The 57,671-nt window shown below is 39.7% G+C and carries 50 protein-coding genes (1 of these 50 running past the window's edge); 30 read left to right on the top strand and 20 right to left on the bottom strand.

Annotation, left to right across the window (positions count from 1 at the left end):
• The 18 genes from OC25_RS19730 to OC25_RS19645 form a co-directional block, all read left to right on the top strand.
• Positions 1–184, top strand: the 3' end of a protein-coding gene (locus OC25_RS19730) for a FecR family protein (protein WP_039479695.1). 878 nt of this gene lie to the left of the window's left edge; only the last 184 of its 1,062 coding nucleotides appear in the window; the start codon falls outside the window, past its left edge; the stop codon is at positions 182–184.
• A gap of 36 nt (positions 185–220) precedes the next feature.
• Positions 221–3,313: a SusC/RagA family TonB-linked outer membrane protein gene (locus tag OC25_RS19725; RefSeq protein WP_052266331.1), complete on the top strand. Its 3,093-nt coding sequence runs from the start codon at positions 221–223 to the stop codon at positions 3,311–3,313.
• Positions 3,314–3,322: 9 nt separating this feature from the next.
• A complete protein-coding gene (locus OC25_RS19720; RefSeq protein ID WP_039479692.1) occupies positions 3,323–4,756 on the top strand; it encodes a RagB/SusD family nutrient uptake outer membrane protein in 1,434 nt (477 codons plus the stop codon).
• Between the two features lie 15 nt (positions 4,757–4,771).
• Entirely contained in the window at positions 4,772–5,533 is a 762-nt protein-coding gene (locus OC25_RS19715; RefSeq protein ID WP_039479689.1) for a DUF4843 domain-containing protein, read from the top strand.
• 20 nt (positions 5,534–5,553) lie between these two features.
• Positions 5,554–7,077 (top strand): PKD-like family lipoprotein, encoded by a 1,524-nt coding sequence (locus tag OC25_RS19710; protein ID WP_039479687.1) that lies wholly within the window; start codon positions 5,554–5,556, stop codon positions 7,075–7,077.
• A gap of 40 nt (positions 7,078–7,117) precedes the next feature.
• Positions 7,118–8,497, top strand: a complete 1,380-nt coding sequence (locus OC25_RS19705) for a TlpA family protein disulfide reductase (protein WP_052266334.1) — start codon at positions 7,118–7,120, stop codon at positions 8,495–8,497.
• 63 nt (positions 8,498–8,560) lie between these two features.
• Positions 8,561–9,724 carry a TlpA family protein disulfide reductase gene (locus tag OC25_RS19700; protein WP_039479684.1) on the top strand — a complete coding sequence of 388 codons (1,164 nt, stop codon included), beginning with the start codon at positions 8,561–8,563 and terminating at the stop codon, positions 9,722–9,724.
• Positions 9,725–9,743: 19 nt separating this feature from the next.
• Positions 9,744–11,240 (top strand): retropepsin-like aspartic protease, encoded by a 1,497-nt coding sequence (locus tag OC25_RS19695; RefSeq protein ID WP_167335416.1) that lies wholly within the window; start codon positions 9,744–9,746, stop codon positions 11,238–11,240.
• A 4-nt stretch (positions 11,241–11,244) separates the two neighbouring features.
• On the top strand, positions 11,245–12,378 hold the full coding sequence (locus OC25_RS27045) for a thioredoxin family protein (protein ID WP_082018663.1): 1,134 nt from the start codon (positions 11,245–11,247) through the stop codon (positions 12,376–12,378).
• A gap of 166 nt (positions 12,379–12,544) precedes the next feature.
• Complete coding sequence (locus tag OC25_RS19685; protein ID WP_039479680.1) at positions 12,545–14,050, top strand: glycerophosphodiester phosphodiesterase family protein; 1,506 nt, start codon at positions 12,545–12,547, stop codon at positions 14,048–14,050.
• Between the two features lie 206 nt (positions 14,051–14,256).
• Complete coding sequence (locus OC25_RS19680) at positions 14,257–16,626, top strand: phosphocholine-specific phospholipase C (protein ID WP_039479678.1); 2,370 nt, start codon at positions 14,257–14,259, stop codon at positions 16,624–16,626.
• A gap of 107 nt (positions 16,627–16,733) precedes the next feature.
• Positions 16,734–19,598, top strand: a complete 2,865-nt coding sequence (locus OC25_RS19675; protein WP_167335415.1) for a ligand-binding sensor domain-containing protein — start codon at positions 16,734–16,736, stop codon at positions 19,596–19,598.
• A gap of 34 nt (positions 19,599–19,632) precedes the next feature.
• Entirely contained in the window at positions 19,633–20,259 is a 627-nt protein-coding gene (locus tag OC25_RS19670; protein WP_039479675.1) for a response regulator transcription factor, read from the top strand.
• A gap of 105 nt (positions 20,260–20,364) precedes the next feature.
• The gene (locus tag OC25_RS19665) at positions 20,365–20,730 is read left to right on the top strand and encodes a VOC family protein (RefSeq protein ID WP_039479672.1); all 366 of its coding nucleotides are present in this window, start codon (positions 20,365–20,367) and stop codon (positions 20,728–20,730) included.
• A gap of 3 nt (positions 20,731–20,733) precedes the next feature.
• Positions 20,734–21,600 carry a helix-turn-helix transcriptional regulator gene (locus OC25_RS19660; protein WP_039479670.1) on the top strand — a complete coding sequence of 289 codons (867 nt, stop codon included), beginning with the start codon at positions 20,734–20,736 and terminating at the stop codon, positions 21,598–21,600.
• Positions 21,601–21,893: 293 nt separating this feature from the next.
• A complete protein-coding gene (locus tag OC25_RS19655; RefSeq protein WP_052266329.1) occupies positions 21,894–25,007 on the top strand; it encodes a SusC/RagA family TonB-linked outer membrane protein in 3,114 nt (1,037 codons plus the stop codon).
• 11 nt (positions 25,008–25,018) lie between these two features.
• On the top strand, positions 25,019–26,476 hold the full coding sequence (locus OC25_RS19650) for a RagB/SusD family nutrient uptake outer membrane protein (RefSeq protein ID WP_039479669.1): 1,458 nt from the start codon (positions 25,019–25,021) through the stop codon (positions 26,474–26,476).
• A 166-nt stretch (positions 26,477–26,642) separates the two neighbouring features.
• Complete coding sequence (locus tag OC25_RS19645; protein ID WP_039479666.1) at positions 26,643–27,101, top strand: nuclear transport factor 2 family protein; 459 nt, start codon at positions 26,643–26,645, stop codon at positions 27,099–27,101.
• A gap of 70 nt (positions 27,102–27,171) precedes the next feature.
• On the opposite strand, the gene OC25_RS19640 is transcribed toward OC25_RS19645, so the two are convergent.
• From OC25_RS19640 to OC25_RS19630, 3 genes are all read right to left on the bottom strand, one after another.
• Positions 27,172–27,735: a DUF2911 domain-containing protein gene (locus OC25_RS19640; protein ID WP_039479664.1), complete on the bottom strand. Its 564-nt coding sequence runs from the start codon at positions 27,733–27,735 to the stop codon at positions 27,172–27,174.
• Positions 27,736–27,805: 70 nt separating this feature from the next.
• Positions 27,806–27,991 carry a hypothetical protein gene (locus OC25_RS19635; protein WP_039479661.1) on the bottom strand — a complete coding sequence of 62 codons (186 nt, stop codon included), beginning with the start codon at positions 27,989–27,991 and terminating at the stop codon, positions 27,806–27,808.
• Between the two features lie 72 nt (positions 27,992–28,063).
• A complete protein-coding gene (locus OC25_RS19630) occupies positions 28,064–30,559 on the bottom strand; it encodes a bifunctional glycoside hydrolase family 9 protein/polysaccharide deacetylase (RefSeq protein ID WP_039479658.1) in 2,496 nt (831 codons plus the stop codon).
• A 118-nt stretch (positions 30,560–30,677) separates the two neighbouring features.
• Here OC25_RS19630 and OC25_RS19625 point away from each other — a divergent pair, with 118 nt between their 5' ends.
• The 5 genes from OC25_RS19625 (at position 30,678) to OC25_RS19605 (ending at position 38,115) form a co-directional block, all read left to right on the top strand.
• Positions 30,678–31,307 (top strand): TetR/AcrR family transcriptional regulator, encoded by a 630-nt coding sequence (locus OC25_RS19625; protein ID WP_039479657.1) that lies wholly within the window; start codon positions 30,678–30,680, stop codon positions 31,305–31,307.
• Positions 31,304–32,623 (top strand): TolC family protein, encoded by a 1,320-nt coding sequence (locus OC25_RS19620; protein WP_039479655.1) that lies wholly within the window; start codon positions 31,304–31,306, stop codon positions 32,621–32,623. The genes OC25_RS19625 and OC25_RS19620 overlap by 4 nt, the downstream gene beginning before the upstream one ends.
• Before the next feature lie 8 nt (positions 32,624–32,631).
• On the top strand, positions 32,632–33,711 hold the full coding sequence (locus OC25_RS19615) for an HlyD family secretion protein (RefSeq protein ID WP_039479651.1): 1,080 nt from the start codon (positions 32,632–32,634) through the stop codon (positions 33,709–33,711).
• A gap of 8 nt (positions 33,712–33,719) precedes the next feature.
• Positions 33,720–35,267 (top strand): DHA2 family efflux MFS transporter permease subunit, encoded by a 1,548-nt coding sequence (locus OC25_RS19610; RefSeq protein ID WP_039479650.1) that lies wholly within the window; start codon positions 33,720–33,722, stop codon positions 35,265–35,267.
• A 262-nt stretch (positions 35,268–35,529) separates the two neighbouring features.
• Entirely contained in the window at positions 35,530–38,115 is a 2,586-nt protein-coding gene (locus OC25_RS19605) for a phosphoenolpyruvate carboxylase (RefSeq protein ID WP_039479647.1), read from the top strand.
• 310 nt (positions 38,116–38,425) lie between these two features.
• Here OC25_RS19605 and OC25_RS19600 read toward each other — a convergent pair whose 3' ends face one another.
• The 5 genes from OC25_RS19600 to OC25_RS19580 form a co-directional block, all read right to left on the bottom strand.
• The gene (locus OC25_RS19600) at positions 38,426–38,674 is read right to left on the bottom strand and encodes a DUF6952 family protein (RefSeq protein WP_010599336.1); all 249 of its coding nucleotides are present in this window, start codon (positions 38,672–38,674) and stop codon (positions 38,426–38,428) included.
• Positions 38,674–38,982 carry a thioredoxin family protein gene (locus tag OC25_RS19595; protein WP_039479645.1) on the bottom strand — a complete coding sequence of 103 codons (309 nt, stop codon included), beginning with the start codon at positions 38,980–38,982 and terminating at the stop codon, positions 38,674–38,676. Before OC25_RS19595 ends, OC25_RS19600 begins: the two co-directional genes overlap by 1 nt.
• A gap of 14 nt (positions 38,983–38,996) precedes the next feature.
• Entirely contained in the window at positions 38,997–39,629 is a 633-nt protein-coding gene (locus OC25_RS19590; protein ID WP_039479644.1) for a peroxiredoxin, read from the bottom strand.
• A 287-nt stretch (positions 39,630–39,916) separates the two neighbouring features.
• Positions 39,917–42,301: a S9 family peptidase gene (locus OC25_RS19585; protein ID WP_039479641.1), complete on the bottom strand. Its 2,385-nt coding sequence runs from the start codon at positions 42,299–42,301 to the stop codon at positions 39,917–39,919.
• Between the two features lie 173 nt (positions 42,302–42,474).
• Complete coding sequence (locus OC25_RS19580) at positions 42,475–43,650, bottom strand: hypothetical protein (protein ID WP_039479639.1); 1,176 nt, start codon at positions 43,648–43,650, stop codon at positions 42,475–42,477.
• A 115-nt stretch (positions 43,651–43,765) separates the two neighbouring features.
• On the opposite strand from OC25_RS19580, the gene OC25_RS19575 reads away from it, so the two are divergent.
• The 3 genes from OC25_RS19575 (at position 43,766) to OC25_RS19565 (ending at position 46,269) form a co-directional block, all read left to right on the top strand.
• The gene (locus OC25_RS19575; RefSeq protein ID WP_039479636.1) at positions 43,766–45,163 is read left to right on the top strand and encodes an aldehyde dehydrogenase family protein; all 1,398 of its coding nucleotides are present in this window, start codon (positions 43,766–43,768) and stop codon (positions 45,161–45,163) included.
• A 108-nt stretch (positions 45,164–45,271) separates the two neighbouring features.
• Positions 45,272–45,796, top strand: a complete 525-nt coding sequence (locus tag OC25_RS19570) for a YfiT family bacillithiol transferase (RefSeq protein WP_039479633.1) — start codon at positions 45,272–45,274, stop codon at positions 45,794–45,796.
• Entirely contained in the window at positions 45,793–46,269 is a 477-nt protein-coding gene (locus OC25_RS19565) for a DUF6265 family protein (protein WP_039479631.1), read from the top strand. Before OC25_RS19570 ends, OC25_RS19565 begins: the two co-directional genes overlap by 4 nt.
• On the opposite strand, the gene OC25_RS19560 is transcribed toward OC25_RS19565, so the two are convergent.
• From OC25_RS19560 to OC25_RS19525, 8 genes are all read right to left on the bottom strand, one after another.
• Complete coding sequence (locus tag OC25_RS19560; RefSeq protein WP_039479629.1) at positions 46,270–46,989, bottom strand: heavy-metal-associated domain-containing protein; 720 nt, start codon at positions 46,987–46,989, stop codon at positions 46,270–46,272.
• Positions 46,990–47,279: 290 nt separating this feature from the next.
• A complete protein-coding gene (gene ygiD, locus OC25_RS19555) occupies positions 47,280–48,104 on the bottom strand; it encodes a 4,5-DOPA-extradiol-dioxygenase (protein ID WP_039479627.1) in 825 nt (274 codons plus the stop codon).
• A 115-nt stretch (positions 48,105–48,219) separates the two neighbouring features.
• On the bottom strand, positions 48,220–48,792 hold the full coding sequence (locus tag OC25_RS19550; protein ID WP_039479624.1) for a YceI family protein: 573 nt from the start codon (positions 48,790–48,792) through the stop codon (positions 48,220–48,222).
• A gap of 76 nt (positions 48,793–48,868) precedes the next feature.
• Entirely contained in the window at positions 48,869–49,429 is a 561-nt protein-coding gene (locus OC25_RS19545) for a helix-turn-helix domain-containing protein (protein ID WP_039479622.1), read from the bottom strand.
• Positions 49,429–49,932 carry a DUF3347 domain-containing protein gene (locus OC25_RS19540; RefSeq protein WP_052266328.1) on the bottom strand — a complete coding sequence of 168 codons (504 nt, stop codon included), beginning with the start codon at positions 49,930–49,932 and terminating at the stop codon, positions 49,429–49,431. The genes OC25_RS19545 and OC25_RS19540 overlap by 1 nt, the downstream gene beginning before the upstream one ends.
• 9 nt (positions 49,933–49,941) lie before the next feature.
• Complete coding sequence (locus OC25_RS19535; protein WP_039479620.1) at positions 49,942–50,754, bottom strand: transporter family protein; 813 nt, start codon at positions 50,752–50,754, stop codon at positions 49,942–49,944.
• Positions 50,755–50,757: 3 nt separating this feature from the next.
• Positions 50,758–51,294 (bottom strand): heavy-metal-associated domain-containing protein, encoded by a 537-nt coding sequence (locus OC25_RS27040; protein WP_052266327.1) that lies wholly within the window; start codon positions 51,292–51,294, stop codon positions 50,758–50,760.
• Positions 51,295–51,420: 126 nt separating this feature from the next.
• The gene (locus OC25_RS19525; protein WP_039479617.1) at positions 51,421–51,822 is read right to left on the bottom strand and encodes an HYC_CC_PP family protein; all 402 of its coding nucleotides are present in this window, start codon (positions 51,820–51,822) and stop codon (positions 51,421–51,423) included.
• A 94-nt stretch (positions 51,823–51,916) separates the two neighbouring features.
• On the opposite strand from OC25_RS19525, the gene OC25_RS19520 reads away from it, so the two are divergent.
• A complete protein-coding gene (locus OC25_RS19520) occupies positions 51,917–52,639 on the top strand; it encodes a peptidylprolyl isomerase (RefSeq protein ID WP_039479615.1) in 723 nt (240 codons plus the stop codon).
• 269 nt (positions 52,640–52,908) lie between these two features.
• Here OC25_RS19520 and OC25_RS19515 read toward each other — a convergent pair whose 3' ends face one another.
• A complete protein-coding gene (locus tag OC25_RS19515; protein ID WP_039479612.1) occupies positions 52,909–53,139 on the bottom strand; it encodes a hypothetical protein in 231 nt (76 codons plus the stop codon).
• A 159-nt stretch (positions 53,140–53,298) separates the two neighbouring features.
• On the opposite strand from OC25_RS19515, the gene OC25_RS19510 reads away from it, so the two are divergent.
• The 3 genes from OC25_RS19510 to OC25_RS19500 all read left to right on the top strand — a co-directional run bounded on the left by OC25_RS19510 (position 53,299) and on the right by OC25_RS19500 (position 56,386).
• A complete protein-coding gene (locus OC25_RS19510; protein ID WP_039479610.1) occupies positions 53,299–54,066 on the top strand; it encodes an exodeoxyribonuclease III in 768 nt (255 codons plus the stop codon).
• 99 nt (positions 54,067–54,165) lie between these two features.
• Positions 54,166–55,413, top strand: coding sequence for an imidazolonepropionase (gene hutI / locus OC25_RS19505; RefSeq protein ID WP_039479606.1), 1,248 nt, complete (start codon positions 54,166–54,168; stop codon positions 55,411–55,413).
• A complete protein-coding gene (locus OC25_RS19500) occupies positions 55,400–56,386 on the top strand; it encodes a formimidoylglutamase (protein ID WP_039479605.1) in 987 nt (328 codons plus the stop codon). Before hutI ends, OC25_RS19500 begins: the two co-directional genes overlap by 14 nt.
• Before the next feature lie 260 nt (positions 56,387–56,646).
• Here the strand turns inward: OC25_RS19500 and OC25_RS27990 are convergent, their stop codons facing one another.
• The 3 genes from OC25_RS27990 to OC25_RS27685 form a co-directional block, all read right to left on the bottom strand.
• On the bottom strand, positions 56,647–56,805 hold the full coding sequence (locus OC25_RS27990) for a hypothetical protein (RefSeq protein ID WP_156131537.1): 159 nt from the start codon (positions 56,803–56,805) through the stop codon (positions 56,647–56,649).
• Positions 56,806–56,811: 6 nt separating this feature from the next.
• Positions 56,812–57,372: a 5-formyltetrahydrofolate cyclo-ligase gene (locus OC25_RS19495; RefSeq protein ID WP_039479602.1), complete on the bottom strand. Its 561-nt coding sequence runs from the start codon at positions 57,370–57,372 to the stop codon at positions 56,812–56,814.
• 160 nt (positions 57,373–57,532) lie between these two features.
• A partial coding sequence (locus OC25_RS27685) for an IS3 family transposase (protein WP_156131525.1) occupies positions 57,533–57,671 on the bottom strand: 139 nt, incomplete at its 5' end.

Here is a 57,671-nt window from a genome sequence, read left to right as displayed (position 1 = left end):
GCTCGAAACTAAACTGAACATAAAAATAAATTATACTGCAAATCAGCTTAATAAAAAGGTATTTACAGGGCAATATGAATTCGGACGCGATGACATTGATGCTTTCTTAAATATGCTTTGTTCATTAAATAACCTGACTGTAGATAAAACTGATGTGGGATATACGATAAAGAAGATTAAATAGAAACCAGCGTACAACTAAACCAAACAAACTAACTTCATGATTAAAATTTTTACTAAAAGGAGCGTTCCAAAACGCGCCCTGCTGCTACTGCTTTGTCTTTACCTCGGGGTAAAGGCTTATGCGCAAACACCTGCAGTTAAGGGAGTTGTGAAAGATGCCAGAGAAACTATTGTCGGGGCCACCATTATTGCGCAAAACGTGCAAACAGGGGTAAGAACTACAACCTCATCTGATAAAAACGGGGTATTTACCTTTGTGAAATTAACCCCAGGGCCATATCAATTTATCATTTCTTTTATGGGATACGAATCGAAAACGGTACCAGGTGAAGTAAAAAACGGCGGTACATTTTCGCTATCGGTTGTTTTAAAAGAAAGCTCTACCAGTCTGGATAAAGAAGTTGTTGTAACCGGAACAGGGATTAACAGAAGGAAAGATAGTTTTACAGGTACAACTGCTGTTTTTAGCGGAGAAGACTTAAAAGCAGTGAGCAATAACAATATTATCCAAAGTTTAAGAACCTTAGACCCAGCATTTCTGGTTATGGAAAATGTTGCAGCGGGTTCAAATCCGAATGTTTTGCCTGTTATCGAAGTTCGTGGTAAAAGCAGCATTCCCAGTACCACATTAAAAGACCAGTTTGGACAAGATCCGAACCAACCCCTTTTTATTTTAGACGGATTCCCAACCACCCTACAAACGATTGTTGATCTGGATATGAACAGGGTAGCGTCGGTTACCATTCTGAAAGATGCGGCATCAACCGCATTGTATGGTGCACAGGCCTCTAACGGTGTAATTGTAATCGAAACCGTAAAACCAAAACCTGGCGAGCTAAGATTTTCATATTCGCAGGATTTCCGTGTTGAATTACCTGATCTGTCTGCTTACAATATGATGAATGCAGCAGAGAAACTGGAATTTGAACGTTTATCGGGGAGATATACGACAGCGGAATCGAATCCCACCCAGTTGATTTATTTAGAAGGACTTTACAATTCGCACCTTGCTAATGTGCAACGTGGCGTAGATAGTTATTGGTTAAGCGAACCTATACAAAATGGCTATTCAACCAATAATTCCATTAATGCCTCGGGTGGCGATAACACTTTTATTTATAATCTGGGAATGAATTATAGAACAGGTAAAGGCGCTATGAAAGGATCAGGCAGGGATAGTTACAGCGGTACCATTAACCTAACCTACAGAAAGTCAAAGTTTAACATTAACAACATTACCTACATTAGGGGTAATTCCAGTAGCGATTCTCCATATGGATCGTTTTCTAATTTTGTTAATGCCAACCCTTATTTTGAAAAGAATTATGATAACAGGTATTTAGAGGTTTCAAGAACTTCGAACGGAACGGAACTTTTTGTAACCAATCCTTTATTCGATGCCACCCAGCCTCAATACAGCACCAAAAAAACTTTTGAAATTCAGAATAACCTCAATCTAAACTATGATTTAAGTAAAACCTTAAGGTTAAACGGAGGATTGCAGATTACCAAAGGAACAGGGGTTAGTAAAGATTACCGATCGTCTGAAATGTCAGAATTTTTAAATACGCCTAACTTAAGAAAAGGTAAATATACCGACTACCGCACCGAAAATTTTTCGTATCAGGCTAATTTAATGCTGGTTTACCATACGGTAATTGCCGCTAAGCACGTAATTAATGCGAACTGGAGAAATACGATTTCGGAAGAAAGCAATAATGGTTACGGAAGCGTTGCAGAAGGTTTTCCGGCGGGAAATTTAGGAAATCCAAGGTTTGCCTACAGTTACCTGTTGGATGGGGCTCCATCGGCCAGTAGCCGGATTTACAGAACCTTAAACTCTACTATATCAGCCAACTATGCTTACGATAACAGGTACCTGGCCGATGCGGTATATCGATTGGATGGATCTACCGCGTATGGCAGTAACAAACAGTTTTCGCCTTACTATGCTTTTGGGTTAGGATGGAACATTCATAACGAAAGTTTTGTAAAAGGTAGCCCGTGGATTAATTCGTTAAGGCTAACGGCCAATATGGGTATAACCGGTAACCAGAACTATGGCAACACCAGTTCAGTTTCTATTTATAATTACAACAGCAATACCAACTATAACCAATTTGGACAAGGGGTTACCTTAAGTACGCTGGGAAATCCGAATCTGGCTGCACAAAAAACAAGGCAGATCAGTACATCAATTGATTTTAGTTTATTCAATAACCGTTTTACCGGCTATGTGAATGCATACAACAAAAAAACAAACCCTTTAATTGTTCCTGTTGATTTACCATCATCTACCGGTGTGGTTGCCTTTCCTTATAATATTGGTTCGCTTACCTATAACGGATTGGAAACGAAGCTTACGTTCTTTCCTATTTACAACCTGGCCAAGCGTTTCACGTGGAGCATTGGCGTAACCGGTTCTTCGTACAAAAGCAAATACGGCGGTTTTGGCAATACGCTAAACACGCTAAACAAACAGCAGGAAAAACAGGAAGGTAGCACTTCATTAATCAGATACAATGATGGCAACAGTGCAGAGGCTATATGGGCCGTAAGATCATTGGGAATTGACCCGGCAACCGGAAGAGAAATTTTTCTGACTAAAGATGGCCAGTATACATTTGATTACAACGTGGCAGATATTGCCAATGTAGGTAATACCGTATCGGTAGTAGAAGGTGTTGTTTCTACTAATGTACGCTATAAAAACTTCAGCCTTGGCGCAAGTTTCAGGTATAAATTAGGAGGCGATATTTATAACTGGGCCTTATTTAATAAAGTAGAAAATATCTCTTTTGCTGATGCGGCTTTAAACCAGGATAAAAGGGCACTTTACGATCGTTGGAAAAGTCCTGGTGATATATCACAATTTAAAGGGATTTCGCAAACCGCAGTTACCCAGCAATCATCGAGGTTTGTGCAAACTGAAAACTCATTTACCGGCGAATCATTAAATTTTGGCTATATGTTCGATGGGGCAAAATGGCTGAAAAGTGCGGGATTAACAAATCTAAGCCTCAACTTACTCACTAATGATCTTTTCTATTTATCGACAGTGAGACGAGAAAGAGGGATAGATTATCCTTATGCAAGAACATTCGCATTTTCACTTAAAGCTTCATTTTAATCTTTAGATATGAAAACAAATTATTTAAAACTAATAGTATGTTCTCTGGCCGTAGTGATTACACTCGGATCCTGTAAAAAGTTTTTGCAGGTGCAACCAGAAGATAAAGTGATGGAAACCCAACTTTTTTCTACCAAACAGGGTATAGAATCTGTTTTAAACGGAATTTATATTTCTTTGGCAGGGAGTAATTTATATGGGGCTAACCTTACATTAAATACAACAGAGGTATTGGCACAGCGATATAATGTTCCATCTACTCATAATTTAACCAAAATAGCAACTTATGCCTATACGGATGCACCTGCAACGAACAGATTAGAGTCTGCCTGGGTTGATGCCTATGCCGGAATTCTTAATGTAAATAGTTTTTTAGAGAATCTGGAAAAGTATAAAGGTGTTGTAGATCAAAATACCGAATCGGTGTATAAAGGCGAGGCACTGGCCATAAGGGCTTACCTGCATTTTGATTTGTTGCGTTTGTTTGGCCCAAGGTATAGCACAGTTGATTCTACCAAGCAGAGCCTTCCATATTACGATGCAACAAAAATTTCGATCAATCCGTTATTGCCTGCCAATGAATTTATGAACAAGGTAATAATCGATTTGAAAAAGGCCGAAGAATTATTAAAAGGCGATGCGATTATAACTTCAGGAGTTAACCTGGTTAGTAATACCCAAACTGCCGATTTCTTAAAAAATAACAGAAACTACCGTGTAAATTATTATGCCGTAAAAGCACTACAGGCCAGGGTATTTTTATATCGCGGCGATAAAGTTTCTGCATTGGCAGCGGCTAAATCAGTAATCGAAAAGGCAAACCTATTTCCCTGGACAACAGTAGCCAATGCACTTTCAGAAAAAATTAATCCCGACCGGATATTTTCGACAGAAATGGTATTTGGTGTTTTAAATACCCAACTATACAATACCTATACTTCTATTTTTGATCCGTCCAATACAGATCAGAATATTTTGGCACCACTTCCTGCAAGACTTACAGCTGTATTCGAAAATAATGAGAATGACTACCGGTATAATTTAAACTGGCAGGCACCATCCACAGGGCTTAAGCCATACAAAACATTTTTAAAATATGCAGACGTGGTTGATAAAACTAAGCTTTTCCGTTTTACCATTCCGCTTATCAAAATCAGTGAGCTATACTATATCGCTGCAGAATCTGAAGCTAATGCAGCAGATGGCATAAACAATTATTTAAATGTTGTCAGGTTTAACCGTGGGCTTACCAATCTGGCTACTACAGTAAATATTAATACTGAATTGCAGAAAGAGTACCAGAAAGAATTTTATGGCGAAGGTCAGCTTTTTTATTATTACAAGCGTCGTAATGTAACCTCAATTCCAAACGGATCCAGTACATCGAACATTACGGTAAACTATGCCATTCCGTTACCGCTTTCTGAATCTCAATATCGTTAACCTGAATTTATAAAGATGAAAAAAAATATTGTATCAATAATAGCATTTATGGTTACGCTGGTAATGCTTTCCTGCGAAAAGCCATTGAACACCTATGATTCGAAAGATTCAATTTATTTTAATGATGCTGCCAGGTTACCCCTTTTTTCGGGAGAGGTAATAAAAGATTCTACCATTGTTTCTTTTAGTTTGGCAAAATCACAGGATTCAGTAGTTAATATGGTAGTGAGTACTACCGGAGCAAAATCTTCGCAGGACAGACCCTACAATTTAACGGTTAATACTTCTTCTACCGCTAAAGAGGGGGTACATTTCGAAATCCTGAATAAATCTTTTTCCATTAAGAAAAATCAGTTAAAAGATACTGTAAAGATAAAATTTCTGCGAAAAGCGGATATGCAAACCAATACGTTTTTGTTGAGTTTCGATTTGCTTGAAAATGAGAATTTTATCACAGGTATGAACAACAAAGTTACCAACCAAACTACAGGAAAAAAGATCTCATACATTAATTACAGATGGTATGTAAATGATATCATTAAAAAACCGGCCAGGTGGTTAGATACTTATCTGGGTACGTTTACCCGGAAAAAGCTGTTATTGATGGTATCTGTACTCAATATCGACCCGGCTTATTTAGATACCTCCGTATCTATTGCCGAAATGGTTGCTTATGCAAAATATATGCAAAGATATCTTAATGATCAGAAGTTGCAGGGTAATACCATTCTGGAAGATGATGGAAGTATTATGATAATGGGACCATCTGTTCAATAATAATTTTTAAATCAGATAAAATGAAACTTAAACAATACAGTTGCCTTTTTATTGTGCTGTTAATTATTGCCATGAGTGCTTGTAAGAAAGACCTGGGAAATTATAATTACAATGAAATTAATAAATTAGAAACCATAGCAGAATTACCCGGCGAAGTAGTGGCTACCTATGGTAAAGCCGTTTCTGTTAAACCTCTAATTAAGTTTAGCCTCGACCCTAGTTTTGATGAATCTAAATATACCTACGAATGGAGTTACATTGGTCCGAATGGATTGGGTGGTACCAAGCTCTTTATTTTAGATCAAAACAGAAATTTAGAGCAGATAATGCGTGTGGTAGCGGGCTCTTACCAGGCATATTATGCCGTTACAGATAAAGCCAGCGGCGTTAAGTACAAGGTTCCATTTACTTTAAAGGTTGTTAATGAAATTAATGAGGGCTGGATGTTAATGTGCGATGTAAATAATCAGGCCAGGGTTGATATGTTATCGCTCAACACAGCAGGAGGTTTTGACGTTATTAACGATTTACTTGCCAGTACAGGATCAGAACTTAAGCTATCCGGAAAGCCTGTAATGATTTATAACTACAATACAGGGCTTTTAATCGGACCAGACAAAATAAGCTTTGGTATTTACCTGGGTACCGATCAGTTTACTACTAAGGTAGAGCCCAATACTTTTAAATGGACGCCTACGATGAACCTGACTTACGAAATGTTTGGAAGCACTCCGGCAGGTTTTTATGCTGATGTAATTCAACAACGGGGATCCAGTACGGCATATATGATTGGAAAAGAGGGAGCATATTATTACGAGCGCGTTCAAAATATTTACTTTTCTTCTCCGATTAGCTATATCGCTTCAGAACAGAAAGAATTTAAAGTTGCCCCGTTTATTGGTGGAGATAAAAATACCTCTGCTAATGCCCACGCCATTTTTTATGATAAAACCAACAGGCGTTTCGTAAAACACACAGGATCTAATTCAACCTGTACCACATTACCTGACCCTGACCAGGCCCAAAGAAAATTCAGCTTCAGCACAGGGATGGATTTATTGTACATGGCCTGGGTTCCTTACAATGGCGGAGAGGTTTTTAGTGTTTTAAAAGATCCAAACTCAAGCAAAAGATACCTGGCCAGGTTTAACAGCGCATCACTTGTACAAAGTTATTACGATGAGATAACTGCTACCGATTTTGCCAATGCAGAGTTTTATGCAGTTAGTCCTGCACTGGGGTATATCATATACAGCATAGGAGGTAAAGTTTACGAATACGATATGTCTTTAAAAACAACCAAACAGGTTGTTGATTTAGGGAGCAAGAAAATTTCATTCATCCAGTTCTACGATTTTAAAAATACTGCCAAATATAAAGACAGTAATAATTTAATGGTTGCTTTTTACGATTCTGCTTTGCCTGAAGGCACTAACGGAAGTATCAATACATACGTTGTACCTCCTGTTATGGGCGATTTAGTTTTGGCTAAAAGCTTTTCTGGTTTCGGAAAGGTAAAAAGCATAACCTACAGAGAACGCTAATTAAAAATCTTACAAAAACATACAAATAAACCCAATGAAAATGAAAAAATTATTAAGTGCCGGTCTTTTATGCCTGGCCTCATTAACTACTATGGCACAATTGCCTGTAGAAGTAAAAGGATTGTTAAAGAAAAAACGACTTTCTGCCGTTAAACTTTTTAAAGTGAAAGATGGCAAGGCAGTAGAAATTGCCAATACTACACCAGCCGAAAAAGGCCAGTTTGGTTTTCTTTTTTATCCCGAATACGAAGGCTTGTACGTAATTGGTACAGGTAATGAAGGTAGCCCGAACGATAACTATAAATTTTATTTTAAAGGTGGCGAAGAATTATCAGTAAGCCTTTTAGATTCGAGCTATGTATTAACAGGTAAAAATAATTCGAAAGAAAATACCGTGCTTACCCAGTGGCACGATTTAACCCATCCTTTAGAACAAAAGGCTGTGAATTTTATGAAAGTTCAAAGCACTTTTGTTGATTATTTTCCTGAGCAGGAAGAGATTGTGGCTAAGAGCAAAACTTTTTTAAATGGAAAAACTACTGGAAATGCCAAATTCGATAAAGAAGTTAAAAACATTATGGCTTGGGATTTAGCTTCTTATGCTACTAACTTTTTAAATACACCAAGAAGTGCACACCCTTCTGTTGAAGAATACAGTAATTTTTACAGTACGCTTAAAACCGGCGATTTTGCGAAAACAACAGCAAATGTTTACCGCTATCCGTACGGGTTTAGGACTTTGAGCGGGCTGATCAGCCTCAATATGCGTCAGGAAGCTAAGGCTTATAAACGAGGTCCGGAAGGAGTAGATTTAATGACTTCTTTTGTGCCAAACGATACCTTAAAGGGTGATATGATCTTAGATAATGCTGCAGGTTATAAAACAATTACCGAATATGAAGCACTAATAAAAGGCAGGGAAAAATACATCCTTACCAAAAGACAGGCCGATAGAAGTGCAGCGATTATGAACCCTTTATTGACTTATAAGCCCGGTACTGATGCTTTTAAATTTGCATACGAAGATAAGAATGGAAAGCAAGTTACGATGGAGAGCTTAAAGGGTAAAGTAGTATTGGTAGATGTTTGGGCTACTTGGTGCGGACCTTGCAGAGCTGAAATTCCTTATCTGAAAAAACTGGAAGAAGAAATGAAAGGTACCGATGTTCAGATTATCAGCCTATCAACTGATGCGGTAAAAGATAAAGAAAAATGGCAAAAAATGATCAAAGATGAAAATCTGGGTGGTTTACAACTTTTTGCCGGAGGACCTGAAAACGAATTTTCAAAATATTATAAAGTAAATACAATACCGCGTTTCCTGGTTTTCGATAAGCAGGGAAAAATTGTGACCGTTGATTCTCCGCGTCCATCTAACCCTGAATTAAAAGCATTATTGCAAAAAACACTTGCCAACTAATCATCCCTGATACTCCGGCTATAAATCAATAGCCGGAGTCATTATTGCCTTAAAATATCTGATATGAAAACAATGAAAACATTGTTAATAGCTACGCTTTTGCATTTTTTTTTACCTAAAGCTTATAGCCAGAATGATAGCATTCAGATTTCTGGACGCTTAAAGGGGCTGGGCAATAAGTCGGTATGGATTTCTTTTGCAGATGATGCCGGTTTATCAAGGAGCTATAAAGCCAATGCCAATAACGATGCTTTTACCTTAAAAGTACCGCGTTTACAAAATCCGGCCATTGCCCGCTTCGATGTCTCGATATCAAGAACCAGTACCAGGAATTCAAATCCTGCGCCAAAACTTGATCTGTTCGTTTTTGATCGGGATATTAGCATAAAGGGCGATGCGCTATTGGTTCAGTTTGCCGATGTAAATGGCGATGAAGAAAATAATGCATTGGCGGTATATAAGCAACTGGTAAAAAAGGGCGAAATGCGTAATTACGAGATTATGCAACAGCTTTTTAATGAAGAAAAAATCACCAGTTCTGCAAATAAAGAAGCTTTAATGGCCGAGGCTACAGCCACCAATAGAAAACTCGTTAACGTAAAAAGAGATTTTGTTAAAACGCATCCCAATGCTTTTGCCTCAGTATTTTTATTAACGCGAATGGAAAACCTGTATACGGCTGGCGATTTTATTTCCACGTGGAACAGTCTATCGCCCAAATATAAAAACCATCCCGTTGCCGAAAAAATTAAAGCTTATATCAAAAAAATAAGCACCACACCAGAAGGCGCTGATGCCATTGGTTTTCAGAAAACCGATAACCACGGAAAGACCATTAGTCTGGCCAATTATAAGGGAAAAACGGTACTGCTCGATTTTTGGGGCAGCTGGTGCGGGCCATGCCGGGCAAGTAATCCGCATTTAAAAGCATTATATGCGAAGTATCAGTCAAAAGGTTTCGAAATTATAGCCATCGCGCAGGAACAGAAAAAGGTTCTTGAAGAGGCACGCGGCCTTTGGCTTAAAGCCATTGAAGAAGATGCGCTTCCTTATACCAATATACTTAATAACGAAGATATAGATAGGCAAAACCTGGTAAAAGACTATAACATTATGGCTTTTCCGACCAAAATACTGGTAAGCAACGAGGGCAAAATATTAATGCGCATTACTTCAAGCGCCACTGATGACATTGATCGTGCCCTCGAAAAAATTTATGGATTTTAATCTACCTATTCAGCTAAAAATGAAAATTAAAGCAATACTATTTCTTGGGTTTTTGGTTTGTTCGCTCCAGCTTCGGGCGCAGCAAGCCCGCACACTCATTGAAAGCATGAATCAAATGTTTGCCCAAAAGGCCGTTGATCCGGTTAAAACCATGTTAAGCGGCAGTTTTTCAATTGCAGCCTATACAAGACCTTCGGCCGACAGGATGTTAAAGACAATACTGGAGCGCTATCCATGTGATTCGATTCTGCTCAAAAATGAAACTAAAGCAGGCGAAATGATCTGCTTAACCATAGTACCTTTTAGTAAAGGAAAAGCGGGTAAAGAAAGTAGCATTTATACTGATGCAAGCTATAGACTACTGTACACCGATATTTTCGACCAGCTTTATGGCATGAACCGCTATAAAAAGTCGGTACTGGTCGCCAAAATCCCTTTCGAGGTCGAGAATGGTTCGATTATTTTAACCGTAAAAGTTAATACCAGCGAAAGGCCGCTAAAGCTCCTTTTTGATACAGGTGCCGATGGCATGGCCATTACCAAAGCCCTGGCCGATTCGGTAGGCATTAAAGCCAGTCGCCAGCAAAATACCTCGGTAGTGGGCGGCAACATGAATATTTCTGTTTCAGAAGGGAATACGATCAAGCTCGATACCTTTGTGCTTAAAAACCAGAGTTTTGCTATTTTTCCTGAAATGCACAAAGGAAGCGATGGCATTATTGGCAACAGCATCGCTAAAAACTATATCACCAAAGTCGATTTCGATAAAAAAGAGCTTTCGCTTTATACTTTTGGCGATTATACCTATCAGGATCAAGGCTTATCTGTTCCGGTAACGGTTCCGGCGGGTTTGTTTATTATTCCGGGCGAAGTTAGCGTTGTACCTGGACAGGCCAATACCGGCGAATTTGTTTTCGATACCGGTGCCTCTTATAACCTCATTTGCTTCAGACCCTTTGTAAAAAAATATAAACTATTGGTAAGTGGTTTTAAACCCGAATATAACGGCACCACCACCAGTATGGGCATGAGCACACCAACCTATAGCGGCCGTGCGGCGGCGTTTTCTTTTGCCAGTATGCCTAGGCTAACCGATTTTCCGGTTACCCTGATGGCGGGAGGCGGTCAAAGTGAAAACTGGAATCCGGGTTTTGACGGTTCTATTGGTATCAGAACCATTGGCCGTTACAACTTTACCATTAACATGCAGCAGAAAGAAATTCATTTCGTACCCAACCATACCTTTAATTTTCCTCATGATTTTGTTTTGGGCGCTTACCTTTTCGGTTTCGACGCTGATGGGAAATTAAAGTTGCTCAGTGTAGTAAGCCCTGTAGAAGGCGAAGCCCTGAAAGCCGGGCAAATTATCGAAAGTATTGATGGTGTTGCAGCATCAGCTTTCCTTAAAGACAGCAAAAAAATGCTGGCCGTCTTAAGTGCACCGGCGGGTAAAGTCTTCAAAATTGCCTACACGGCGGATGGAGCAAAACAAAATATTTCAGTAACCAAAAAATAGATTTATGAAAAAACTAATTCATACCCTTTGCCTTTTGTTAACCGCAATAGGTTGCCTGGCACAAAATCAATCCTTAAACAGTGTATTGAAACAGGCTAAAAAAGAAAACAAGCTCATTTTTGTCGATTGTTATTTCACCGGCTGCATTCCTTGCGCCCAAATGGACGAAAATGTTTTCCCGAATTCGCTGGTTAAGGCAGAAATGGATAAAAATTTTTTAATGCTCAAAGTTGATATTTTTAAAGATAAACTGGGCGATACTTTAAAAGTGCAACATATTTTAAATGGTTTTCCAACCTTCTTAGTCTTAAATGGCGATGGAAAACTAATCAGTTCCTCATCAGGATATAAAGATCCGGGTAATCTGATTGCCCTGTTTGCTGATGCCCGCCAAAAGGCTGCACAGCATAAATTTTTGTCGGGATTTTCTACCAGCTATAACGAAGCCAAATATCCGGCATTCTATGTTGAATTCTGCAAAACCCGCAAGGGAGTAACCGGCGAGACCATTGCTGCCTATACCGATACTTTAAAAAACTTTAAAGCCGAAAATGCCTTATTGCCTTATCTGGTTACCAGATCGGCTGATGAAAAAGCAATTGAAACCATTTTTGCAGATTATAACGGATTTGCAGCACTTTATGGCGAAGAGGTTTTACAACCAGTAGTGGATAATGGATTAAATCAGAAACTGGCTAAAGCAATGAAAACAAATTCAGATCAGGCTGCTTTTGATGGATTTTTGGCCAGCCAGAAGAAAAATTTTTCTGATAAAACCTGGAAAATATGCCTTCAAACCCTGAGCAGCAGGTACTATCTGGGGATGAAAAAAGATACTGTAGGCTTCCTGAAGTTTTCGATCAAAAATCCGGTTTTATATCAGTATCACTTCAATGCACTTTACAGCACATTGGTCGCTAAAAAAGGCTTCAACCCTGAGGTAACCAGGCTTTTTTGCCAGTGGGCAGATGCAATTGTAAGCGAGATCAGCGGACTTGAATATATGAAAACCGCGGCGGCTGTACATCGGCTGGCCAAAGACGAAGCAGGCTATAGCAAATTCGTAAAAATGGCAGCAGCTTATACAGCCAGGTATCAAATGAAAGCAGAGCCCGTTGAGGCTTCATCTTCAAAATAAATAAGAAATTACATCATGTAGCAGTGGTGGAATGTTTAATAGTTAATGATCGAAAGGCTTACCTGGATGGGTAAGCTTTTTGCTTTTGTTTATATAATGGTTACATTAACTTTAATTTGTTTTCGGCCAAAAAATCTACTTTTGAATTTTTACCAAAAATAAAGATATGAAACGCGCATTAATTTCGGCCTGTATGGTTTTCATGTTTAGCTCTGCTTTTGCCCAAAAATTTAACTGGAACAAAAACCAGGTAATTGCACACCGCGGTGCCTGGAAAAAGAATAATTTCCCTCAAAATTCAATCGCGTCGTTAAATGAGGCGGTAAAACTGGGCTGTTATGGATCAGAGTTCGATGTGTGGATGACAGCCGATCAGGTTTTGGTTGTAAATCACGATCCTGAATTTCAGGGATTGACGATTGAAAAGGTAAATTATGCTGATCTGCTCACCAAAACCATGAGCAACGGCGAAAAAATTCCCACTTTAGAAGCTTATTTGCTAGCCGGCAAAAAACAAAAAACAACCAAGCTTATTCTGGAGATAAAACCATCCTTAATTAGCAAGGAGCGTGGCATTGAAGTAACGAATAAGTGTGTGGAAATGGTACAGAAACTCAAAGCAGTTGAGTGGACTGAGTACATTAGCTTCGATTACGATTATTGCAAACGCATTTTAGCTCTGATGCCTAAAGCCAAAGTAGCTTACCTTAAGGGCGATGTCAGTGCCGAACAAATGAAAGCCGATAAGCTGACTGGTGTAGATTACCATTATAGTGTTTACCAAAAAGACAACTGGATAGAAAATGCACAAAAACTGGGGCTTACAGTAAATGCATGGACGGTTAATACCGTGCCAGAAATGCAATGGCTTCTGGCACATCAGGTAGAATATATTACCACCAACGAACCGGAAATACTTTTCGAAGAAATTAAAAAAACACCCTTGGTGAGTGGCTGGAAATTAAAATGGAGCGATGAGTTTAACGATACTGGTTTGCCATTAAGCAAAAACTGGAGTTATGATGTAGGGGGAAAAGGTTGGGGCAATAATGAATTGCAATACTATACCGATGCTGATAGTACCAACGCAGTAGTTAAAAAAGGAAACCTGAACATTACAGCAGTAAAAGCCGATAAAGAAAACAATCATTATACCTCGGCCAGGCTGGTAACTAAAAATAAATTCGATTTTAAATACGGCCGGGTAGAGGTAAGGGCCATGTTGCCAAAAGGTAGAGGTTTGTGGCCGGCCATATGGGCGCTACCTACCGACTGGAAATATGGTAACTGGCCAAAAAGCGGCGAAATTGATATCATGGAACATGTAGGTTATGATCCCGACAGTGTACATGGTACCGTGCATACCGAAAAGTTTAACCATGTAATTAAAACCCAGGTGGGTAAAGCCTTAAAAGTAGCAAACCCATATACCGAATACCACGTTTATGCGGTTGAATGGTTTGCGGATAGAATTGACTTTTTTATCGACGATGAAAAATACCTCACCTTTAACAATACTAAAAAAGGATCGGGCGACTGGCCTTTCGATCAGAATTTCCATATTATCTTAAATGTAGCCGTTGGCGGCGGCTGGGGTGGAAAAAAAGGAGTAGATGATACCATTTTCCCTGCAACCATGAAGGTTGATTATGTAAGGGTTTTTCAAAAGTAATGAGAGGATAGCGGTTAACTGGTTAATTGTTGAAACTGGTTAACTGAATACTGCCAATTACCAACCGAAAACTGCATCATTGTTGGAACGAATAGCTTACCCAACTTCGGACCAGAAAATTGGTAAACTCAAAATTACAAACTGCTAACTGGAAATTGCCAACTGAAAACGATAACTTGCGGTATCTAAGCTATATTGTATAATTTATGGACTCACGTAGAGAATTTCTAAAAAAAGCGGCCTTGTTTGCCGGAGCCACTGGCATGGCCAACACTTTGCCCAGTTCGGTACTAAAAGCCATGGCCATTAACCCCGAGCCTGGTACCACATTTTACGATGCCGAGCACATTGTTTTCCTCATGCAGGAAAACCGGTCATTCGATCACATGTTTGGTAAAATGAAGGGTGTACGCGGATTTAACGATCCACACCCTCACATTCAGCCCGATGGCAATAAAGTTTGGCTGCAAAAAGATGGGCAAGGCTACACTTACGCCCCCTTCCATGTCGACATTAACAAGACGAAAATTACCTGGCAGGGTGGTTTACCGCACTCCTGGAACGACCAGGTAGCAGCACGTAATGGTGGCCGTTACGATAAATGGCTGCCGGTTAAAACCCCCATGACTTTGGCTTATTACGATCGGAATGATATTCCTTTCTACTATGCCATGGCCGATGCCTTTACCATTTGCGATCAGCATTTTTGTTCTTCGTTAACCGGAACAACGCCTAACCGTTTATTCTTTTTTACCGGCACCATTCGTGGCGAAAAGAGTGCAAACCGTGTTGCGGTGGTGAATAACGATCAGGCCGAATCGCAAAACAATGTGTTTGTAGATTGGCCAACCTTTCAGGAAACATTGGAAGATAACGGCATCGACTGGCGCATTTACCAGAACGAACTCTGGACTTCTAAACTACCGGAAGGAGAGATAGATGATTGGTTGGGAAATTATGGCGATAATCCGGTTGAATATATCAGCAGACACAATGTGAAATTATCGGCTTATTTCAGAAAGAATGGCGATAATACCGTTAAACCGGCCTTAACAGCCAAAGAGGTTCAGGAGAAATACGATAAACTTTCACAAAAGGAAAAAAAATTGGTCGATAAAGCCTTTACTACCAATATTTCTCAAAAAGATTATCTTGACCTGGAACCTTTTACCTTTAAAAATGATCAGGGACAATCTGAAACCATCAACATTCCGAAAGGCGATATTTTTCACCAGTTCAGAAAAGATGTAGATAGTGGTAAATTGCCTGCTGTTTCGTGGTTGGTGGCACCACAACGCTTTTCCGATCATACCAGTTCACCATTATATGGTACCTGGTATGTAAGTGAGGCCTTAGATATTTTAACCAAAAACCCCGAGGTTTGGAAAAAAACGATCTTTATTTTAACCTACGATGAAAATGATGGTTATTTTGATCACCAGCCACCATTCGTTGTTCCAACTCCAAATGATCCTTCGACTGGAAAAGTATCAGAAGGGATCAACTATGCCACTGATTTTGAAGCCAGAAAAGGAAGCCCGATTGGTTTAGGATACCGTGTTCCCCTTGTGGTAGCCTCGCCGTGGAGTAAAGGTGGTTTTGTAAATTCGCAGGTTTTCGATCATACCTCGTCCATTATGTTTATGGAAAAATGGCTGGCGAAAAAAACAGGCAAAGCAGTAAAAAGCAATAACATAAGCGATTGGCGCAGGAATATCTGTGGCGATTTAACTTCGGTATTCAGGCCATACAATGGAGAAGCCATCCACTCGCCCGATCCATTAAAAAGAGAGGCCGTAGTGACCAATATTGGTAATGCCAAAAACAAACCTGCACAGGTTGGACCAACAGCTTTGAACAAGGCTGAAGTGGCTAAAATCAATAAATTCGAGGCCTTTTCAGCTGAAACATCGAGCCATGCCCCGCGACAGGAAAAAGGTGCTAAACCTGCTTGTGCATTGCCTTATCATTTAATGGTCGATGCAGTTTTGATTAACAATAGCCTGGAACTAACCTTTCAATCGGCAAAAACTTTATTTGGCAACGCTACCGAAACCGTTGGTGCGCCATTTAACATGAATACCATTGCTAAATTTAAAGGGGTTGCAGGTAAAACCTGGGCTTATGCTGTGAAAGCTGGCGATGTTTTAAAAGATAACATTGATATAGCCGATTTCGACAACGAAGTTTACGATTTGGCCATAAGCGGTCCGAATGGTTTTTACAGGAGTTTTACCGGAAGCAAGAAAAATCCTGCTCTTGCAGTAAAGGTATATCCCGAGCAAAGTGGTCTGGTTACTAAAAAGCTCAGTGGGAACCTCGTATTTTCGATTGAAAACAAAGGTACAGCAGCCATTACTGTTCAAATAATCGATAATAAATATAAATCGGCTGCCAAAACGGTAACTATTAAGCAAAAATCAAGCGCTAATGTTGTTTTAAATCAATCAAAAAGTGCAAATTGGTACGATTACAGCATTGTACAGGCAGGTAATACGGTATTTAAACATCGTTATGCCGGAAAAATAGAAACCGGCGAAATTACCCAAACCGACCCTTACATGGGCAACGTATAAATATCCCCCAAAACGGGGGATGGCTTTTGAAAGAAATTATGCTTATTTTGTATTATATGTGCAGTAAACTGTCTATAATTAAGGTAAGTTTCATAATTTCTTTCATTTTGCTTTTTAGCTTAAAGCTATCTGCCCAAAGCTATAACTTTACAAATTACAGTTTAAAAGATGGCCTGCCACAATCGCAGGTAATGGTAATTTATCAGGCAAAAGACAGAACGCTTTGGCTTGGAACTTTCGGAGGCGTAAGTAATTTTGATGGCAGGGAATTTACTTCCTACAGCAAAGCTGATGGGCTGAGCTCTAATTCTGTAAACAGTATCGTTGAGGATAATGAAGGCCGAATGCTTTTTGGTACCGAAAGAGGTATCAATATGCTAAAAAAAGGTAAAATCAGTACCCTATATCTAGGTCAGGTAGTTACCCATTTACTCAAAGATAAAAAAGGAGTTGTTTGGGGGCTAACCGAGCATCAGCTTTTTAAGGTTGTGAAGGGAAAACTTGTTTTTTATCCTTTTAAAAACAAAAAAATAAGCACCATTAAAGCAGACAGACATGGTGATTTATTTGCCTTAATGTCAGGAGAAGGTATTTATAAGCTTAATGGCGATAAGTGGCAACTCAACCAGGCTTTGCCACATGAAATGCAGGCTCTAGCCATCAGAGAAATTCTGTTTGATAAGCAGGCCGATAATAAAATTTATTTGCTAGCGTATCAAAAAGGCATTTATCTCCTCCAAAACGGGGTTTCGAAACTATTTTTCCAAAATCCCGATATAGATACTTATTATTCTTTAGAACAGGATAGTAAGGGAAATATGTGGGTGGGCAGCGAAAGGGGAGCTTACCTCATTAGTAAAGATGGTACAATCATCAAATTTAACGGAGAAAATGGTCTTAGCGATAATCAGGTTGACAAGATTTTCAGTGATGCAGAAAATAACATCTGGATATCGTGCTTTAGTGATGGGATTTACAAATATGAAGGCGATGCTTTTATCCGGTACAATACATTTAAGGGGCAGAATGTTGCCTATCCGATAAGTGGTATTGCGGCCGACAAAAACGACCGTTTATGGATTGGAACCTATAACCGCGGGCTTTTTAAATACGACGGTAACCAGCTGGAAAACATCAACCTGCCCGATTTTATGGGCAAAAAAATATATTTTGTTTACGCCGATAAAGCCAAAAATGTTTGGATTTCGGTATACAATAATGGCGTATGGAAATACAATGGAAAACAATTTATTCAGGTACTAAAACCAGATCGTTATGAAAATAGCTCAATTGTTGAAGATCTGGAAGGTGGTATCTGGATCAATGGTCCGATTGCATCAACATACCTGAAAGATGGCAAAACACAGAAAATAACTGGTTTTGATGGTTATTCTTCATGCATTTTCCCCTTAAGTAAGGATAGTATTTTACTGGGTACATCGAAAGGGCTTACGCTAATCAGAAACAAAAAAGCAGATCCTTCATTTAAAATTAAGCAGCTTGATAATGTTTATGTTTTAAGCATAATTAAGCATGGCGATAATTTGGTTTTTGCCACGCTTGGCGATGGCATTGTAACCTGGAATGTAAAAACTAAAGCCATTAAGCGTTATGTGGTAGCCAATGGCTTAAATTCGAACGACATTTACAGCCTGGCAATTGATTACCGTAATCAGCTTTGGGTAGGAACCGGGCGTGGAATTAACAAGCTTACCTTCAACAAAGCCGAAAATGGTTATACCGTTTTCAGAGATCACCCGCTTATTGTAGAGTGTAATCAAAATGCCATCCTACCTTACAAGAACAGCATTTTGGTAGGTACCATTACAGGTCTTGTGCGGTGTAAGGTACTTACATCCTTAGAAGCGAAAAAAAATCCCTTTATTCATATTCAGGAGGTGGGCATATATCATAAAAATGATCGCTCTAAAGATCTCTCTCTTGATCTGAACGGTCGTGGCGATAAATTTTATAAACTCAACTATAGCCAAAACCACATATCAATTAGTTTTAAGGGTGTTTACCTTACCAACCCTGAAAGCGTGCTGTACCGCTATAAGCTGGTTGGCGCCGATAATGATTTTAGCAAACCTGTACCCAATACTGAAATCGAGTATTCGGCTATCAGGCCGGGAAGTTATACTTTTCAGGTATATGCCATTGCAAATGGTCAGCAATCCAACATCGAACAATTCAGTTTTACCATTGTGCCTCCATTTTACGATACCATCTGGTTTAAGGTAATGGCTTTTTTGGTGATGATTTTCTTAATCTGGCTAATTTTCTACCTGATTTTTAAAACACGCGAACGGAAAAAATTCCAGCTCGAAAAACTGAAGTTAAAGGAGCAGGAAAAAATAAGGAAACAAACTGCTGAAGATTTTCACGATGATATTGGCAACAAGCTTACGCGGATTAATGTCTTATCCGAAATTTTGGATAAAAAAGTAGATGGAGCAGAAAAAGAGCAGAAAGAACTGATTAAAATGATCAGGGAAAATGCCAGCCTGTTGTATACGGGAACAAAAGATATTCTTTGGGCGCTTGATCCGCATAGCGATAACCTCTTCGAAATATTGGTGCACATTAAAAATTTTGGGATCGATCTTTTTCAGAATACCGGTGTAGAATTTAAAATGGAAGGGGTATTAAGCGAATACCAGAAACTACATTTATCGATGGAGTTTAACCGGAACCTCACCCTTATTTTTAAAGAAATGCTGAATAATGTTTTAAAACATGCCAACGCAAGTCAGGTGCTGATTATGGTGATAGAAACCGACCATAACACCATAAATATCTTAACTACTGATGATGGTGACGGTTTTGATCTCGGATCGGTAGAGCGGGGAAGAGGTTTAAATAATATTCAAACACGCTGTAAACGCATTAAATCTACCTTCGAAATTTCGTCAATTAAAGGGAAAGGAACCACTACAACAATTTCTACACGAATTCCTGTTACAAAATGACCTAAAAAGTGTCTAAATAAAAACACTATCCCAAATGAACCAAAATTTACGAATCGTTTTAATTGAAGATGATGATATTATAAGAATGGGTTACCAATCGTTATTAACAGACGTACCCGAATTTTCAGTTATAAATGCTTATGGCTCGTACGATTTAGCCAAAAAACAACTGGAAGCCGATCAACCCGATGTAATTTTACTCGATATCCAGATGCCGGGCACCAGCGGGTTACAGGCCTTACCCTTTATTAAGAAAGCCCTGCCAAATGCCCATATCATAATTTTAACCGTTTTTGATTCTCCAGAGCTTGTTTTCGAAGCCTTAACAATGGGAGCTGGGGGCTACCTGACTAAAAATTCGAGTGCAGCAAAAATTATCGATGCTGTTAGGGAGGTAAGTACCGGTGGTGGAGCAATGAGTACCAACGTAGCCAGGATCGTAATGCATTCTTTTCAAAAAAATCTCGATTCACCCCTTACCAAACGCGAAACAGAAATATTGGAGCGCATTGCGAACGGATTAACCAAGTCGCAAATTGCAAACGATTTGTTTATAGACCAGGAAACGGTAAGGAGCCATGTTAAAAATATTTACATCAAATTAGATGTAAATTCAAAATCTGATGCCATTAAAACAGCCAAAGAAAGAAGGTTTATTTAGCCAATAACACATTTTCAATAAAAAATAATGCTAAAATCACCCTTTTTGGGTGATCCTTCGGGTTCAATTTCAGTTTAATTTTACATCATACAATTAAACACAGAAATGAACCAATCTGCCAAATCTTTTTATGTGCAAGTTAAGCAACTAAATGATGCAGAAAGGTACTATGCAAATTGTTTAGGTATGCCCACCGAAGCCACTATGATTTCTGCAAAGGAAAAAGGGCTGGTGGTAAAAATCGATCAGGATACCCATCTTTTTCTTTCTGAAGAAAAACACCAGAACCAAACCCGCAAAATAGTATTAACAAGCGATGATTGCTTGGAAGATTATTGCAGGCTGAAAGCGCGTGGAGTGGTTTTTAAAAATGCACCAGCTTACCTGAGCGAGGGCTTAAGTGTCGAATTTTCTGATCCTTATGGTAACGATTTTACCATTTTGGAGCAACGCAACTACAATGAGGACTAGGCCATGAGATACGTAAAGGAATTAAGCAACAAAAATAAGATTGTAAGCGATAGCACTTGCGAAGCCTTGTATGAGCAGCAGAACGAGGCCTATACCATTAAATTCGTTTTTAACGGTGAAGAAACCTGCGAAATCAATAAACGCAAATTCAATATCTACCCTGATACTTTTGCCGTGGTAAATGCAGGAAGTAATTTTAGTAGTAAAATAGATTCGATTAACCCGGTAAATACATTTGCCGTTTCTTTTGGCGAAAGTTTTATCAGTGATTTTCACCATAGTTTTTCATATAGCGAAGAAAATTTATTGGATGGAAAAGAGGCCATCAAAATGCCTGATTTTATGGAGTCTTTGTATCCTTTTGCCGGCGATATGCGGTTTAATGTATTACATCTTAAGAACCAGCTGGATAAAGGTTTAAAGGATGAAATGCTAATTAATGAGTATTTATATCACTGCCTGCTTAACTATTATAAAATTTACGATAAAGAGGTTGTTCAGAAACTGGATAAATTAAGCTTTATCAAAACAAAAACACGCCAGGAAGTATTAAAAAGGTTAACGCTGGCCAAAGAATACATTAGCAGCAACTACAACCAGAATATTACGCTCGAGCAGATTGCAGAGCAAGCCTGTTTATCGGTTAACCATTTGCTGCGCACTTTTAAAGAAGCTTACGAGATTAGCCCTTACCAGTTTTTAATGCAACTGAGGCTAAACCGGGCTAAAAAACTATTACAAACCACCTCTTATTCTTTAAATGAAATTGTAGGCTTGGTTGGGTTTGAATGCCCAAGTTCATTCATCAGGTTATTTAAACATACATTCAATATTACCCCTTTAAAGTATAAAAAGAGTAGGTTGAATTAAAATACAAATAGTGATTTCTGCATATTTTGTGTATACAGATGAAACTATTTTTGAAGCTCTTGCAGGACAATTTGTAGAAGTTTTTTCCTGTTTAGGTTAATAATGATTAAAAAAGCAAACTGCCAGGATTGGAGTTTGCTTTTTTGCGTTTAATACTACCGTTTAACCCAAAATGGTGACTTTCGCATATTTTTGAATTTTTCAACTACCTACATTGCTCATTGATTTGGTTTCGTGCACATCCCGCTAAAAAACTGAAGAACTAATTAATTACTAACTATTTATTTCCTAACATGAAACAAAAATTACTATTGATTTTTATGGTTACGGTTATGTCTTATTTTAATGCCATAGCGCAAAATAAGACGATAACCGGCAAGGTGGTTGATGCAGACGATGGCTTGCCATTGCCTGGAGTATCCATAAAATTAAAGGGAACCACCCAGGTAACCCAAACTACAGGACAGGGTACTTTCTCTATTTCTGTACCCCAAAATGCAGAAGCATTAATTCTAAGCTACGTTGGTTACACCGAGCAAGAAGTAAAAATAACCGGCCAAACATTAACCATTCGCCTGGTATCATCAGCAAAAAACCTGCAAGATGTAATGATTATTGGTTACGGAACGGTAAAGAAAGAAAACTTTACAGGATCTGCAGCGGTGGTTAAAGAGGATGTTTTCAAAGACCGTCCGGTTACTTCTTTCGAAAAAGCCTTACAAGGTGCGGCAGCAGGTGTGCAGGTTACCAGCGTATCTGGACAACCGGGTGCAACTTCTACTGTACGTATTCGTGGTGTAGGTTCCTTCACAGCATCGAGCACACCACTTTATGTGGTTGATGGTATTGCCATTACCAACGGCGATTTAAGTTCAGTTGCGCAGACTTCAGATGTGCTTTCTTCAATTAACCCTAATGATATTGCTTCGGTAACCGTATTAAAAGACGCAACTGCAGCAGCTATTTATGGCTCTAGAGCTGCAAATGGTGTGGTATTGATTACCACTAAGCAGGGGAAAGCTGGCCAAACCAAATTAAACTTAAGCTCGAGCACAGGCTATTCTTACCAGGCAGTTGATAAACCTGAGGTAATGGATGCCACACAATATTATAAAACCTTTTGGGATGTTTACTATGCACAACGTTTGGCAGCAGGTTTAACCCCCGATGCAGCAGCTACAGCGGCCAATGGATTAACCAATGCGAAATTAGTTGTAAATCCATACAACACTGCAAATCCTTATGCTGCAAATGGCGTATTGGCTAACGGTGCTTCATTACTTTACGATACAGATTGGCGCGACGAAGTATTGCGTAGAGGTGTAACAAAGAATATTGATCTATCGGCCAGTGGCGGTAACGATAAAAATAAATTCTTCGTGTCAGGCGGCTATTTTGAACAAAATGGTATTGTAATCCGTTCAGATTTTAAACGCTATTCAGGTAAGTTTAATTTCAATACTGATGTTACTGATTTCTTAAAAGTTGGTATTAACAACAGTTTGACCCGCACTGAGCAAAATACTCCGGCCGGAAGTACAGGCTCTGATAACCCGGTAAATTTTGCCGATCAAACAGCCAATATTTATCCGTTATATGTACGCGATGCGAATGGAAACGTGGTATATGATGCAACCGGAAACCCCGTTTACAACTACATTAATCCGGTAACACCAGATTTTAACCCGGTTGGTTTATCTAAACTCAACGAGTACAATACGATAACCAACAGGGTTATTACCAGCCCTTATGCTGAGGTTCGGTTTTTAAAAGATTTCGTTGCCAAAAGTATGGTGGGAGTTGATTATATCAATAACCGCGAGCGCCAGTTCTATAACATGGAGCATGGAGATGGAGTGAGTGTAAAAGGACGTGCATATCGCTACTCAAAAGAAGATGTTACGGTAACTTTTCAAAATACTTTAACGTATAATAAAACTTTTAACCAACATAGTTTTGATGTTTTATTAGGCCAGGAAGCATACCGTTCAAAACGCGATTTTAATTATTCGCAGGTTACCGGTTTTCCTTTCCCGGGTACTAATGAGCAAATTGCAGCATCAACTCCATCTACAGTACAATCTTATTATACCCAGCAAAGATTTGCTTCATATTTTTCACGTTTACAATATAATTATGCTGGTAAGTACTATTTATCAGGAAGTTTAAGAAGAGACGGTTCTTCTGTTTTTGGAAATGACAATAAATACGGAACATTTTATTCTGTTGGTGGTGGATGGCGCATCGGCAGGGAGAATTTCTTAAAAGATGTAAGCTGGATTGATGAATTAAAGTTAAGGGCCAGTTATGGTACTTCTGGTAATGATAGGATTGACCGTTATGCATCGCAGGGCTTATATGGCCTGGGTAAAAACTATGAAGGCCAGTCGGGTATTAACTATGTTCAGCTAGAAAATGTAAACCTGAAATGGGAGCAGAACTCAACTTTAGATATTGGTGTGGAGTTTGCTTTCTTAAAAGGAAAAATTAGTGGTGAAGCCTCATATTACAAGAGAGGATCTAAAGGTTTATTATTTGACCAGCCCCTTACAAGGTTAACTGGGTTTGATAACTTAACTACCAACCTTGCCTCGATGGACAATTATGGAGTAGAGGTATTATTAAACGGAAATCCGATTAAAACAAAAGACTTCGACTGGAATATCTCGTTCAACATTACTTCGAATAGAAACAAGATTAATGCAATGACCCAAAATGAGGTAATTGATGGTACCAAGAGATGGAAAGTAGGCGCGGACAGATACCAATGGTATTTGCGTGATTATGCTGGTGTAGACCCGGCAGATGGCCGACCTATGTGGTATACCGACGAGATTGTAAATGGTCAGCCTACAGGTAACAGAATCACCACTAAAAACTGGTCAACAGCTACCCGTTACGATGGTTTCGGCTCATCTTTGCCTAAATTTACCGGTGGTTTTAACAACACTTTAAGGTATAAAGAATTTGATTTAAGCGTATTTACTTATTTTTCTACAGGAGCTAAAATTTACGATACTTTATATGGTAACCTGATGCATAGCGGAGGTTCTGTAGGTAAACAGTTATCAGTAGATAATTACAACAGCTGGCAAAAGCCGGGTGACATTACCGATGTGCCTCGTTTTGTAATCAACAATACTGATTTAGGAAATAACCAGTCAACACGTTTCTTGTACGACGGATCGTTTATGCGTGTTAAAAACATCACCTTGGGTTATTCATTAAAGAAGAACTGGTTAGAAACTATTCATTTATCGAATGTTAGGGTTTATTTAATGGCTGAAAATCCGTTTACATTAGCCAAACATAAAGGAATGGATCCTGAATCGGCCCTTACCGGTTTAACAGATAACGACATTCCAAATGTTAAAACATTTACACTAGGTCTTAATGTTGGATTTTAATTGATAAAGAAATGAGAAAGATAAGAACATATAAAACCGCTATATATACGGGAGTAATGTTGCTTCTGGTTGGAGCAACATCCTGCAAAAAAGAATTTTTGCAGGTAACCCCAACACAACAAATTAATGCCAAAGATGCTTTTTCATCACCTGCCAAAATACAGGCAGCCATGACTGGTATTTACGATTTAACCACTTTTTCAGGCTATACCAACAACATGATATTAAGTGCCGATGTTAAAGGTAACGATGTGATGATTGTAAGTGGTGCCGGAAACTATAACCGCTTTGTAGCGCAATACCAGTTTGTAGAAACGGTAAATAATGGTGATGCTTTTACCTGGTGGCAATACAGTTATAAAGTGATTTCAAATGCAAATCAGTTTGTAGCAAATATCCCTGATGCACCCATAAGCGACGCCTTAAAAACAGAATATTTGTCTGAGGCCAGGGCATTAAGAGCTTATACTTATTTCTGGTTGGTACGTTGGTTTGCGCAGCCTTATGCTGTGAATCCTGATGCCCTCGGTGTTCCGATTTTAAGAAAGCCTTTAGGGCCGGACGAAACATCACCAGCAAGAGATAAAGTAAAAGATGTATATGCTTTTATTATTGAGGACTTGAAATATGCTGAAACAAACTTACCAACAGCGGGCAGAACCAGTATTTATAGAATGAGTGTTCCGGCAATACAAGGTATGTTAGCTCGTGTTTATTTAAACATGGGTAATTGGGCAGAAGCTAGCCGTTATGCTAAATTAGCACGTGCCGCAAAACCATTAAGTACGGCAGCAGCCTTATTAACCGGCTTTAACAACCCAACTACCGAGTGGATTTATGCCATTAACGTAAGAACTGACGATAACCAGGGCTTTTTAGCCGTATCATCTTTTTACGATCCTTATGATTCAGGTTACTCGAGCTTTAGGGTGACTGATGATTTCTTTAATTCTTTTGCCGCAAATGATGAGCGTAAAAAACAGTTTCTGGTTAAAAACAGTCCGACAGCTGCTGCCAGTACCGGTGCTTACAGAAGACGAGGAGAAGGGTATTTGATCAATAAGTTCGACTTTACAACTACGCCGGCGAATAATCAGGTGCTAATTCGTTCTTCCGAAATGTATTTAATCGAAGCAGAGGCTGAAGCCAGATTAGGCAATGAACCTGCCGCTAAACAAGCCTTGCTGGCTATTCAACAACGCGCAGGTGTAGCTACAGTTGTTTCTGCAAACACAGGCAACGCTTTAATTGAAGAAATACTTTTAGAGCGCAATAAAGAATTATACGGCGAAGGACACAAGTTTTTCGATTTGTTGCGCACGAAAAAAGGTGTAGATAGAACTGGTTCTACCGTACACTGGAAAATCGTAAACTTTCCGTCAGGCGACAACAGGTTGGTTTCTCCAATCCCGCAAGCAGAATTAGACGCAAACCCGGTGCTAAAACCTCAGCAAAACCCGGGTTATTAATCTATTTTTATATCGGATTTAATTCCGCAATACAGCCCTTTCCAAACCAGTTGGAAAGGGCTTTTTTATTGGTGTATCACATTTTAGTTACCTGATAATTATGGTGTTATCGGCATATTATTATTCTGCGTTGTAGCCGATCTTTAATAAAAAAACACAGATAGTTATGAGACTAAAAGCTTTGGTGATTCTATTACTAGGTATTACAATCACAAATAATGTTTTAGCAGCAGAAAAACCTACTGCAAGCCATAAATCGGTTATTAATTACTTTATGGATAGCTATATGAATTCTGATTATAAGAAGTTAAAAGCTGTTTTAAGTGATGATGCCGTTTTTACATCGAACAGGGATGTGAGGGTGATCAAGCACAAAGCAAGTGAGGTTCTGGCTCAAATGAAAAAAGATGAAGGTGTAGTACAAAAAGACTGTAACATCAGTTCAACCATCGTTTCTGAAACCGATGCATTGGTTATTGCCCGTGTAGATGTGAATTATGAGTTGTTTGATGGTGCTCAACAAAACTTCGTAATTATAGAGAAAAATAAAGAAGGGGAGTGGAAGATTACCCAGGTATATAAAGTCTTCGTCACCAGCGAAAGCCAGGCTAAAAAACTGGTTTAATTTTAGTTTTATGTAAATGCAAAAGGCCTGGTTTTTACGCCAGGCCTTTCGTATTTTAACTATAATGATCTTAAAAGTTTATAGGCAATTCTACCTGTGTTTTATCCCATCCGGCAATCAGGTTTGCACCTTCGGTAGCAGGGGCAAAGGTTAAAGAGAAATATTCTATTGGTTTAGCCAATGTTTTAACCGGAACATTTACCCGTATCACATCTTTAGCCTGGTTGTAGCTAAATGCGCCCCATTTATCTGTTTCACTATTAATAATAATGGTCCAGGTATCTTTATTCGGGATGGCAAAGAGGCTGTATGTACCTGCCTTGATCTTCTTTCCGCCAATTTTAACCTTTTTAAAGAAACGGATCTCAGTATTTTCGTTGGCTCCAAAACGCCAAACCGTTCCGTACTGCTCCAGAACCCCAAAAATATCGCGGCCTTTTTTCTGTGGACGCGAATAAACGACCTTAATTATTGGTTTGGTTAAATCACCGGCTTTAGCCTTTGGTGCATTTAAGGGGAAATATACAATATCTGCCGGACTAGGATCTGCAGCCGGGAATTTTACTTCTGTGGCTTGCTGAGCCTTTGCACTAAAGCATATAAGAGCGAAAACAACAATGAATATATGTTTCATCTGCTGTGAATTAAGGCGTAACCCATAAAGCGCATCGACACTTTACAGCGAATACGTAAATAAAAATAAATTAGTATTTTCTTCCTTTAACGATAGCGTTTAAAAATAAGCCTGCTGTTAACAAACCTAAAACACCACCTAATAAAGCGAAAATGTAGTTTTGTGTAATGATTGCTCCAGTTAAAATTCCGAAGAATAAACCTAAAGCATAATATAACCAGTTAAAATTATTGCTGCTGTTCTCTTGTACACTCATGTTTTTTATTATTTGGAGGCAAAGTTAATATTTATTTTAAATTTTAATTTGTGATTGGCACCAATATTCCAATTAATTATCAATTCGATCTAATTTATAACCTTTGTGCTTTAAATAGCTGATGAGCTCGGGCAAACGATGGTAAAATTTGTCTGTTCTTCGCGCATCCGTACCAATGTGCAGCAACAAAATAAAACCATTTAAACCGTTGGGCTTGGTCTCGTTATATGTGGTTATCGATTGGTAAATCTCTGCACTGGTTTTATAACTTTTTCCCATTTGTGGGTAGGTGTAATCGGCATTTGAGCGTGTACCAGGCGTAAAATTAATCAATTGCAAGTCTTGTGCTTTAGTCCAGTTGGAAATGGTCTGGTTATACCACTCATAAGGAGGTAAAAAATACCTTGCGGCCTGCCTGGTTATACCGAAGGTTGCCATTGCATCGTAGTTGGCTTCTAAATCCTTTACAAATTCGTCCTGCGTAACCAATAAACTATCGCGTTTATCCCAATCACAGTATAAAAGGTGTTTATCAGAATGTGGCCCCAGGTAATGGCCATCTTTTTTTAGCTTTTTTATCAGCGTATTAAATTTAGGGTTCCTGTAAAAATTCCCCGTTAAAAAGAAAGATGCTTTAACGTCTTCATGCGCAAGCACAGCCCTGATTTTTTCGCCACCATCAGCAAATTCATCACCCGTAAAAACCAAATGGATTTTCTTTTGTGTAGAATCGCCGCGAATAATGGCGCCCAGGCTTTTGGTTTTGTGGTCGGTTAAATTTGCTTGCGCTGCTTTGGCTGCCAGTAAATAAATGAGCGAAGCCGTGCCATCCATGGTGGGTTCGTTAGTACTATAATCCCCGTAATCATCATGGTAAACAGCCAAATCACTTTGAAAATCAGCATATTCGTCGGCATCGTTCAATTTAATGCCAATCAGGTTCTTATAAATGTTGGTGTAAACAGGCCCATCTACCAATCCGCCATCTATCGGATAGTTTTTTAAATGGGTAAAGGCCGAATGCGGATCTGTTGGTGTATCGCCCCATTGTGGTAGGCCGTAAACCATACTCGTTCCCCAGGGATTGCAGCCAAAAATCCAGTCGAAATTGGCTTGTGCCAGTGCTGCAAAAGTATCATCACCACTTAGCTCCGCATACCAGTTACATTGCATGGCAAAGGCAACCGTTAAGTTGTTGCTACACCAGATAAACGGGATGCCACGATAAAAAGCATTGTTTTTAGCGCGGTTCCATACCTGTTCTATACCTGTTTTATAATACGCTGTGGTTGTATCATCGCCCTGTTTGGCTACCTCGTAATGGCCGAGATTAATAAAAGGATAATATTGGTAATGAGCGGCTGTATCTTTCTTCAGCCATGGGGTGACAGTTTCATGCCTGGCATATTTTAAGGCAAGTTTGGCCTTTCCCCTGTCTGGTTTTTCTTTACCAAAGTTAAACGATGCTTCTGCCAGCTCCATATCGTCAACCCAATTATCCTCGGCATAAATGTAGGGCGATTTTACCGAAACGGTTTGGGTTACGCCAGGTTTCAGCAAAGCATAATGATAGGCGCTTTGGGCTTTTTCAGTAAGTATTCGGGCATATGGTTTATCTCTATTTTTAAACAATATAGCACCGAGATTGAAAGCGCTGGTAAATTTAGCTGCAGTAGAGCTTGTGCCAGTGGTATTGTTCATGAATTTGCCCCTTTGCTGCGGCTCCCCTGTGATCAAATACAGCGGGCGTTCGAAACCTTTGCCATATTGGTTATCTTCTTTTGGGATGCGCATGCTGATGTGGTCGCGGTCATCGGCCAGTTGATTAAACATGATATTCTTTTTGGGGTGCATTTTTAACAACCAGTCCAGCCCCCATCTGGCTTCATCTAAAACGTCTGCAATACCGTTTTTCCCGTCCAGGCCATTGGCTTGTTGTGTATCGCTAAAAACCTGCGGATAATCGCGATAGGCCATTAACAGGTGATAGGTGGCATTTGCCGAGGTTGTGGCATATTGCAGGTAGTCGCTTGCATCGTGCCAGCCACCCGTGGCATCAAAGTGTGTACTGTCTTTAATGCCGGCTTTGCCTCCATACAATACAAAACCGTCGTGGGTATGGCAGCTGTCTTTTAAATAGGGATTAAAGCCGCTGCGTTGTTGCCGCATGTAGCGTAAACAGAAATTGGCAGCATCTTTATAAACGTCATTGTTAATTAGAACCAGTGGCGATATCGTTTCGCCGGCACGAATATAAAATTTACCATTTTGCTTAAAATCGCTAAAATCCAGCCTGGCCGTTTGCCTAAATGGACCATAGGCGCCAAAACTTTTAATATCGGTAGACGTATAAACAACAGCTTTGGTTTCCTGATCTATAATTTCGAAACGCTTAGGGGTTTGGTCGCTTTTACTTGCCCATATCGCTACTTTAATACTTTCGGTAGGGTAGCCCAATAAATTTATCCTGATCCAGCTGGACTCATTCTGCGAATGTTTGGTGCCAAATGCATATAAAATAAAGCAGATGCCCAGCATCAGTATAGTGGCGTAGAATTTATTTCTCATGCTTTATGGATGATTATTACACTTAAAATTAGGGTTTTATCAAGAGAATGTAAAAGAAGTGATTAAACACTTGCAAATTAATCAATCGTTTGATTAATTTTGTGTCGTCAAAAAGAAAATGAAAACAGAAAAAGTAGATAAAAGGCAGGCCATTTTGGAAGCAGCAGAAAAGCTGTTTTGCGAAACAGGGTATGAGGGTACTTCTACCCGCCAGATTTCGAAAGAGTCTGGTGCAAATATGGCCATGATAAATTATTATTTCGGTTCGAAAGAAGGGGTTTTTGTGGAGATCATGAACGAACGCATTGCAAGTTTCGCATCCCAGTTAAAAATCATCAATGAAGATAAGATTTCGGCATTAGAAAAATTGCACAAAGTGATAGAAGGTTATGTAAACAGAATTCTGAACAATACCGCCTTTCACAAAATGATGCACCGCGAATTGTCTTTAACGCAACGGCCAGAAATGTACGATAAAATTAAAGATGCCATGGGCCAGAACATGCAGATGATTGATCGCATTATTACCGGTGGAATTGAAGATGGTTCTTTTAAAAAGGACGTTGATGTACGGATGATCATTGCAACCATTATGGGAACAATTTCTAATGTGGTCATCGCGCCAAACAAAATCTTATCCTGCTCCAACTTCGATCTGAATAACCCTAAAGATAAAAAAATGATTAAAGAGCGGGCCATAACCCACTTGCAAGACCTAACAACAGTTTATTTAACAACGAAAAAATGATACCCAAATCAATAAAATTAATGCTTGTGGCATCATTAGTTCCGGCGGCTTTATTTGCACAAAGCAGTAAGGAACTAGATATCAATCAGGCAATAGCACTTGGCATAGCCAACAGTAAGAATTTAAAACTTTCGCAGAACAAAATTGATGAGGCGGTTGCAAAACTGGCCGTGGTAAAAGATAATGCTTTACCTACCGCCAATGCCAGCTTTATGTACAATCACGCCGAAATTCCGACAACTACTTTTACCCTGCCGGGAAGCGAATCTTCTTTCCACCTGCCTAAAAGGGCCGATGCCTTTGTAGGAACGGCTGCAGTACAGGAACTGGTTTATGGCGGAGGCAAATTAAAGTACGCCAAAGAGTCGACCAAATTACTGGCCGACGTAGCGCGTTTAGATGCCGATAAAAACAAGGAGGAAATTACCTATGCGGTAATTAATACCTATTACGCTTTGTATAAAGTTCTGCAGAGCAGAAAAGTGGTTGATCAGAATTTGGAAGCCATTGCAGCGCAAATTAAACAAGCACAACGTTTCTTTGAGCAAGGCATTGTAACCAAAAATGATGTATTGCGTTTCCAATTACAGCAGGCAAATGTTACGCTTACGCAAATGGATATCGAAAGCAACCGCAAGGTAATTAACTACAACCTCGATATTCTTTTGGGTTTACCTGAAGATACCGAAGTTAAAATTACTGACCCGACTGCTGGTTTAAAAGCAACAGGTTCCCTTAATGAGTATATAGGCTTAGCCATGGCCAACCGCCAGGAGCTAAAACAACTTGAAGTACAAAATAAAGTTGCTGGTTTTAATATCAAAAGCATCAGAGCCAATACTTTACCTACTGTAGGCGTAGGGGCTAATCTTTATTACATTAACCCAAGCGGTAATTTTATCCCGCCAGCAAACCAGTATTTAATGCCGGTTACCTTAGGTGCTACCATTTCATGGAATATTGGCAACCTTTGGACCAACAAGAATAAGGTAAGTGAGGCTAAAATCCAGCAAAACGCCATTAGCATTCAGAAAGACATTTTATCTGATCAGGTAAAAACTGATATCAATAAGAATTTTCAAAGCTACCAGGTGGCTGTAAACAAAATTCAGGTTTTAGAAACCTCAATTTCGCAGGCTACTGAGAACGACAAATTACTGGCTTCAAAATACAAAAACAATGTAGCATCTGTTACCGATCGTATCGACGCCGAAACCTTATTATACCAAGCAAAAATAAACTTAGAAATAGCAAAAGCCGACGCTGGTTTGGCTTACTATACGCTATTAAAATCAACAGGAAAAATAACGCAATAAATACAGCAATGACAACTGAAAAGAAAAAAAAGAGCATAGTAGTACCCATCATTTTAGGTGTTTTACTAGTAATAGGTGCCGTTTTTGGTATCACAGAGTGGAATTATTATAGCAAACACGTAGATACAGACGATGCACAGATTGATGGCGACATCAGTCCGGTTGTTGCCCGTGTTGGCGGCTATGTTAAGGACATTAATTTCGAAGAAAATACCCATGTAACCGAAGGTCAGGTTTTGGTTAAACTTGATGATAACGATTACAAGGTAAAATTAGAGCAGGCACAATCGGGCCAAAAAGGTGCAAGTGCCGGCGTTGGTGTAGCACAATCTCAAATTGCTGCTACGCAAGCCAATACCAGTACTGCTAAGGCTAATGTAGAAACCGCAAGAGCTAATGTTCAGTCGGCAAACGTTAAGCTTACCCTGGCTCAGAAAGATTTTGCACGTTATGCAAACCTGGTTAAAGATGGTTCTATAACCCAACAGGCTTTCGATCAGTCAAAAGCTAATAAAGAAGCAGCAGAAGCGGCTAAACAAGCAGCACAGGCAGCCTATCAGGCAGCACAAGATCAATACAATGCTGCGGTTAAACAAGTGGGTACAACTCAATCGCAATTAGCTGTAAGCAGCAATGTAATCAGTCAGCGGCAGAGCGATATCGATTTTGCAACCTTGCAATTATCGTATACAGATATCAAAGCACCGGCTTCGGGTATTGTTTCTAAAAAGAATGTACAAAAAGGTCAGTTGGTACAGGCGGGCCAATCTTTGTTCTCGGTAGTAAACGATGGAAGTATCTACGTTACTGCCAACTTTAAAGAAACCCAGTTAGAGAAAATCAAATCAGGTTCGAAAGTAGAAATCGAGGTTGATGCTTATCCTGACGAAAAAATTGAAGGTGAAGTATATAATTTCGCGCCAATTACCGGTGCAAAAGGATCTTTATTGCCTCCAGATAATGCTACAGGTAACTTCGTTAAAGTTGTACAACGTGTTCCGGTAAAAATCAAAATCCATCCATCAAAAGAATTGCTGGCTAAATTACGCCCGGGTATGAGCGTTAAAGCTTCAGTTTCTGTTAATTAATATTTAAAATGGCCGAAGTAGGTTTAAAAAAGTGGATCATTACCTTTACGGTGATCACAGCTTCTTTGCTGGAGCTGATTGATACGACCATCGTAAACGTAGCGATTCCACAAATACAGGGAAACCTGGGCGCCACACTGGAGGATGTGGCCTGGCTTTCCACCGGCTATGCGGTAGCCAACGTTATCGTATTGCCAATGTCGGGCTGGTTAGGTAACCGGTTTGGCAGAAAAAACTATTTTCTTACCTCCATTATTGTTTTTACACTGGTATCCTTTTTATGTGGTAATGCCACCTCATTAGGCGAACTGGTTTTATTCAGAATTATACAGGGTTTGGCCGGTGGTGGTTTAATATCAACTGCACAGGCTATCCTGATCGAAACCTGGCCACGCGAAGACGTGGGTATTGCAACAGCCTTATTTGGTTTGGGTGCAGTAGTGGGGCCAACTGTTGGACCAACCATTGGTGGTTATATTCTGGATATCAGTTCGTGGCCGTGGATTTTTTATGTAAACATTCCGGTCGGAATACTCGCGGCCTACTGTACCTACACCTTTGTGCGGGCCACCCCTAAAGAGGGGAAAGGCCAGCCTGTTGATTGGTGGGGAATTGTCTTATTGGCAATCGCAGTAGGCAGTTTACAAACCGTGCTCGAAAAAGGAGAGAGCGAAGACTGGTTTGCTACGCCATACATTACAGCTTTGGCAGCAGCATCAGTATTTGGCTTACTGCTTTTCATCTGGCGCGAAATGAGTACCGACCACCCGATTGTAAACTTTAAAATTATGCGCCACCGCAGTTTTGCAGTGGGTATGTTTACCTCGTTTGTATTGGGATTCGGTTTATATGGATCAGTATTCGTGTTTCCGGTGTTCTGTCAAAACCTGCTGGGCTTCTCGGCATTGCAAACCGGAGAATTGCTCTTTCCGGGTGGTTTATGTACCATTATCATGATGCCTTTTATCGGTATTATGCTTAAGAAAGGTATACCTGCCCAGTTTATGGCTACCATAGGGATGTTCTTGTTCTTCGTTTTCTGCTGGATGCTAAGCAATTCGACCCTGCAATCGGGTACAGGCGATTTCTTCCTTCCATTGGTTATCCGAGGTATAGGGATGGCGCTTTTATTCGTGCCGTTAACCACTTTGGCTATACAGGATTTAAAAGGGCCTGAAATTGGTCAGGGTTCGGGTTTAAACAACATGATGCGCCAGTTGGGTGGTTCGTTCGGTATTGCTGCACTAACCACATTGATCCACATTCGTTCAGGCCTTCACAGAAGTAATTTGTTAACAAATGTGAATGAATATAACCCGGCATTTGTAGAGCGTTTTAATGGTTTAATTAAAGGCTTTATGGCTAAGGGCCAAAGTTTGTTTGAGGCTAAAATTATGGCCGCAAAAGCGATGGAAGGAATCGTTACCAGACAAACCATGTTACTTACTTATGACGATGCCTATTGGGTTGCGGGCTTGATTATGTTGTTCTCAATTCCGTTGCTTTATCTTCAAAAGTTTAAGAAAAATGCAAACATTCCTGCCGATGTGCACTAAAATTGGCAACGAAATAGCCTAAATAATGGCAAAAAACAAAAACAGCCGGTGTATTTTATTACATCGGCTGTTTTAACCCAAAAAATTAACAATCAATGCAATGCCCTTAAACATTGCAAATGTTCTTACTTAACCACATAGTGGCCAAATAAGATTCTAAAATTAAAATTTATTCTACAATTTTCCAAATTGTAAGCCTTAGAATTTTAATACCTTACGCATTTTTTGTAGTATTACGGAATACAAAACCACTGCATAAGCCATGCCTAAACTTCGTTTAACTACACAACGAGAATCTATTTTTAACAATGAGGTAATCTCAAAATTTGAACTCTTTAACAGTCTGTTTCTCACCTTGCCTTTTTACAAAATTAAAGACACCGGAACTTTGCTTCCGCTGTTTTTTAAGAGCTGTGAAGAGGGCATTGCCAACGGAGCAAAACCAGCACAGGTTATCGAAGAGTTTTTTGCCAAATATACCAGCTACACCGACCGAAAGGATATCATTGATTTGCTTTTCAGGTTTATTCAATACATCGAGCGTCAGGTAGTACTTTTTGATGCCGTAGAAGATGCTTCTTTTACCAAGTTAAATACCACCGATGAGCAGAGCACCCTGGCTTTTATTTTAAAGAAGAATGCTGATAATAAACCGGTATTGGCGAAAATAGAAAAACTGATTGATGAGCTTTCGCTACGTTTGGTGTTAACCGCACACCCTACACAGTTTTATCCGGGTACTGTTCTGGCCATCATTACCGATTTAACACAAGCCATCAGAGATAACGACCTTACCTCAATGAACTCGCTGTTACAGCAGTTAGGTAAAACACCATTTTTCAATAAAAAATCGCCTACACCAGTTGATGAGGCATTAAACCTGGCCTGGTTTTTAGAAAATACCTTTTATTTCGCAGCGGCAAATATTCAGGAAGAAATAGACCAGAACCTGGATGAATATAACCTCGAAACCAAGAAAATTTTAGAACTCGGTTTTTGGCCGGGTGGCGATAGGGATGGTAATCCAAATATCCATGCCGATACCACTTTAGAAGTTTCTAAAATGCTCCGTCAGATTTTGTTCCGTTGCTATTACCGCGATTTCAGGGTAATTAAACGCCGCATTACCTTTAGAGGGGTAGAAGAAAACATTACCAAGCTGCACGATGTGCTGTATAAAAATGCTTTCGACCAAACCTGCGAATTGCAGGATATTTCAATTGAGCTGAAGGAGAACCTGAATAAGATTAAAGATACGCTTTTAGCAGAGCATGAGGGGCTGTTTGTAGATTTGGTTAATGACCTGATCCGCAAAATAGACTTATATGGAAACTACTTTGCTTCGTTAGATATCCGTCAGGATAGTCGCGTGCTGCGCAATGTACATGCCTACTGCCGCGCAAACAAGCCTATTTCATCTTTATACCCTGCCGATTACGATAAACTTTCGGAAGCAGAGAAACTGGACCTGATTTCGTTTAAAGAAGCAACCATTGCTTATGCAAGCGAGCCCGATGCTTTAACCAAAGATACCATAGAGGTAATTAAAGAAATTAAAGGCATTCAGCAACGCAACGGCGAAAAGGCTTGTCACCGGTTCATTATCAGTAATTGCCAGCAGGCGAGCGATATTCTTCAGCTGATTGAGCTTTTCCTTTGGAATGGCTGGAGCAAGGATTCGTTAACCATCGATTTCGTACCGCTTTTCGAAACCGTAAACGATTTAAAAGGTGCAGCAGCCATTATGGATACTTTGTATAGCAACCCATTCTACAAAGCACACCTGGCTAAACGTGGCAATAAACAGCACATTATGCTGGGTTATTCTGATAGTACCAAAGATGGTGGCTATTTAATGGCTAACTGGTCTATCTTTAACGGTAAAACATCGTTATCGGCCATTTCGGCTAAACATAATATTCAACTTGCCTTTTTTGATGGCCGTGGTGGCCCGCCTGCACGTGGTGGAGGTAAAACACACCGTTTCTATGCCTCAATGGGTAAAGAAATTGCCAACAAAAACATGCAGTTAACGGTGCAGGGGCAAACCATTAGTTCGCAGTACGGATCGGTAGAAAGTGCAGAGTTTAATATCGAACAACTCATCAATGCTGGACTTACCTCGGGTTTAAAAGAAAAACACAATGTGCTTCTGGATCCGGAAAATAAGGCTTTGCTTGATGAAATGGCTGAAGATGCTTATACCGCATTTGTTGATTTGCGCGAACACAAACTGTTTGTGAGTTACCTCGAGAAACTTTCGCCATTAAAACTATTATCACAGGCCAATATCAGTAGCCGACCAGTGAAAAGAAATGGTGGTGGCGAAATGAAACTGGAAGATTTAAGGGCCATTAGCTTTGTTACCGCATGGAGCATGTTAAAACAAAATGTTCCGGGTTTCTACGGCATGGGAACTGCACTTAAAAACCAGGAAAAAGCCGGTAACTGGGATAAAGTGCTTAAGGTTTACGAGGAATCTGATTACCTGAAAACAATTGTAGATAACTGTATGATGAGTATGAGCAAATCAGACTTCACCATTACAGCGCATATGGCTGCAGATAAAGAATTCGGTGCTTTTTGGACCCAACTACACAATGAATTTGAATTAGCGAAGCAGATGCTTTTAAAACTATCCGGACAGGCAACTTTAATGGCTAATTATCCTATCGATAAAAAATCAATTGCCACGCGTGAGCGAATTATTTTGCCTTTGGTATTGATTCAGCATTTTGCTTTAGAAAAATTACAGCACGATCAGAACGAGAAAGATCAGCATGCTTTAGAAAAGCTTGCGGTTAGGACGGTGTTTGGTATTGTAAATGCCGGAAGGAATTTGGCTTAACTTTCTGCCAAACCTCGCAGGTTTGATAAACCTGCGAGGTTTCAAAATATATTAAAGGCCTGTATCATCACAGGCCTTTTTTCATGAATGGGATTATAGATCCATAGCTCAGAGGACGGGATTAAAAATCCCGACCAACACGAATAATAATGTGTTTTTAAAACAAAGAACGATAAAATCGTTAAGCTATTTACGCACTCGTTAAAAACGAGCGCGAGCTTATAAATGTTTTATAAACAAAAATCCCCTGTAGATCTAAAATCTGCAGGGGATTCATATTTCGAAAAAGCCCGATTAAAGTTTAAGACGCTTATCTGTCAATCGAACCCATTACTTTTTGGCCGAAAGCATTTAGTGCGTCTTTTTCAGCTGCGCCTTCACTTACCATCTGGTGCACTTCTAACGCGCCACAAATATTGGTAATCATTTCGCCCGCTACATCAACCTCGTGCTCGCTAACACCTCTAAATTCGCAGAATGCCTCTAATACCTCTAAAGTAGTCTCCAGTTGAGCCGGAGTGGTGTTTTGAAATAATTGTCTTATAACTGGAATCTTCATTACTTTATCTTGTTAAATAGTTCAATCAAGCCCTCTGCTTTGTTGGTTTGTACCTGATCTACCAAAGCGCCGCCTTCAAAAGCTGCAAAAGTTGGTAAATTATCAACGTTTGCAAATTTGCGTGAGTTCGGAAGTTTTTCGGCATCAACAATTAAGAAAGCTACATCTTCATTTTCTGAAGCCAGTTTTTTAAACTTAGGTTTCATGATTCTGCAGTTTCCGCACCATGATGCTGCGTACTGAACCATCACCTTTGAGTTGTCGGCCAGATATTGTTGAAGATTATCTTCTGTTAATTCTAAAAACATAACGTTTTGTTTAATTAGTTAGCGGCTAAGTATTCAGCAACGCCAGTTCTGTTTGCGTTCATTGCTTCTTTACCTTCTTCCCAGTTTGCAGGACAAACTTCGCCATGTTTCTGAACGTGTGCGTAAGCATCAATTAAACGTAAATATTCTTTAACGTTTCTGCCCAGTGGCATATCGTTTACACTTTCGTGGAAAACTTTACCAGTTTCATCAATTAAATAAGTAGCTCTGAAAGTTACGTTAGAACCAGAGAAAGATTCGTTTCCTTCTTCATCGTAGTTAACTTCCTGATCTAAAATATCTAAGATACCAGATAATTGTCTGTGGGTATCAGCTAAGATTGGGTAAGTAACACCTTCAATACCACCGTTATCTTTTGGTGTGTTTAACCAGGCGAAGTGAACTTCGTTGGTATCGCATGACGCACCAATAACGATTGTGTTTCTTTTTTCGAATTCAGGTAAAGCAGCCTGGAAAGCGTGTAATTCTGTAGGACAAACAAAAGTAAAATCTTTTGGATACCAGAATAATAACACTTTACTATTTTTATTTACAGCCTCTTCAAATACATTGATTTTCAAGTCATCGCCCATGTCTGACATTGCATCAATACTAACACTCGGGAATTTTTTACCTACTATTGCCATAATTTTTTGTCTTTTATTTTTGTGCCACAAAGGTACGGCTAAAAGAGTAGTCAATCAACTCCGTTTCATTAATTGTTTATTGTATTTATTGATGGCGGTATAGATGAAAACTATAATTGTTTTGAGTTTTATAGCGATGATCTATTTGTGTTCGTTTGCATGCCTCGCTGGCTCGATTTGTATAGGGGGTCGTCATCTCGACTGAAGCAAAGCGAAATGGAGAGATCTATGGGGGATAGATTTCTCGACTACGTTACACTTCGCTCGAAATGACGACCGGAGAGAAGTTATTTTTTCAACGTATTCTCATACAATTTAAAAATCCGTTTATATTCATCAGTCCAGCTGCTGGGCTCAATAAAACCATGATCTTCTACGGGGTAAACGGCAAGTTCCCAGTTGTTTTTACCGAGTTCGATAAAACGTTGGGTAATGCGTACAATATCCTGAAAATGAACATTTACATCAACCATTCCGTGTGCCATCAATAAATTGCCTTTTAGTTTATCGGCAAAGTAAATTGGCGAACTTCTTTTATAAGCAATCGGATCATTAAAGGGCTCGTTCAAAATGTTTGAAGTATAGCCGTGGTTGTAATGTGCCCAATCGGTAACCGAGCGTAAAGCTGCCCCGCTGGCAAAAACATCCGACTCATTAAACATGGCCATCAAGGTAATAAAGCCTCCGTAGGAACCGCCATATAAACCAACATGTTTGGGGTTTACACCATATTTCTGTACCAAAAACTTAACACCATCTACCTGGTCGGTTAAATCTTTTCCGCCCATGTGGCGGTAGATACCTGTGCGGTGGTCGCGGCCATAGCCCGAACTTGCGGTGTAGTCAATGTCAATTACTGTATAGCCATTATCAGCCAGTAAATTATTGAACATAAATTCGCGGAAATAAGTACTCCAGCCAAAATGCACATTTTGCAAATAGCCTGCGCCGTGTACAAAAACCACTGCCGGATGGTTGGGGTGTGGATTGTCTGATTTATAAACCCTGGCGTAAACATCGGCACCATAGCGGTTTTTAAAGGTAACCATATCCGGTTCGCGCCATTTATAGCTATCAAACTCTGCCGAAGTAGACTGCGTAATTTTTACGGCTTTAGCGCCGGCTTTATTGGCCTGAAGGTACAATTCGCCTGGTTTATTGAGATAAGAATAATTTATTGCAAGGTATTTCTCATCGGGTGATAGTGTAATGTCGTTTAAACCCTTCATGCTGGTAAGTTGCACGAGCTCGCCTCCGTTTGAAGCAATTTTAAAGAAGTTGGTAATTCCCGGATGCTCTTTGTTGGCTTTAAGGTAAAAGGTGCTTCTATCTTTCGATAACTGCAGCGTTTGTACTTCCCATTTGCCCGACGTTAACTGTTTTTTATCACCTGTAGCTACATTTACCACATACAAATGCGAGTAACCCGTTGCCTCGCTTTGGTAGTAAAAGTGGTTGTTATCTATCCAGCCTGTATTACCCTGGTAATAACCGCTAATTCCCGGGCCACCGATCCAGGCCTCATCGCGCTGACGATCCAGTAAAGAAAGTTTTCCAGTAGTGGCATCCAGCTTTAAAATCCAGCGGTCTTTGTTATCGGTAGAGGCTGCAACCACTACGCCCATGCTTCCATTATCGTTCCACAGTGGGCCAAATAAATTCACCGGACGATCGGCATTTTTCTTTTTTAAGGTATCCAGTTCTTTAGGATAATCTTTCAGGTAATCGGGCAGGTCTTTGATTCCCGGAATGGTTGAGGTGAGGATGCTGTAGATCGTATCGCGCTGCGTATCATAAATAAAAGCCTGAGCGCTACTCTCATTTTCGCCCACTTTTGCTCTGCCAGGGATATCTTCGGTATAGCCAGAAGCAGTTATATAATTTGGAACAATGGTATTGTGGTTATTCTGCGCTGGTGTAGTCAGCTTATAGGTAACAAAACGCCCGTCTGGGCTAATTGCTACACTATTTAAAAAGCGATCGTCGGTATAGAGCTCTTTTAGTGGCTTGTTTTCGCCATTGGCAGCGCCAAAACGGCCTCTTCCTCCACGGTTGGTGTTACGCGATTCGGCATTCCGTTTTTTAATAATATCGAACAGCTCGGTTTGCTGTCCCTTTAACCATTTATCTTGCTCTGTTGCGGCTTTGACTTCCGATCTTCCAGGCTTTTTACCTTTAATAAAGTTGGTGATTTGGCTGGTTTCGGCCGATTTTAAATTTACCTCAAATAAATTATCGCCTGCCTGGTAAACAATATTGCCATTATTTAAAAAAACAGGGCTGTTTTCCCGCTCGAGGGTATTGGTCAGGCGTGTTTCTTTGCCTGTTTTAAAGTTCTGAAGATAAATATCGCCACTTTTTTCAACAAGCCCCATGGAGCGGTCGGCATTGTAGGTATAATTTAAATCCAATAATTTCTCGTCTTCTTTTTCTGCTGCTTTAACAGGTTTGTTCCCTGTGGCCGAAATTTTAAAAAGCTCTTCTTTGGCTTTATTTTCAGGGTTCCAATTAAAATAGAGCGTTTTGCTGTCTGCTGTCCAGCGGAAATTGCTAGGTGCAACGCCCATCCATTTGGGGTCGCGCATTATTTTTTCTACTGTTAGGGGAGCGATTTGTTGCGCAAAGGTGTATTCTCCTGTGCAGAGCAAAAGAAAGAGTAAATATTTCTTCATGAATATTAGGTTTGGTGCAATTTAGATATTGGCAAGGTTAAATCAAGAAGGAAATGGAAATGTTACACCACCTCATGCTGTAAATAAACCACAGATAAAAAGGATGAACACAGATAAACTTTTATAATTATATCAAAAATCTGTGTTTATCTGTGCAAATCTGTGGTATATAACTAACGGATTATCCTTCCGGTTTTATCTACATTAACATCATCAAACGGCTTCAGATAGTCGTTAATGATCACGGCAAACTCTCTGCGGGTTAGCACTTTTTTAAGATCGTACGTCGACCAAAATTTATAACTCTTGTTCCATTTTTTCTGCAACTCGGTTTTGGTAGCATCAGCTGATTTATTGCCTACATAGCTTACCATGGCTACAGTATTTTCTAAATTGATGGGCACATTCTGATGATCGTCAAACCAGATCTGCGCCTTGTAATAATAATCTTTAATGGGTTGCTTGATTTCATCGTAGCTAACCTCTTTTTCCGGATTAAAGAAGGCTTTACCTTGTTTTAGTTCCGCTTTGATGATGCCGGTAATACCCACTTTCTGGATAGCCAGCCAATTAGAATCAACAGGGCTTATATCTTCAAAAGGCATAAGTGCGTGTTTGTAGCTTAACAATTCGCCCTGAATCCTTTTCAGATTAGCCAAACTGGTTTTGGTATCAAAAAAAGCGGCATAGGCGGCGGTTGCTCCGGCCGCAGGCCCGGTTTCGAATGAATCGGGAGAAATATAGATCAGGTTTTCCTGATCAGGGATGAGCAGGTTGTAGAGGGATAAAAAATCGGCCCCTGTTGCAGTATTACTGGCTACGCTTGTCCGGTAAATGTTTTCCGCATAGTTTAAATGGCCTAATTTAGCTGGGTTTAAGGTACTAATCTTTAGTGCCGCGATAAGTTTATCAGGAGCATCGGCCATAACCAGCACTTTTGCCCTGATGCTTACATCTTTGTTTAGCTTTAATTCCCAGCCACTTCCTGATCTTTTAATTTCATTGTAAGAGCTGTTGTTAATTACGTTTAAAAGCAAAGTGCTATCGACTGCTATTTTTGGCGGATTTTTCCTGTCCTTTTTAGGCTTGGGAAGATTCAGGCTTTTTGCATTTTCCGTTTCTCTTTTTAGAAAACTTTGATAAAAAGAAAGCAGCCTTTGTGGTTTGTTTTCTACGGTTAACTGCTCTTTTTGAGTAAGCAGGATCGTTTTAACACCCGATTTGAAGGATTGAAATGCAGCGGAATAGGCCGCGTCGCCGTTTCCAATTACCAATACATCTGTTTTTAGGGTTTGGGCTTGCATAACGAGCGGAATTAAGCAGGCGAAAACAAAAAACAATCTTTTCATCTTTAAAATTAAAATTTGCTGCAATATGCTTTAAATGAATGAATTTTTAATGAAATGGGTTGATTTTAACTAAATTTAACCAGCAAAGCAGTTAAATCGCCTTCGGTTTTCAATTATGGAACAACAGATCAAATCAGTTTTCGACTTACAGCAACAGCATAAATTTGAATTGCGGAAAACCGATGCAAAAACACGGATTGCAAAGCTGAAAAAGCTTAAACAGGCATTAACAGATGCAGAAGCAGAGATTTTTGCAGCGCTTGAACAAGATTTACGCAAAAACCCTTTTGAGAGCGCTGTTACTGAACTTTATTTTACTTATGCCGAAATAGACCATGCGATTAAAAAACTGAGGGGCTGGATGCGGCCTAAAGCAGCAGGCAGAACCTTGAGTAATTTTTTCGTCCGCAACAGCATTTATTACGAACCTAAAGGTGTCTGCCTCATTATTGCCCCCTGGAATTATCCGCTGCAACTAATGATGAGTCCGCTGGTTTCGGCAATAGCTGCCGGTAACTGCGCCATCCTTAAACCTTCTGAAATTAGTGTAGCAACGGCGAGCGTTATTGCTAAGCTCATTGCCAATACTTTTGAACCAAAAGAAATAGCGTGTTTTGAGGGCGATGCAGCCGTTTCTACAACATTGCTGGGATTGCCTTTTGATCATATTTTTTTTACCGGTAGTACCGCTATTGGTAAAATAGTAATGGAGGCTGCGGCGAAGAACCTGACTTCAGTTACCCTTGAACTTGGTGGAAAGTCGCCTGCCATAGTAGACGAAACCTGCGATTTAAAAAAAGCTGCTGAAAAAATTGCCTGGGGAAAGCTGGTAAATGCAGGGCAAACCTGTATTGCACCTGATTATGTGCTGATTGAACAAAAGTTGGAGGCCGATTTTGTAAAACACTACCATGCTGCAGTAGAGAAAATGTTTTATCCGCATTCAGAAATTAATAAAAACGACTACGCTAAAATCGTAAACCAAAAGCAGTTCGATCGGTTACAGAAGCTTATTGAAGCATCTGCTGCAGAAGGCGCTATTGTGGCCATCGGCGGCAAGTTTGATGAAAAAGATTTAACAATAACGCCTACACTTTTAACCGCTGTAACCGAAAATAATGTGATCATGCAGGATGAAATTTTTGGTCCGGTACTGCCTGTTGTTGGTTATAGCCGGTTGGGGGAGGCTATAGATTTGGTAAACCGGAAGCAAAAACCCTTAGCACTTTATATTTTTTCGGATAGTACTGTGAATCAAAACAAAATCATTGCAGAAACCAGTGCTGGCGGAACTTGTGTAAACGATGTGCTGGTGCATATTGGTAATCCTAATTTACCATTTGGAGGGGTTAATAGCAGTGGGATGGGAAGTTGCCATGGTATTTTTGGCTTTAAAACTTTCTCGCACGAAAGGGCGGTAGTGTTTCAATCGAAACTGGGAGTTACGAAAATGATTTATCCACCTTATGCGCCAAAAATGGGTTTGCTCAAGTGGTTGAAGAAATTGATGTGATGGTTGTTTTTAATGTTTAAAAGTTGTAATGTTTGAAGGTTCAGTTGCAGCTTTTCAACCTTCCAACTTATTCTAATAATTCTCCCTTAAAAATCTTATTTTAGGTTCATGGATATAGAACAACTTAAATACCCCATTGGTCAGTTTTCAATGCCTGCCGTTTTCGATCAAAATCAGATTGATGAGTGGATCGCTGAAATAGAAGCCTTACCCAGCCAGCTTAAAAAGGCTACCGAAAACTTAACGGAAGAAGATTTAAACCAAACCTATCGTCCGGTGGGCTGGACTTTGCGGCAGGTTGTTCACCACATTCCAGATAGCCATGTTAATGCCTATATCCGGTTTAAACAAGCCATCACAGAAGACGTGCCTGTAATCAGACCTTATTACGAAGAGCGCTGGGCAGAAACAGGAGAGGCAAAGGATGGGGATATCCAACTTTCTCTTGCCTTAATAGCTGCATTGCATCAACGCTGGGTTGCTTTTTTAAAAACATTGCAACCGGCCGATTACCAGCGGAAATATATCCATCCAGAGCATGGTAAAGAACTTACTTTAGCCAATATGCTGGGCATGTATGCCTGGCATGGCAAACACCATTTAGCGCACATTACCCAGACCATAACAAAATGAAAAATACCCGTTTAGCTTTACTAATCTTATTGCTTATTGGTTTTTCGACCTTAGCGAATGCTCAAAAAGCGCCATCCAAAACCCTGGCTTTTGTTTTAGGCTCGTGGGAAATGCAAACACCCAAAGGAAAGCTGGTGGAGCAATGGATAAAAAACCCGGATCAAACACTCAGAGGCAAAAGCTTCCGGATTAATGCAAAAGGGGATAGTACGCTTACCGAAACACTTCAAATCAGAAAGATTGGAAAAGATATTTTTTATTGCTCGAAGGTAAATGGGCAAAATGAAGGTAAAGAAGTGTGTTTTAAGCTAATTTCTACTAAAGATTTGACTTACGTTTTCGAGAATCAAACACACGATTTTCCACAGCGAATAGTTTATCAGGATAAGGGCAAAAAAGAAATGCTCGCCTGGATTGAAGGCGAGCTGAATGGTAAAAGCCGGAAATCGGAGTTTAATTACAAAAGGCAATAACTACATCAGCACCAGCATAGCAGCACTCATGGCAATCATGATAGCGTCTTCTACTATGGTTACAGTGCTCATGGGTAAGTTGAAAACAGCTCCTAAACAGGCACATTGAATTTTTTTCTTGTTCAGTACGCTTTCTAAAACCCCCAGAATACTCACTGTCATTACAATTAAAGTAACCCAGTTAACCACAACCGGCGATAGGTTTAGTGCGAAAGATAAACCCAATCCCAGTTCAATAAACGCGTAGATGTAGCCCCAGGCACTAAATTTTTTGGCTACAATATCGTACATCGCATAGCTTTCGGCAAAAGCTTTCAAATTCAGCATTTTGAAGAAAGAGAAAGTAAGAAAAAAGCCCGCCATAAAAATGCGCATGAAAACCATAAAATCTACCGCTCCATTTTGCAAAGAAACCATTAATGAAACTGCGGTAACATAGCCAAAAATGAGGAGGATAGGTTTATAGGTGGCTGCCCAGGATTTGGTTTCCTCGACCATTTCATTGTGCGCAATTGGCGAGATTTGGTATTTGCTGTCTTTACCACCCAAAGCATCTTGCAAGGCGCTAAGGCCAATATGCTTATCCATGCTGATAGTGGCCGAGTTGGTATCTTTCGAAACTTCAACCGAAGTAATATCAGGCAAAACCAAAAGATTACTTTTTACTTTATTTTCGCAACCGCCACAAGTCATGCCGGTAAGTTGATAGGTATGTGTCATGTTATAAATTTTAAACAAATTTACCTCATCAAACACCCTGATTTGTTATACAATAACCATAAAGTTTTATAGGATTTTAGATTGCCGCTTTTCTATGTGCTATTTTCATTTTGGGCGTTGCCGATAGCTTGTAAATATGGAGAAAATTTTAAAGGTGAAGCATAAATGTGATCTGATCATTAAGGGGTTAAGGGAATTGTGATTTGAGCAAACAACATCTTTTAAGAGGCTGTTTCTCCCTAAACCCTAAACCCTAAACCCTAAACCCTAAACCCTAAACCCTAAACCACTTATCCCACCAAAACCGACGTCATCGTTAGCGAACCCCCAACAGCTTTATCGTTAAAGAAGGTAATTTCTTCCTGTTCCTTTTTCAATCCCAACGTATAAATTAAGGGTAAATAATGCTCTGGTGTTGGGATGGCAAGCATGGCATCTGAACCTAGGCTCCTGTAATTCATTAAAGGCTTGTGGTCCCCGTTAGCAATCAGGCTTTTAAATTTATCATTCATTTCGTTGGCCCAGTCGTAACCGCCGCCGTGAATCATTTCCCAGCTTAACATCCGCAGGTTATGTACCATGTTGCCGCTACCAATTACCAGTACACCTTTTTTACGCAGGCCATAAATTTCTTTGGCAATTTCGTAATGCTCTTCTGGTGCTTTGGTGTAATCGATACTCAACTGCAGCACCGGAATATTGGCCTCGGGATACATGTGCCTTACAATGGTCCAGGTGCCGTGATCTAAGCCCCAGTCGTGATCTAATCCAACAGTAGTACTGTGAATTAACGATGGGATTTCTGCAGCAAGCCTGGCATCGCCAGGGGCAGGATATTGTACATCAAATAATGCTTGTGGAAAGCCGCCAAAATCATGAATGGTAGATGGAAAATCCATTGCGGTAACAAAGGTACCACGGGTATACCAATGGGCCGAAACCACCAATACCGCTTTCGGAACGGGAATATGCTTAGCCAGATCGGCCCAACTCTGGCTAAACTCATTGTGCTCAATACCGTTCATGGGCGAGCCATGGCCGATAAATAGGGTTGGCATCAAATCGGTTTGTGGCAAACGCTGAGTAAGGTTTCTGAATTGAGATAATGCTGACATGGTAATTTGATTTATTAATCGTCATTTCGACCGAAGTGGAGAAATCTATAAGATAATTTATTAACTATAGACTTCTCGATTCGCTGCGCTTCACCCGGAATGACGATAGGTTATATTATTTAGCCTGAACAAATTCCAGGTTTAATTTAATCGCAACATCTTTGGCTACGCCAGCTCCTGTTGGATCGTATTTAATGTTATAATCTAAACGGTTAATGGTGGTTGTAGCACCAAAACCAGCTTTAGTGTTACCTTGTTGGTCTTTAGCTGTTCCGCCGTAAACTACCGCAAATTTTACATCCTTGGTTACATCGCGGATGGTTAATTTACCACTTAATTCGTAATTGTTACCGCTTAATTTTTTAAAACCGGTGCTTTCGAATTTCATGGTGGGGAACTTTTCTGCATTGAAAAAATCGTCGGTTTTTAAGTGACCATCCCGCATATCAACACCTGTGGTAATGCTGTTCACATCAACAGTAAAGTTAATTTTTGCATCTGTTAAATCGGGTTTTGCCGCAGTAACAGCGCCGTCAAATTTTTTAAATGAGCCATCAACGAAAGAAATACCCATGTGTTTAACTGAAAAGTTAACAAATGAATGCATGGGATCAATTTTCCATGTTGTTTGTGCAAAAGAAGCCACACTGATTGAGGTAGCTATCAGGAATAAAAATAATTTTTTCATGTCTTGTTCTTTTTTTTAACAAAAGTACGCTGACATTCAAAAGGATAGTATTGATGTATGTTAAGAAAAAGCGGGGTTATATTTCGTCAAGCGTTTTGCGCTGATTTACCGTTTTAGCTTTATATGCTGATGGCGTAAGGCCTGTTACCTTCTTAAATTGCGTTGAAAGGTGGGCTACACTGCTGTAATTGAGCTGATAAGCAATTTCGCTAAGGGTAAGCTCTCCATAAGTTAACATTTCTTTCGCCTTCTCTATTTTCTGGGCGATAAAATACTTTTCGATGGTTTGTTTTTCAACCTCAGAGAAAATAAGGCTTAACTGCGCATATTCGAGCTTAAGCTGTTCGCTTAAATAAGCTGAGAGATTAATTTTTAACGGTTCTTTTGAATAATGTACCAGGTTGACTATCGATGTTTTGATTTGCTCGGCAATTTGCGTTTTCCGATCTGCTAAGAGCTCAAATCCGAAAGGATGCAAGGCCTCGCTGATTTTCAACTTATCATCCGTACTGATGGTTCCAGGAAGCACAACTTCGCCCAGTTCAACCGAAACAGGGTTAAAGCCAAGCTTTTCCAACTCGGCTTTAACCACCATTTTACAGCGGTTGCATACCATATTTTTGATATGCAGATTCATTATTTCGATTTAATGGTTTCTGAAACATCACCACAATCAAACATCATACTGCCATAGTAAGGGTTTTCGATGTTTTCTTTTTCGTTTAACCAGCTGGCTTTAGCCATCGGGCAATGCTGAACATAAACAGTTGCATTATTGAATTTAATGTTTTTTACCGTTTTAATCATGGCATACGAAATACCTTCGAAAGATTTACGCTGGGCTTTGATATCTTTTCCGGCAGCAAGCTCGGCAGCTTTAGCTTTAATTACTTTTGCCTGTTCCATCCAAAGCATGTGCTGTGTAGCAGGTAAATCTTTATGCGGAATAGCCTCCACTTTAGCCGATAGAACTTTTACTTTCTCTGTGGCCAGATCTTTTTTATCGGTAGCCAATGCATTTTTAACATCGTAATAAGCGGTGAGTAGCTGATTAAAAGCTGCATCTGTTTTACTTTGTGCAAAAGTGATTTTAGTAGTAGCGATAGCGATGATAGCCATCATAATCATTATTTTTTTCATCTGTTGATTTTATTTTAATACGTTAAAAAAATTAAATTCTGCCCTTAACTGGTACATGTTTTTGGTGTAACGATCGGTCATATTTCCAGCTGCCTGAAAGCGGTAACCTAAATCAATCCGCGTGGTGCTGTTCAAAATAACCTGTAACGCAGGTGCCAAATCCAAGTAAGATTGCCCCGTAGCAGGATCTGTTTTACCCAGCATTTCAAAATAAACATTAAAGTTGGGTTCCTTGTAGTTTTTGTATACAAATGGTAAAACCAGGTAACCCGACGATAAGCTATAAGAAAGCATATTATTTGGTCTGGGCATGCCCGCAATTTGCCTGTCGCTATTTTCAAAAGCATGCGCATAACCTAATGTTGCCGACAAAGCTAATTTATGCAAAAGCTGGGTAAATATTACACCACCCTGTACGCCACTGTTATCGCCCTCCAAATTAATATCGCGGGTATACGTTGGACGTTTACTCGTGCTGATGCGCCCAAAAGCTGCGGCCCTGAAATGGCTCTGCGCATCGTCTATCGATAAAAAACGGTATTTGGCGTATAAACTTCCACCTTCCAATCGATATTTCCCGTCCATATCAGAAAGGAAAGCCTGTGCATGTGCCATCAGGTTTTTATTGAACCCGACCATCACCTCAGGGATTGTACGGCTTACAAAACCTGGATTGTTGAACATTCCCTCATTGGTGATGCGTACACCAATAGATTTGGTGGGCATATTGCTTGCCGGTTCGGTAAAGACATACAACTCCTGACTAAAAGCATGATTGAAAGCGCCGGCCAAAACCAGCGCTAAAATGAATATCCTTTTCATGGCTTAAGAAAGCACTAAATGATAAACACGTGTTTTCTTGCCATTAACCACGCCGGTACCACTTGCATAGGCATCAGAATTAACCGAAGCGGCCTGCTTCTTAAATGCTGCACCAGAAATAAAGTTTTTATCAATAACCGATGCCTTTACTGTGCCATTTAGGGTTTTGTTTTTGGCATTTATAAAACGGTAAACATTTCCGTTTACAATAGCCTGTCCTTTATCATCAACTTTAACCTGGTCGAAATTGAAATCTGCAGTTAAGCCACCTACAGAGAAACCAGCATCCTGAACTTTTTTGCGTACCAGGTCGAGGTTAATGTCGGCACCTTTTTTAAAGGTAAGTACAAAAATGTTTTTGTTTAGATCGGGTTTAACCGAGTTAATAAAGCCTAAAGTCTCCAAAGATTTTTGTGTGGCGTTAGAGCACATCGAGCAGGTTAATCCGGTAACCTGTAAATCGGCAGTTGATATTTGTTGCGCCGAAGCAGTTACGGCGAAGAAAAGCATAATAATGCTGAATAATTTTATCGTTTTCATGATTTTTTTGAATTAGAATAAATTTAAGCCATCGTCACTCTGATCCGATAGCTATCGGATTTATTTCAGAGCCTAATAGCAAAATAGATGCTGAAACAAGTTCAGCATGATAGAAACGAAAAAATCCTAATTCCTGAAAATACAATTGAAAACATGCAAGGCAACCCGCGTGGAAAGGGGGGGAGCCTTGTTCGAAATTTTGTTGAAAAACTCCGGATTGATATTCGAAAGAAACTCAATCACTGGTGGGTGGATAAACAGCTGGATAGAAAAAAGCTTTGGCATTTGTATTTGTGCCTCTGCCTGATGGCTATCTTTAACTTTTACTGTTACCTGGGTGTTTTTGCAGCAGCCGTCATCTTTCTTTTCGGCAGGTATTTCTTTACAGAATTTGCAGGAAACCTCGTTGCTGAACATTTTTACATTTGCCAGCTTTCCTCCGCAAAAGTGTAAACTTAAAGCCAAACCCATCACACTAACTGCATAGAATACAGCCAAAGAAAGTGCTATTTTTTGTTTGAGCTTCATAATTACAAAGGTAAGGCAAAAAATATCGAATTATAGGCGCATTTATTTATTGAATTTCATTTTTTAGCTTAATTTAGCCTCAAACACCTTTTTGATGAAGAAAATTTTACTATTCCTCTGCGCTTTTTCTGTGCTTACTGCTTTTGCTGCCAAGCCTAAAAACCAATACGTGCGTATTAAAACCGAATACGGCGAATGCATTGTCAAGCTATATAATCAAACACCTCTGCACCGCGATAATTTTCTGAAACTGGCAAAGGAAGGCTACTACAACGGTGTGCTTTTTCATCGGGTTATTAAAGATTTTATGATTCAGGGGGGCGACCCTGATTCGAGAAACGCCAAGCCAGATTCGTTATTGGGCAATGGCGGACCAAAATATACCATACCGGCTGAGTTTAACGATAGCTTATTTCATAAAAAAGGTGTTTTGGCTGCTGCGAGGGAAGGGGATGATGTTAATCCGCTAAAAGCATCGAACGGAAGCCAGTTTTATCTGGTACAGGGCAAGGTTTTTACGGATGAGCAATTGAATAATCTGGAGCAAAAGCGCTTGAAATTTAAAATACCAGAATGGCAAAGACAGGTGTATAAAACTATTGGCGGTACGCCACATCTCGACCGGAATTATACCGTTTATGGCGAAATTGTTAGCGGATTGGATATGGTGGATAAAATTGCAGCGTTACCTACCGATAAGAATAACCGCCCAAAGCAGGATGTGAAAATGGAAGTTACGGTTTTGAAGAAAAGGGAAGTTAAAAAATTGGAGAAACAGCTTTTACAAGCTTCTTTGAAAGATAAAATGGTTATGTAAGCAAAGGATCTTGTCTGTTGTCGAAAAAGAATACGATACTGATTTGGTTTTCTCCAACTAAGTAGTAAAAAGAAGTATGATTTGATACAGCGGCCTTCCTTAAGCCATCTATTGCGCTTTGCTCATAAATGAACGGGTGGTGCGAAATCAGATTGATTTTTGATATATGGTTGCTAAGCGTCTTTCTGTATAAGGCTTTCCCCAATTTTCTTCTAAAAAGTCAAGAATAGCATATAGGGTTAGGTAAGCTTCTTCAGAAAAGGTTATACTTATGCCCATCTTTCGGATAACCTTCTTTTTACTTCATCAAAAGAGATCGTTTTTCCTTCTTCAGCCTGTTTTAATCCCCTCATAATCCCCTCCTGAATATGTTTCGGTAACTCTTCCAAAACAATTTTTTCATTAGCATTTAAAAGCATTTCGACCTCAGACAAAAGACCTTCATCATTTGTTTCAAAAACTTTTTTAGCAATTTCTATTTTTAATTCCTCAATGCTCATAAACAAATTTAACGAAATGGAGCCTCAATTACTAAGCATTTGTGTAATTAATTTCTAAATTTACCGCCCACAACAATTGAAATTACTGAATGAATTCATCATGATTTATCCCTGATCAGGGCATACAATCAGGATGCTTCATCGTCAAAAAAATAACGGATGAAAATCATTTCCTATAATGTAAATGGGATCAGGGCTGCCAGCACCAAAAATTTTTTCGGCTGGCTACAGGCTACCAATGCCGATATGGTATGTTTACAGGAGGTAAAGGCGCTGCCCGCACAGATACCTGAAATTATTGCGCTAATTGAACAACTGGGTTATCATCATTACTGGTTTCCAGCCGAAAAGAAAGGATATAGCGGGGTAGCTATTTTATCAAAAATTAAGCCTAATCATGTAGAATATGGTTGTGGCGAAGCCTGGATCGATCAGGAGGGGCGTATTTTGCGCGCTGATTTTGATGGCTTTTCTTTAATGAGCCTATATATGCCTTCAGGTTCGAGTGGCGATGAGCGACAGGTTAAAAAATATGCCTTTATGCGCTTTTTTGATACGTATATCGGTAATCTGCGTAAGGAATATCCCAATCTCATTGTTAGTGGCGATTATAACATCTGCCATACCGCGATTGATATCCATAATCCTAAATCGAATGCCAACTCTTCAGGCTTTTTGCCCGAAGAACGCGAGTGGATGCAACTGTTTTTAGACAATGGCTTTATCGATACTTTCAGGCATTTTAATAAAGATCCGCATCATTACACCTGGTGGAGCTACCGTGCAGGTTCGCGAGGCAAAAATCTGGGATGGCGAATCGACTACCATTTGGCTACCCGACCAATGGAACATCGGTTAAAACACGTTCGGATTTTGCCAGATGCTGTACATTCTGATCATTGTCCTGTACTTTTAGAACTAGATTAAGTATTTGGTTAACTGGTTAGTTGTTTGAACCGGTTAACTGTAAACAACACTCAATTAACCAATTTATACCGTTTCAACAATTAATCATAACCTAGCCAAATGCTAATTACCAATATAAAAGGCCTTGTGGGCTTGCATCCAAAAAGTAAATTGATGCTTCGTGGTAACGAAATGGACGATTTACATGTACTGGAAGATGCCTGGCTTTTGATTGAAAACGATCTGATTAAAGATTTTGGTGATATGGAATCAATCCCTGCTCATATTTTAAATCTCCCATCTCAAATCTCTGCAGAAGGCAGGTACGTTTTTCCTTCCTGGTGCGATAGCCATACCCATATTGTTTTTGCCGCTACGCGCGAGGAAGAGTTTGCCATGAAAATACAAGGCAAAACCTATGAAGAAATAGCTGCGGCAGGTGGTGGCATTTTAAATTCGGCCAACAAGCTTCAGATAGCAACTGAAGACGAGTTGTTTGAAAGTGCTTCTGTGCGGCTTAAACAAATGATTCGTCAGGGAACAGGAGCTATAGAAATTAAAAGCGGATATGGTTTAACGGTAGAGAGCGAAATTAAAATGCTGCGTGTGATTAAACGCCTGAAAGCAAGTTTTCCGGTTCCGGTAAAAGCTACTTTTCTGGCTGCACATGCTTTTCCTGCTTTGTATAAAGACGACCATGAAGGTTATATCAATCTCATCATCAACGAAATGTTGCCAATTATTGCTCAAGAGCAGTTGGCCGATTACATTGATGTTTTTTGTGAGAAAGGTTTTTTCTCTGTAGCAGAAACCGACCGGATTTTAAAAGCTGGTGCGGAATATGGATTAAAACCTAAAGTTCACGCCAATCAACTTTCTGTTTCGGGTGCGGTAGAGGTGGCGGTATTAAATCATGCAGTTTCTGTCGACCATTTAGAAGAAAGCAATGACGAAACCATTGCTACCTTGCAAAATGCCAATACCATGGCAACATTACTGCCTTCCTGCTCGTTTTATTTAGGTATTCCGTTTGCCGATGCCAAAAGCTTTATCAAAGCCAATTTACCGGTAACACTGGCAACTGATTACAACCCGGGTTCTACACCATCGGGAAATATGAATTTTGTAGTTTCTTTAGGTTGCATTAAGCTCAAAATGTTTCCGGAGCAGGCTATTAATGCGGCTACCTTAAATGGTGCGGCCGCAATGGAGATTAGCGAAAATTACGGGAGTATAGCCATTGGTAAAAAGGCCAATCTGTTTATCACGAAACCTATGCCATCAATCGCCTATTTACCTTATAGTTTTGGCGAAACACAAGTAGATACTGTTATTTTAAACGGGGAAATTTACAATGGACAGCTTTAAAATATACACACAGCAGGATATCGACCAACTGGTGATTAACCGTGATGGTGAAACCAAACTGGGCGAAAGGGTAGTATCGTATCCTTCCACTGATGGTCCTGTTTCGACGGCTGTTTTAGCCAGTAGCGAAGCTAAGTTTGTGCTTTTAGGCATTCCTGAAGATGTTGGTGTACGCGCCAATTCCGGGATAGCAGGTGCGGCATCTGCCTGGCGTACAAGTTTGGTTACCTTTTTGAATATTCAAAGCAACCGCTTTTTAAAGGGGAATGAAATTTTGGTCCTTGGTCATTTTGAGATTGATGAACCAGTAGATTCTTCTGTTACAGGACTGAGGAAAAAGGTTGAAGAGATTGATGGGCTGGTTTATCCGATAATTGAAAAAATTGTTGCAGCAGGGAAAATACCGGTTGTTATTGGTGGTGGGCATAATAATGCATTTCCGATTATTAAGGGGGTAGCCTTGGCCCGAAATGCGCCAATTAATGTCGTGAATATTGATGCACACGCGGATTTGAGGGCTTTGGAAGGGCGGCATAGCGGAAATGGGTTTTCTTATGCTTTAAAAGAAAATTATCTTGACCACTATTTGATATATGGTTTGCATCAAAACTACAACAATGAGGCCATCTTAAACCAGATTGAAACCAATCCTAAGCTCGACACCATATTTTTTGAGGATATTTTAAACGCCGGGATTGATTTTAACGGATTCATAAGTAAGCTAGAAGGAAAACCCGGTTTAGAAATTGATGTAGACTGTATTCAACATGTACTTTCGAGTGCCGAAACGCCATCTGGCTTTGCTGCAAACGAGATCAGAAAAATGATTTTAGGCAGCATTAAGAAGTTTGCTTATTTACACATCTGCGAAGGCGCTACCCGGATGCTGGATGGGCGCGTGAGTAGATTAACTGCTAAGTTGATTGCTTATTTGGTGAGTGATTTTGTAAAAGCACATGCTACTAAGGTTTAGCCACGGATTTACGGAAAACACGGAGGATAGTCGTCATTGGGAGAGAGCTTTTTCAGCCGACGACACAATCTTTTTTGCAAGAATTGATGACAGGAAAAATTGCTTCCCCGAAAACCTGGCTGCTCAGCGAAGCTAAACCTATCTTGCAGCAGATCTCTCTTCCGATATTTGGGACATTGCTTCAGTCAAGAGACGACATTTGTAGGGCACCTGGCCTAATGAACCAATGGCCAGTGAACTAATGAACAAGAGACCATAAACTATAAATGTTCCGCTTCGTATTTTTCTCCGGCTTTTAGCATCAGTTCAATCTGTTTTAAATCGTCGGCAGTCAGTTCTTCCTTCTCCTGTAATTCGAACACGGCAATCATATTGTCTTCGTATTGCTTTTCGGTTTTAATAACGATTTCCTGTGCCATTTTGACTTAAAATTTTATAATTGCTGTTGGTGTAATGCAAAAATCCAAACGGATGTCGTGTTCGTTTACATCATCTATTTTTTCAATTGCAGGGTACAAAGATAAGCCTATTTTCTGAGCATTTATATTTTGCAGAAACCGATCGTAAAAACCCTTGCCATAACCAGCGCGGTAGCCTTGTAAATCGAATGCCAGAAGCGGAACAATCACCAGATCAATTTCACCTTCATGGAGCTTCCCTTTTTGTGGCTCTAGGATCTGATAGGTGTTTTTCTTTAAATCCTGCAGGCCAATATATTCGTGATGGGTCATCAATGCCGTTTCGAAATCAGCTTTAGGCACCAGGATTTTAATTTCAGGATGATTTGTTGCCAGCCAGTCGATCAACAGAAAAGTATCGGGCTCTTTCTTTTCTATTATTGGTAAGAAGATATGAATGCACTTAGTTTTGCTGAAATCGAGCGTTTTAAACTGGTTTAAGAGCGATTTGTTCAACTCCTGATAGGTAACCTCGTTTAAGGATAATCTGTCTTTTAACGCTTGCTTTCTGATTTCGGCTTTTAGCATAGTACAAAGGTAAATATTTTACAGACCTGTAAGGTTTTTAAATAGCACAGCTAAAATCAGGGAATAAAAACATCAAAAAATCCGAATTAAACCTTACAGGTCTAAGGGTGGAAATAAAAAAGCCCCTGAAAATGGACTGCCCCCAAAAGTTTAGACAAACTTAACAATTAATTATTTGGATGTGAGCTCGGTATTCAACCGGGCTCATTCCTTTTAGATTCAACCTAATCCTATTGTAGTTATAGTAATCGATGTACTCATCAATATCATTCTGTAACACCTCTACTGACAAGTACTTT

The organism is Pedobacter kyungheensis (assembly GCF_000812965.1).
In the GTDB taxonomy this organism is placed as follows: domain Bacteria; phylum Bacteroidota; class Bacteroidia; order Sphingobacteriales; family Sphingobacteriaceae; genus Pedobacter; species Pedobacter kyungheensis.
The sequence above is the reverse complement of the archived record's forward strand: the minus strand, read 5'-3'. Positions and strand labels throughout refer to the sequence as shown.

Excerpts from the sequence above, each read along its gene's own strand:
- OC25_RS19695 (WP_167335416.1), top strand. The coding sequence starts at position 9,744 with ATGAAAATTAAAGCAATACTATTTCTTGGGTTTTTGGTTTGTTCGCTC.
- OC25_RS19680 (WP_039479678.1), top strand. The coding sequence starts at position 14,257 with ATGGACTCACGTAGAGAATTTCTAAAAAAAGCGGCCTTGTTTGCCGGA.
- OC25_RS19595 (WP_039479645.1), bottom strand. The coding sequence starts at position 38,982 with ATGTTTTTAGAATTAACAGAAGATAATCTTCAACAATATCTGGCCGAC.
- OC25_RS19535 (WP_039479620.1), bottom strand. The coding sequence starts at position 50,754 with ATGAAAAGGATATTCATTTTAGCGCTGGTTTTGGCCGGCGCTTTCAAT.
- OC25_RS19515 (WP_039479612.1), bottom strand. The coding sequence starts at position 53,139 with ATGAGCATTGAGGAATTAAAAATAGAAATTGCTAAAAAAGTTTTTGAA.
- OC25_RS19565 (WP_039479631.1), top strand. The coding sequence starts at position 45,793 with ATGAAAAATACCCGTTTAGCTTTACTAATCTTATTGCTTATTGGTTTT.
- OC25_RS19510 (WP_039479610.1), top strand. The coding sequence starts at position 53,299 with ATGAAAATCATTTCCTATAATGTAAATGGGATCAGGGCTGCCAGCACC.
- OC25_RS19620 (WP_039479655.1), top strand. The coding sequence starts at position 31,304 with ATGATACCCAAATCAATAAAATTAATGCTTGTGGCATCATTAGTTCCG.
- OC25_RS19495 (WP_039479602.1), bottom strand. The coding sequence starts at position 57,372 with ATGCTAAAAGCCGAAATCAGAAAGCAAGCGTTAAAAGACAGATTATCC.
- OC25_RS19540 (WP_052266328.1), bottom strand. The coding sequence starts at position 49,932 with ATGAAAAAAATAATGATTATGATGGCTATCATCGCTATCGCTACTACT.
- OC25_RS19585 (WP_039479641.1), bottom strand. The coding sequence starts at position 42,301 with ATGAAGAAATATTTACTCTTTCTTTTGCTCTGCACAGGAGAATACACC.
- OC25_RS19590 (WP_039479644.1), bottom strand. The coding sequence starts at position 39,629 with ATGGCAATAGTAGGTAAAAAATTCCCGAGTGTTAGTATTGATGCAATG.
- OC25_RS19635 (WP_039479661.1), bottom strand. The coding sequence starts at position 27,991 with ATGAGTGTACAAGAGAACAGCAGCAATAATTTTAACTGGTTATATTAT.
- OC25_RS19610 (WP_039479650.1), top strand. The coding sequence starts at position 33,720 with ATGGCCGAAGTAGGTTTAAAAAAGTGGATCATTACCTTTACGGTGATC.
- OC25_RS19670 (WP_039479675.1), top strand. The coding sequence starts at position 19,633 with ATGAACCAAAATTTACGAATCGTTTTAATTGAAGATGATGATATTATA.
- OC25_RS19715 (WP_039479689.1), top strand. The coding sequence starts at position 4,772 with ATGAAAAAAAATATTGTATCAATAATAGCATTTATGGTTACGCTGGTA.
- OC25_RS19575 (WP_039479636.1), top strand. The coding sequence starts at position 43,766 with ATGGAACAACAGATCAAATCAGTTTTCGACTTACAGCAACAGCATAAA.
- OC25_RS19720 (WP_039479692.1), top strand. The coding sequence starts at position 3,323 with ATGAAAACAAATTATTTAAAACTAATAGTATGTTCTCTGGCCGTAGTG.
- OC25_RS19520 (WP_039479615.1), top strand. The coding sequence starts at position 51,917 with ATGAAGAAAATTTTACTATTCCTCTGCGCTTTTTCTGTGCTTACTGCT.
- OC25_RS19605 (WP_039479647.1), top strand. The coding sequence starts at position 35,530 with ATGCCTAAACTTCGTTTAACTACACAACGAGAATCTATTTTTAACAAT.
- OC25_RS19550 (WP_039479624.1), bottom strand. The coding sequence starts at position 48,792 with ATGAAAAAATTATTTTTATTCCTGATAGCTACCTCAATCAGTGTGGCT.
- OC25_RS19640 (WP_039479664.1), bottom strand. The coding sequence starts at position 27,735 with ATGAAACATATATTCATTGTTGTTTTCGCTCTTATATGCTTTAGTGCA.
- OC25_RS19525 (WP_039479617.1), bottom strand. The coding sequence starts at position 51,822 with ATGAAGCTCAAACAAAAAATAGCACTTTCTTTGGCTGTATTCTATGCA.
- OC25_RS19655 (WP_052266329.1), top strand. The coding sequence starts at position 21,894 with ATGAAACAAAAATTACTATTGATTTTTATGGTTACGGTTATGTCTTAT.
- OC25_RS19725 (WP_052266331.1), top strand. The coding sequence starts at position 221 with ATGATTAAAATTTTTACTAAAAGGAGCGTTCCAAAACGCGCCCTGCTG.
- OC25_RS19600 (WP_010599336.1), bottom strand. The coding sequence starts at position 38,674 with ATGAAGATTCCAGTTATAAGACAATTATTTCAAAACACCACTCCGGCT.
- OC25_RS19500 (WP_039479605.1), top strand. The coding sequence starts at position 55,400 with ATGGACAGCTTTAAAATATACACACAGCAGGATATCGACCAACTGGTG.
- OC25_RS19625 (WP_039479657.1), top strand. The coding sequence starts at position 30,678 with ATGAAAACAGAAAAAGTAGATAAAAGGCAGGCCATTTTGGAAGCAGCA.
- OC25_RS19545 (WP_039479622.1), bottom strand. The coding sequence starts at position 49,429 with ATGAATCTGCATATCAAAAATATGGTATGCAACCGCTGTAAAATGGTG.
- OC25_RS19645 (WP_039479666.1), top strand. The coding sequence starts at position 26,643 with ATGAGACTAAAAGCTTTGGTGATTCTATTACTAGGTATTACAATCACA.
- OC25_RS19705 (WP_052266334.1), top strand. The coding sequence starts at position 7,118 with ATGAAAAAATTATTAAGTGCCGGTCTTTTATGCCTGGCCTCATTAACT.
- OC25_RS19710 (WP_039479687.1), top strand. The coding sequence starts at position 5,554 with ATGAAACTTAAACAATACAGTTGCCTTTTTATTGTGCTGTTAATTATT.
- OC25_RS27040 (WP_052266327.1), bottom strand. The coding sequence starts at position 51,294 with ATGAAAACGATAAAATTATTCAGCATTATTATGCTTTTCTTCGCCGTA.
- OC25_RS19615 (WP_039479651.1), top strand. The coding sequence starts at position 32,632 with ATGACAACTGAAAAGAAAAAAAAGAGCATAGTAGTACCCATCATTTTA.
- OC25_RS19660 (WP_039479670.1), top strand. The coding sequence starts at position 20,734 with ATGAGATACGTAAAGGAATTAAGCAACAAAAATAAGATTGTAAGCGAT.
- OC25_RS27990 (WP_156131537.1), bottom strand. The coding sequence starts at position 56,805 with ATGGCACAGGAAATCGTTATTAAAACCGAAAAGCAATACGAAGACAAT.
- OC25_RS27045 (WP_082018663.1), top strand. The coding sequence starts at position 11,245 with ATGAAAAAACTAATTCATACCCTTTGCCTTTTGTTAACCGCAATAGGT.
- OC25_RS19570 (WP_039479633.1), top strand. The coding sequence starts at position 45,272 with ATGGATATAGAACAACTTAAATACCCCATTGGTCAGTTTTCAATGCCT.
- OC25_RS19665 (WP_039479672.1), top strand. The coding sequence starts at position 20,365 with ATGAACCAATCTGCCAAATCTTTTTATGTGCAAGTTAAGCAACTAAAT.
- OC25_RS19650 (WP_039479669.1), top strand. The coding sequence starts at position 25,019 with ATGAGAAAGATAAGAACATATAAAACCGCTATATATACGGGAGTAATG.
- ygiD (WP_039479627.1), bottom strand. The coding sequence starts at position 48,104 with ATGTCAGCATTATCTCAATTCAGAAACCTTACTCAGCGTTTGCCACAA.
- OC25_RS19700 (WP_039479684.1), top strand. The coding sequence starts at position 8,561 with ATGAAAACAATGAAAACATTGTTAATAGCTACGCTTTTGCATTTTTTT.
- OC25_RS19580 (WP_039479639.1), bottom strand. The coding sequence starts at position 43,650 with ATGAAAAGATTGTTTTTTGTTTTCGCCTGCTTAATTCCGCTCGTTATG.
- hutI (WP_039479606.1), top strand. The coding sequence starts at position 54,166 with ATGCTAATTACCAATATAAAAGGCCTTGTGGGCTTGCATCCAAAAAGT.
- OC25_RS19630 (WP_039479658.1), bottom strand. The coding sequence starts at position 30,559 with ATGAGAAATAAATTCTACGCCACTATACTGATGCTGGGCATCTGCTTT.
- OC25_RS19560 (WP_039479629.1), bottom strand. The coding sequence starts at position 46,989 with ATGACACATACCTATCAACTTACCGGCATGACTTGTGGCGGTTGCGAA.
- OC25_RS19685 (WP_039479680.1), top strand. The coding sequence starts at position 12,545 with ATGAAACGCGCATTAATTTCGGCCTGTATGGTTTTCATGTTTAGCTCT.